The 45,695-nt window shown below is 41.8% G+C and carries 37 protein-coding genes and 6 pseudogenes; 18 read left to right on the top strand and 25 right to left on the bottom strand.

Annotated elements, in window-relative coordinates; genetic code table 11:
* Window positions 1-199 precede the first annotated feature (199 nt).
* Both ACYRY3_RS05325 and ACYRY3_RS05320 read right to left on the bottom strand, forming a co-directional pair.
* Window positions 200-853: a DUF938 domain-containing protein gene (locus tag ACYRY3_RS05325; protein WP_460200673.1), complete on the bottom strand. Its 654-nt coding sequence runs from the start codon at window positions 851-853 to the stop codon at window positions 200-202.
* A 29-nt stretch (window positions 854-882) separates the two neighbouring features.
* A complete protein-coding gene (locus ACYRY3_RS05320; RefSeq protein WP_460200672.1) occupies window positions 883-1,203 on the bottom strand; it encodes a YdhR family protein in 321 nt (106 codons plus the stop codon).
* A 588-nt stretch (window positions 1,204-1,791) separates the two neighbouring features.
* Between ACYRY3_RS05320 and ACYRY3_RS05315 the strand changes: the two genes are divergently transcribed.
* Window positions 1,792-4,668: a PAS domain S-box protein gene (locus ACYRY3_RS05315; RefSeq protein ID WP_460200671.1), complete on the top strand. Its 2,877-nt coding sequence runs from the start codon at window positions 1,792-1,794 to the stop codon at window positions 4,666-4,668.
* Here ACYRY3_RS05315 and ACYRY3_RS05310 read toward each other — a convergent pair.
* Window positions 4,609-6,033, bottom strand: a pseudogene (locus ACYRY3_RS05310) (amylo-alpha-1,6-glucosidase); the annotation flags it as partial. The gene ACYRY3_RS05315 and the pseudogene ACYRY3_RS05310 sit on opposite strands and share 60 nt — an antisense overlap.
* A 465-nt stretch (window positions 6,034-6,498) precedes the next feature.
* Window positions 6,499-7,524, bottom strand: a complete 1,026-nt coding sequence (locus ACYRY3_RS05305) for a glycosyltransferase family 4 protein (protein WP_460200670.1) — start codon at window positions 7,522-7,524, stop codon at window positions 6,499-6,501.
* 1,151 nt (window positions 7,525-8,675) lie between these two features.
* On the opposite strand from ACYRY3_RS05305, the pseudogene ACYRY3_RS05300 reads away from it, so the two are divergent.
* From ACYRY3_RS05300 to atpA, 8 genes and pseudogenes are all read left to right on the top strand, one after another.
* A pseudogene (locus ACYRY3_RS05300) lies at window positions 8,676-9,212 on the top strand (DICT sensory domain-containing protein); the annotation flags it as partial.
* Between the two features lie 65 nt (window positions 9,213-9,277).
* Window positions 9,278-9,739, top strand: coding sequence for an ATP synthase subunit I (locus tag ACYRY3_RS05295; RefSeq protein WP_460200668.1), 462 nt, complete (start codon window positions 9,278-9,280; stop codon window positions 9,737-9,739).
* 136 nt (window positions 9,740-9,875) lie between these two features.
* Window positions 9,876-10,631 carry a F0F1 ATP synthase subunit A gene (gene atpB / locus ACYRY3_RS05290; RefSeq protein WP_460200667.1) on the top strand — a complete coding sequence of 252 codons (756 nt, stop codon included), beginning with the start codon at window positions 9,876-9,878 and terminating at the stop codon, window positions 10,629-10,631.
* 134 nt (window positions 10,632-10,765) lie between these two features.
* Window positions 10,766-11,011: an ATP synthase F0 subunit C gene (gene atpE, locus ACYRY3_RS05285; RefSeq protein ID WP_006278178.1), complete on the top strand. Its 246-nt coding sequence runs from the start codon at window positions 10,766-10,768 to the stop codon at window positions 11,009-11,011.
* A gap of 118 nt (window positions 11,012-11,129) precedes the next feature.
* Window positions 11,130-11,624 (top strand): F0F1 ATP synthase subunit B', encoded by a 495-nt coding sequence (locus tag ACYRY3_RS05280; RefSeq protein ID WP_460200675.1) that lies wholly within the window; start codon window positions 11,130-11,132, stop codon window positions 11,622-11,624.
* Window positions 11,625-11,735: 111 nt separating this feature from the next.
* Complete coding sequence (locus ACYRY3_RS05275) at window positions 11,736-12,296, top strand: F0F1 ATP synthase subunit B (RefSeq protein WP_460200666.1); 561 nt, start codon at window positions 11,736-11,738, stop codon at window positions 12,294-12,296.
* Window positions 12,296-12,850, top strand: coding sequence for an ATP synthase F1 subunit delta (gene atpH, locus ACYRY3_RS05270; RefSeq protein ID WP_460200665.1), 555 nt, complete (start codon window positions 12,296-12,298; stop codon window positions 12,848-12,850). Before ACYRY3_RS05275 ends, atpH begins: the two co-directional genes overlap by 1 nt.
* 88 nt (window positions 12,851-12,938) lie before the next feature.
* Window positions 12,939-13,817, top strand: a pseudogene (gene atpA / locus ACYRY3_RS05265) (F0F1 ATP synthase subunit alpha); the annotation flags it as partial.
* Window positions 13,818-14,440: 623 nt separating this feature from the next.
* Here the strand turns inward: atpA and ACYRY3_RS05260 are convergent.
* A complete protein-coding gene (locus ACYRY3_RS05260; RefSeq protein WP_460200664.1) occupies window positions 14,441-15,496 on the bottom strand; it encodes a threonine aldolase family protein in 1,056 nt (351 codons plus the stop codon).
* 272 nt (window positions 15,497-15,768) lie between these two features.
* Between ACYRY3_RS05260 and ACYRY3_RS05255 the strand changes: the two genes are divergently transcribed.
* From ACYRY3_RS05255 to ACYRY3_RS05245, 3 genes are all read left to right on the top strand, one after another.
* Entirely contained in the window at window positions 15,769-16,314 is a 546-nt protein-coding gene (locus ACYRY3_RS05255) for a GIY-YIG nuclease family protein (RefSeq protein ID WP_460200663.1), read from the top strand.
* A gap of 578 nt (window positions 16,315-16,892) precedes the next feature.
* Window positions 16,893-17,117 carry a hypothetical protein gene (locus ACYRY3_RS05250; RefSeq protein ID WP_460200662.1) on the top strand — a complete coding sequence of 75 codons (225 nt, stop codon included), beginning with the start codon at window positions 16,893-16,895 and terminating at the stop codon, window positions 17,115-17,117.
* An 812-nt stretch (window positions 17,118-17,929) separates the two neighbouring features.
* Window positions 17,930-18,124, top strand: coding sequence for a hypothetical protein (locus tag ACYRY3_RS05245; RefSeq protein WP_460200661.1), 195 nt, complete (start codon window positions 17,930-17,932; stop codon window positions 18,122-18,124).
* A 380-nt stretch (window positions 18,125-18,504) separates the two neighbouring features.
* On the opposite strand, the gene ACYRY3_RS05240 is transcribed toward ACYRY3_RS05245, so the two are convergent.
* Complete coding sequence (locus ACYRY3_RS05240) at window positions 18,505-19,104, bottom strand: Maf family protein (RefSeq protein WP_460200660.1); 600 nt, start codon at window positions 19,102-19,104, stop codon at window positions 18,505-18,507.
* A gap of 101 nt (window positions 19,105-19,205) precedes the next feature.
* Window positions 19,206-19,751 (bottom strand): photosystem II reaction center PsbP, encoded by a 546-nt coding sequence (gene psbP / locus ACYRY3_RS05235; protein WP_460200659.1) that lies wholly within the window; start codon window positions 19,749-19,751, stop codon window positions 19,206-19,208.
* A gap of 262 nt (window positions 19,752-20,013) precedes the next feature.
* On the opposite strand from psbP, the gene ACYRY3_RS05230 reads away from it, so the two are divergent.
* The gene (locus tag ACYRY3_RS05230) at window positions 20,014-20,832 is read left to right on the top strand and encodes an SDR family NAD(P)-dependent oxidoreductase (RefSeq protein ID WP_460200658.1); all 819 of its coding nucleotides are present in this window, start codon (window positions 20,014-20,016) and stop codon (window positions 20,830-20,832) included.
* 144 nt (window positions 20,833-20,976) lie between these two features.
* Here ACYRY3_RS05230 and ACYRY3_RS05225 read toward each other — a convergent pair whose 3' ends face one another.
* From ACYRY3_RS05225 to ACYRY3_RS05200, 6 genes are all read right to left on the bottom strand, one after another.
* Window positions 20,977-21,732, bottom strand: a complete 756-nt coding sequence (locus ACYRY3_RS05225) for a hypothetical protein (RefSeq protein ID WP_460200657.1) — start codon at window positions 21,730-21,732, stop codon at window positions 20,977-20,979.
* A gap of 298 nt (window positions 21,733-22,030) precedes the next feature.
* Window positions 22,031-22,480: an SRPBCC family protein gene (locus ACYRY3_RS05220; RefSeq protein WP_460200656.1), complete on the bottom strand. Its 450-nt coding sequence runs from the start codon at window positions 22,478-22,480 to the stop codon at window positions 22,031-22,033.
* Between the two features lie 185 nt (window positions 22,481-22,665).
* The gene (locus tag ACYRY3_RS05215) at window positions 22,666-22,854 is read right to left on the bottom strand and encodes a CPXCG motif-containing cysteine-rich protein (protein ID WP_460200655.1); all 189 of its coding nucleotides are present in this window, start codon (window positions 22,852-22,854) and stop codon (window positions 22,666-22,668) included.
* Entirely contained in the window at window positions 22,854-22,991 is a 138-nt protein-coding gene (locus tag ACYRY3_RS05210; RefSeq protein ID WP_460200676.1) for a hypothetical protein, read from the bottom strand. Before ACYRY3_RS05210 ends, ACYRY3_RS05215 begins: the two co-directional genes overlap by 1 nt.
* Before the next feature lie 206 nt (window positions 22,992-23,197).
* Complete coding sequence (locus ACYRY3_RS05205; protein ID WP_460200654.1) at window positions 23,198-23,605, bottom strand: PIN domain-containing protein; 408 nt, start codon at window positions 23,603-23,605, stop codon at window positions 23,198-23,200.
* The gene (locus tag ACYRY3_RS05200; protein ID WP_460200653.1) at window positions 23,589-23,852 is read right to left on the bottom strand and encodes a hypothetical protein; all 264 of its coding nucleotides are present in this window, start codon (window positions 23,850-23,852) and stop codon (window positions 23,589-23,591) included. The genes ACYRY3_RS05205 and ACYRY3_RS05200 overlap by 17 nt, the downstream gene beginning before the upstream one ends.
* Before the next feature lie 752 nt (window positions 23,853-24,604).
* Between ACYRY3_RS05200 and ACYRY3_RS05195 the strand changes: the two genes are divergently transcribed.
* Together ACYRY3_RS05195 and ACYRY3_RS05190 are read left to right on the top strand one after the other, a co-directional pair.
* Window positions 24,605-24,859: a peptidoglycan-binding domain-containing protein gene (locus ACYRY3_RS05195; protein ID WP_460200652.1), complete on the top strand. Its 255-nt coding sequence runs from the start codon at window positions 24,605-24,607 to the stop codon at window positions 24,857-24,859.
* A 415-nt stretch (window positions 24,860-25,274) separates the two neighbouring features.
* Window positions 25,275-25,904, top strand: coding sequence for a hypothetical protein (locus ACYRY3_RS05190; RefSeq protein ID WP_460200651.1), 630 nt, complete (start codon window positions 25,275-25,277; stop codon window positions 25,902-25,904).
* A 386-nt stretch (window positions 25,905-26,290) separates the two neighbouring features.
* Here ACYRY3_RS05190 and ACYRY3_RS05185 read toward each other — a convergent pair whose 3' ends face one another.
* From ACYRY3_RS05185 to ACYRY3_RS05170, 4 genes and pseudogenes are all read right to left on the bottom strand, one after another.
* Window positions 26,291-27,343, bottom strand: coding sequence for a YheT family hydrolase (locus ACYRY3_RS05185; RefSeq protein WP_460200650.1), 1,053 nt, complete (start codon window positions 27,341-27,343; stop codon window positions 26,291-26,293).
* A gap of 156 nt (window positions 27,344-27,499) precedes the next feature.
* Window positions 27,500-29,434 (bottom strand): annotated as a pseudogene (locus ACYRY3_RS05180) (PhoX family protein); the annotation flags it as partial.
* A gap of 845 nt (window positions 29,435-30,279) precedes the next feature.
* Window positions 30,280-31,662, bottom strand: a complete 1,383-nt coding sequence (locus ACYRY3_RS05175; protein WP_460200649.1) for an FAD-binding oxidoreductase — start codon at window positions 31,660-31,662, stop codon at window positions 30,280-30,282.
* A 235-nt stretch (window positions 31,663-31,897) separates the two neighbouring features.
* Entirely contained in the window at window positions 31,898-32,428 is a 531-nt protein-coding gene (locus ACYRY3_RS05170) for a nucleotidyltransferase family protein (RefSeq protein WP_460200648.1), read from the bottom strand.
* Between the two features lie 596 nt (window positions 32,429-33,024).
* On the opposite strand from ACYRY3_RS05170, the gene ACYRY3_RS05165 reads away from it, so the two are divergent.
* Window positions 33,025-33,213, top strand: a complete 189-nt coding sequence (locus ACYRY3_RS05165) for a hypothetical protein (RefSeq protein WP_460200647.1) — start codon at window positions 33,025-33,027, stop codon at window positions 33,211-33,213.
* Between the two features lie 16 nt (window positions 33,214-33,229).
* Window positions 33,230-34,009: a cobalt-precorrin-6A reductase gene (locus tag ACYRY3_RS05160; RefSeq protein ID WP_460200646.1), complete on the top strand. Its 780-nt coding sequence runs from the start codon at window positions 33,230-33,232 to the stop codon at window positions 34,007-34,009.
* An 81-nt stretch (window positions 34,010-34,090) separates the two neighbouring features.
* Here ACYRY3_RS05160 and ACYRY3_RS05155 read toward each other — a convergent pair whose 3' ends face one another.
* The 8 genes and pseudogenes from ACYRY3_RS05155 to ACYRY3_RS05120 form a co-directional block, all read right to left on the bottom strand.
* Window positions 34,091-34,495, bottom strand: coding sequence for a hypothetical protein (locus ACYRY3_RS05155; protein WP_460200645.1), 405 nt, complete (start codon window positions 34,493-34,495; stop codon window positions 34,091-34,093).
* A 543-nt stretch (window positions 34,496-35,038) separates the two neighbouring features.
* Window positions 35,039-36,130 carry an RNA-guided endonuclease InsQ/TnpB family protein gene (locus ACYRY3_RS05150; protein ID WP_460200644.1) on the bottom strand — a complete coding sequence of 364 codons (1,092 nt, stop codon included), beginning with the start codon at window positions 36,128-36,130 and terminating at the stop codon, window positions 35,039-35,041.
* Window positions 36,103-36,258 carry a hypothetical protein gene (locus ACYRY3_RS05145; RefSeq protein WP_460200643.1) on the bottom strand — a complete coding sequence of 52 codons (156 nt, stop codon included), beginning with the start codon at window positions 36,256-36,258 and terminating at the stop codon, window positions 36,103-36,105. Before ACYRY3_RS05145 ends, ACYRY3_RS05150 begins: the two co-directional genes overlap by 28 nt.
* A 121-nt stretch (window positions 36,259-36,379) precedes the next feature.
* Window positions 36,380-36,526, bottom strand: coding sequence for a hypothetical protein (locus ACYRY3_RS05140; RefSeq protein WP_460200642.1), 147 nt, complete (start codon window positions 36,524-36,526; stop codon window positions 36,380-36,382).
* Window positions 36,508-36,618, bottom strand: a pseudogene (locus ACYRY3_RS05135) (YciI family protein); the annotation flags it as partial. The pseudogene ACYRY3_RS05135 and the gene ACYRY3_RS05140, both read right to left, overlap by 19 nt.
* A 118-nt stretch (window positions 36,619-36,736) precedes the next feature.
* A complete protein-coding gene (locus ACYRY3_RS05130) occupies window positions 36,737-38,059 on the bottom strand; it encodes a CO2 hydration protein (protein WP_460200641.1) in 1,323 nt (440 codons plus the stop codon).
* Between the two features lie 98 nt (window positions 38,060-38,157).
* Complete coding sequence (locus ACYRY3_RS05125; protein ID WP_460200640.1) at window positions 38,158-39,657, bottom strand: NADH-quinone oxidoreductase subunit M; 1,500 nt, start codon at window positions 39,655-39,657, stop codon at window positions 38,158-38,160.
* A gap of 190 nt (window positions 39,658-39,847) precedes the next feature.
* Window positions 39,848-41,158 (bottom strand): annotated as a pseudogene (locus ACYRY3_RS05120) (proton-conducting transporter transmembrane domain-containing protein); the annotation flags it as partial.
* A gap of 56 nt (window positions 41,159-41,214) precedes the next feature.
* Between ACYRY3_RS05120 and ACYRY3_RS05115 the strand changes: the two are divergent.
* On the top strand, window positions 41,215-45,695 hold a 4,481-nt coding region (locus ACYRY3_RS05115), incomplete at its 3' end, for a putative Ig domain-containing protein (RefSeq protein WP_460200674.1).

The raw sequence follows: 45,695 nt of genomic DNA, 5'->3' as shown, positions 1-45,695 counted from the left end.
GAAAACCCTCTCCCCATCTCCCCCTCTCCCCATCTCCCCATCTGCCTTAATGATAAGTCTTTACCCGGACATGATATCATGTGGAGCTCCTAGCAAGAACCTATATTCTTAATTATAGAGATAAAATATTTACACAAATTTCTTAACAAATAAACCATGTCTTTAGGAGCACAGGATTGCTGCGCTCCTTGACAATTCATCAACCCAAACTATAAACGAGAGTAAAATTATTGGCTGGCATATCAATAATTTCCTTTAGCTTTAGCCCATATTTTTGAGCAGTATTTGTGATATCTGCTACATCTTTTAAACCCCATTCTGGGACTTTATAAGATAGAAGAGTTCTATCAAATTCTTCGTTTGAAGGTGTTGTATACTTGCCATCCATTTTAAATGGACCATAGATGAATAACGAGCCGTGAGCACTGAGATAGTTGACTGTACAATTCATCATGCCATCCGCAACAGAGATTGGTGCAACTTGAAAAATATTAATACAGAAAATGGCATCAAACTTTTTTCCAGCTAAAACTGACCAAGTTTGTGGTTGAATTAAGTTCAATTTGATTGGTGGTTGGACGTTTTGGGCTTGAGTCTGTTGAGTTAATTGCCTAATATTTTCAAACACTTCTTCATTCATGTCTGAGGGTTGAAAACTTAGATGCTGGAAATGGGAAGCGAAGTAGTTGATGTGCATACCACTACCAGAGGCAAACTCAAGAATTTGACCTTCGCTGTTGGGTAGCCTTTGTTTGAATACTTCTAGAATAGCATCACGGTTGCGATTGCCTGCCCAAGCAACATAAGGACTAAGTGGATGTGGGTCCAGTGTAGGTTTTTCTATTGGTGACATTTATTGCTTCTGTATTTTGTTGAGTTGCACTATTTAGAGCCTATCGAATAAAAGGGAGAATTCATACCAATGCTGGCTTCTTTCGCGATCTCACCATCAAAAAGTTTCACAGTCAAATTTCCATTAATCTGTTTTGCAAATGGAATTAACAAGCTATCAATATATTTTTGTGCGTTTTCTAGCGAATCAAATTCATAAAAACCACCTACAGTATTGGTGTTGATACCACTTAACCAGGTTTTAGATTGCAGTCCTGAGAATTTTTTCATTTCTACATTGATGGAAACCCAATCAATTTGAGTGAAAGGTATAGATACTTGATACTCGGCGTAGAGAAATAGTTTACTCATGGGTATTTGTGACTTGATGCTGAGTTCTACTTCTATTATTTTCTTCTATAAAATCAAAATTAGCTCAATTAAACTCTGGGGATATAGAACGTGCGTCCGGTCTTTTTTTGTAACTTTAGCTACATTTTTTGACAGCGGTATGCTAAAGTTGAATCTGGGTAGTATAGAAAGTTAAAGTAAACTGTGAGTGCTGCCATGCCAGTACTAGTGACTTAAATTAAAATACAGCTTTGCGAATTCGACATTATTGTGGGCTGAAATGCCTTCTTAACGCTTCACCCTGTTATTTTTGTAAGTGGTAGATAAAGATAAATTGTTTGAATTTTGCCTTTGTAGACTTGTAGGAAGGAAACACATAATTTATGTAGCTTTTTAGCTGTTATTTATATTTCTTTACAACCAGTAGCATTCCACTTCGATGTGCAGGTTGTACTGGGGATCGCACATCTATGCTTTATCAGGATTCCCTGTTCCCTTGTTGTTGAGATTTATGGAAAAGCATGGGGAAAAATAAAAGTGAATTTCGCACATGAGAGCGGAGTTTGTAATTTTTATTGTCGTTTAGTTGTATTACACTAAGGATCTGCCATGCAACCGCCAGATACCTCGCAGCTTTTCCTTTCAAGTGACTGTATTGAGCGCCGTTTCATTACAGTGGCTCCGGATGCTTCTTTACTTGAGACAGTAACGCTGATGGGTCAAGTGGGTCATATTAGCTCTTTCATAGAGTCAGAAACGAAACCAGAAAATCCCATTCGAGCCAGTTGTGTTTTGGTAGTAGAACAGCAACAATTAGTTGGTTTATTAACAGAGCGAGATTTGGTCAGGATAGCCGCAGAAAGGCGCAGTCTCAAGGAAACGAAGGTTTCTGAAGTGATGGCACGGGAACTGATTACGTGTCAAGAATGGGAAGCAACAGAGACAGTGAAAGTTATCCAACGACTGCAGCAACATCGCATTCGTCATTTACCCGTTTTAAACGAGCAGAATCAACCTGTGGGGCTTTTGATTGCTCATCACTGTAGTGATACTCGCCAATGGCAACCAGAAGAAGTAGAGTTTTTAGAAAACTTAACAGTACAGGTGGCGAACGCTATTCAACAAGCCATGTTGCTCGAACAAGCCCAAAGAGCCAATGTAGAACTGGAAGCAAGGGTTGCCGAGCGAACAGCACAATTGCAAGATGCTAATAAAAGTTTACAAGAAGAACTCGTTCACACCCAGCAAGCTGAAGCCGCACTGAGGGAAAAGGAGGCGATACTACGTAGCTTCTATGACTCAGCACCACTGATGATGGGTGTGGTAGAAGTACTTGATGATGACATTTTACATTTATCTAATAACGCTGCTACCGCTCAATTTTTTGGCACAACTTCAGAAGCAATGCAAAATCAACTAGCCAGTCAAATGGGCGCATCTCTAGAATATATACGCACGTGGATAAGTCATTATCGGGAGAGCCAACTTACGGGTCAACCAGTGCGTTTTGAGTATCAGCACAACCAAGAGGGAACGATTAAATGGTTGTCTGCTACGGTTTGCTATATTGGTGGAACAGATAGAGAAAGTCCCCGTTTTTCCTATGTAGTTGAGGATATTAGCGATCGCAAGCAAACAGAAATTGCCCTGAGACAGAGCGAAAAACGGTATCGGCAAATTGTTGAAACCACCGCAGAAGGCATATGGATGCTGGATGCTGATAACAAAACCAGCTTTGCCAACACGAGGATGGCTCAAATGCTGGGCTACACCGTAGAGGAAATGCAGGGAATGCCTTTGTTCGCCTTTATGAAAGTAGAAGAGCAGAAGCTTGCTCAATTTTACATAGAACGACGGAACCAAGGGATTCAGGAAAATCACGATTTCAAGTTCTGCTGCAAAGATGGTTCCGATTTATGGGCAATGCTATGTACTGCACCGCTTTTTGATGAAGCAGGGAAATATACAGGTGCTTTAGCAATGGTGACAGATATTACCGCACGTAAGGTGTTGGAAGAAGAGTTGACCCAAAAGCAACAGATGCTTGATGCTTTTATTACCAGTGCTCCTGTAGGTATGACAGTTCTGGATAGTCAGCTACGCTTTACTTTCATTAATGAAGGGCTAGCGGAAATTAATGGTGTGTCTGTGGCAGAGCATATTGGTAAAACACCTTGGGAGATTGTACCCGATTTAGCGCCGAAACAAGAGCAAATTTTTCAACAAGTCTTCAGTACAGGTGAGCCTATCCTTTACGTTGAGATTACTGGAGAAACACAGAAGTTACCTGGCGTGACTCGGACATGGCTGGTTTCTTATTTCCCCATCCGCTCAATCACAAATCAGCCAATTGGGATTGGGATTGTTGTTGCTGAAATCACAGAACGCAAACGAGCAGAAGCAGCGCTGCGTGAGAGTGAAGAAAAGTTTCGCCAGTTAGCAGAAAATATCCATCAGGTCTTTTTCATGATTGCTCAAACTGGTCAAATACTTTACATTTCTCCAGCCTATGAACGAATTTGGGGTAAGAGCCTTGCCAGCTTGTATCGAAATCCCCATTCCTGGTTGAACTTGGTGCATCCAGATGATTTAGCCCGAATTCGTGCTGCTTTTAATGCTCAAATTCAGAAGGGAGAAGAATTTAATGAAACTTACCGGATTATTCGACCAGATGACAACATTCGCTGGATTGTTGCTCGGTTTTTTCCCATTTCTGACAGCAACGGGCAGTTTTACCGCTTTGCAGGTATTGCAGAGGATATCACCAAGCGCAAACAGGCTGAAGATGCTTTGCAACAACAATTGCATAAAATGGTGCTGCTGAAGCAAATTACAGATGAAATTCGCCAAAATCTTAAGACACAACATATTTTTGAAACCGCTGCTATTCAAATTGGACAAGCGTTTGGTGTAAATCGCTGTCTCATTCACGCTTATATTGCAGAACCAGAACCTCAATTACCTTTAGTCGCAGAATATTTAAGCGGAAACTACAAATCAATTAATGAAATCAAAATCCCCGTTGCAGGGAATCATCATGCTGAAGCGGTGTTACGTCAAGATAAAGCAATTACCACACCAGATGTGAATACTGAAACGTTGTTTCAGCCCGTGCTTCACCTGTGTCATCAACTTCAAATCAAGTCAATGGTGTCTATTCGTACTTCTTACCAAGGGGAAACGAATGGTTTGATGGGATTACATCAGTGCGATCGCATCCGCAAGTGGACACCGGATGAGATTGAGTTGCTAGAATCGGTAGCCGCTCAGGTGGGTATTGCACTGGCTCAAGCGGCTCTTTTGGAAGAACAAACCCGTAGAAGCGAAGAACTCACCCACAAAAACTTTGCCTTAGAGCAAGCCAAGCGAGAAGCCGAAACTGCAAACCGCGCTAAGAGCGAATTTCTTGCTAATATGAGTCATGACACCAGAATCTTTCCAGCCTTGATTGGCAAGCCCCTGCTTGGATTTCCGGTAGTAGCTTAGGTAACCCGTGTCTTTCATATTGCGGTCAATCCATTCCATTGCCGCAAGTGCATTAGACCAAAGTTGTTCTAGAGTTTCTCCATCGTGAGTCCATGCATAGTACTCGGCATATAGCATCAGCCATAAGGGAGTAGCATCCACCGTACCGTAGTAAGGTGTATGGGGAATTTCCTGACAGCGTGCCAATTCTCCAAAGCGCAACTCGTGCAACATCTTACCCGGTTCTTCTTCGCGCCATTCGTCATCTTTTTTACCTTGGTAATTCGCCAATATAAACAAAGTTTCTTTGGCAATCTGAGGGTTTAACAATAAAGTTTGGGAAGCTGTGATGATCGAATCGCGACCAAATAGTGCGGAGAACCAAGGGACACCAGCCGAAACAGTTTTATACTTACCAAAAGATTGGCGCAACAGGTACATATCCTGCTCGGCTCGCTCAATAATACGATTGAAATAACTTTTGTCTGAGCGAATTTGTGTAATTTGGTGTGCCCAGTTTTGTTCCTCCATCAACTCAGAAGCTTTTGCCTGTCCCAAGGTGATAGCCGCGCTGACGGTAGAACTAGACTGGTTGTTAGTCAGCACATTCACCCGATAGCCCAATTTTTGGGTTTCATGGCTAGCCAATTCCAATTGCCAAACAGCAGTATATCCTTTGAAATAGTCTGGTTGGCGATACTGAAATTGGATGCGAGATTCCATGACCAAGCCATCAACTCCTTGGTAGGCGAGAGAAAGAGTTTGTTCTTTGTGAGTCGGGGTTTGAGCTTGTGGGGGAAGGTTTTCATTGAGCGTTCCTTCCTCGTGTGCTGGTTCTATCAGGCGCAAAAGCTTACCTCTTTGTTTCCTGCTATAGCCACGGACTTCAAATAAATCAGCAAAATCTGCATCAAAGCTAATGCTTAGCTCAAAACGGACGGAAGTTGTGCTATAATTGGAAACTTCTAACTCTTCAAATAGTGCTCCATTCAGCACGATTTCCCGACGAATACCCAATGTATCAGGTCTTAGACGTTCGTCTATTCTAGGGTTTGTACACAAAACCGAAAGAGAAAAACCTTTGTCAGCTGTACTGCTTAAGAGTACGGGAGAATGCCCTTCAATTTGCAACTCTAAACGACTGAGAAAACGCGTATCACTACAGAACAGCCCCATGCTGGGATTGCCATCACCCAGCCCACAGCCAGAGATATTTCCCAAAGTGTCTGTTATGAAAAATAAATCGTCATCTTTAACCGTTAGCGTCGGCTGCGGTTTTTCACTTATTACACAGGGCCACTCTGGGATAGGTACTTGGTCAGCAGGAACAAACGTTTTTCCGTCCAGAACAACTTTCTCCGGTGTCATTAGGGTATCCGGTGTCATCAGCCAATATTCCGTGTATACAGGTCTACTAATTTTTCTTCGTAAATCGCGTCAGCGTCAACAGGAAAAAAAGACGCTGATGCAGATTGATTTGAGCCACTGAGCAAAAATAATAATCACATACCACAAGTAACAGGGCATGAATAAAACTCACAACATCAAATCTTTATAAAGAGCTATTTTTTGTAAAATTTATAAAAAGGTATAGTGGCTACATTGTGAGGAAATTTTTCCATTCCATCTCCACCTAGCTTACAATAAGCAGACGTATAACAAACAACTCAAAGAGAACATTTCTAATTTACTACCTACAATTTTGTAAAAACTTCTGAAAAACAATACACATATTATTTTTAGAAATAATTTAACTGAGTTAACTACATATTATCTTATCTAAGACGTAGGTTGGGTTGAGCAACAAAACCCAACACAACCAGATTTGGAATTGGCAGCTCCCTTCCCTGCTCAACCTATTACCATGTTGTAAGCCCTTTCATACTCGTTAGTCATAGACTCAACGCTGAAACGACTGAGAACGTATTCCCGACAAGTCTTGCGATCTAACTTCATAGCGTCTGGAATGACTTCAATCATTTTTTCCACCGAATGGCAAACAAAACCTGTTTTTCCATGAGCTATCACCTCTGGGACTGAACCCAATCTCATACCAATCACAGGCGTACCCGTTACCATCGACTCAATCATCACTAGACCAAAAGGTTCGCGCCAAGCGATAGGGAATAAAGTTACAGCTGCTTCACCGAGAAGCTTAACTTTTTCCTCGTGGGACACCTCCCCAAGGTACTGAATCTGTTCGCCATCAATGAGCGGTTCCACTTGTTCGCGATAATATTCTCGATCGACAACATCAATTTTCCCAGCCATCTTTAGTGGTAAGCCAGTAGCACGGGCAATTTTAATCGCTTCCACCGGACCTTTTTCGGGAGAAAACCGCCCCACAAATGCTAGATATCTCGGTTCTATGGGTTCGGGGTGGAATGAATATGCAGTTGTATCAATACCGTTGTAGACAGTGTGGATGTAATTTAAACCCAAACGTGGTTCTCGCTGTGCCTCACTAATACTGATGAAAGGTTGCCATGAAAAACGCCGATACATTTTTTCGTTATCCGCTGTAAAGATACCATGCATTGTATGTACGGTAGGCGTTTTGACAAAACTGCAGTAGGGTAGGGCAGGGCAACCAACGTGAGAGTGAATGATATCGAAATGATGTGCGTTGTGATAAACCTCAGCCAGCAACATTTGTTCGTAAACGGCTGGTTCTTTGATTTTGGGGTCAAGCCGTAGCGCTTTCTCGTGAACTGAACAGAGATTTGCTTTCGTTATCGAGTCACCTGACGCAAACAAGGTAACATTATGACCGCGCCTGACTAATTCATCTGTAACCAACTGAACAATGAGTTCAGTACCACCGTATCGAAAGGGAGGTACACGCTCCCATAAAGGAGAAATTTGGGCTATTTTCATGTTTCACCTGAGCAGAAAGGACGGCATATTCACCCAAAATATTTGATGATAGAAACTGGTTAGTTTCAGCCAATTTGGGCAAATATGCAATGCCTTATGTTTACTTTTGTTGCAAGCCATGATGGTGTAACTGTCGTAAACTTTATCCATTCTGGATCGAGGTATTCGGGAACGATTTTCTCTGTTTTTCTGTCAAAAAATTTATTTAGATAAGCTCATTCCCTCCATCAAGGCTTTTGTTGTCTATAAGCGATCGCCTAACTCAGCTGCTTTCAGCTCATAGCATAGTTGAAGTTTTTTAAAATTTCATAACAATTTCATCTTACATGACATAGGTACATTTAGCAACTCTTAAGCAGTTCACGCAATGTTTTCAAGGTTTTTCACCAACTCAAAAATCGGAAAAAATATTGTAAAGAGTTATACAATTATCAAGCTATTAATTGGTGAAAAAGTACTTTTTTTGGATGGAATTTACATAAATATATTTAGGCTGATATGGCACAAAAATTACCTGTTCTTTCTCATTGAAATAGCTTAGTAATTGGCAAAATTAATAATAATTATTATTAATAAAAATTTTATAAAGAAAAATTGTTTGGGCAGAAAGTCAACCCTGGCAATAATTTGTTTCCTTCATACAACTTATAAATTCAGAATTTTCTCAATTTGGCTTACAAGTAGACAATGTGTGAAATAAATCAAGCTTTTTTAATATATTGGCATAAATAAACGGATTGAGTGCGATCGCGCAAAGATTGGATAGTGGATTTTGTTAGTAGTTAGTACCCACCATCCATTAACTACTAACAATCCTCACGTCAAATACATATTGCTCCCTATGGTAATAGCACTTTCTAAATTAGATCTCGGTGAACTATATTAGATTAGGCAAGTCAGCTATTATCTATAACTTCCTAACGTCAGGCAATGAATAACGAAAACGTAAGATGGCTGGGGCAGGTGTTCTGCCTCTGTATGAAAGACCCATGCCCCAAACCCTTTTCCTGAAATCCTCAAGACGAGGATAAGGAAAGTTTTACGATTCTTTACATATTGCAACCATCTCATTAACTTAAGAGTCCGTTGTAATTTGTACAATGCAGCTGTGATGTGGATCGAACAGTGATTGTGGCTTCTGTAAGACATTGATGAGCATTTCGACTTCCGTGCTGAGTGAATTGCTACAGGCTCTACCCTACCTGCGGCCCCAGATATATTTCAAAGCTTCGCTAACGGCGCTCTCCCACGCGATGGAAGATCAGGTTTTGGCTGCGACTTTGGAGCAGCCTTTAGTGATTGCCAGCTTTCAACGAGAGAGATTTTACCGCCAAGAAGCTCATCGGTATCAGAGGCTAGCTCAGCGAAGCAATCAGATATACGTACTATCAGCACCAGAAACGGATTTTACCAATAGCTCGGAATACTATGAAAAAATTGCCTTTGAAGCAGAAGATGCTTTAAGTCAAGAGTGGCACTTGGTGGTAATTGCCCAAAACTACGCGACTTGTTTGGTTTGTCGGGAGAGTGTTGGTTCCATAACCAAAAACAGGAAAATGCGCGAGGTAAGCCCCAACTTAGATATGGATACGGCGCGAAGGTTTGAAGGCATTTGGACAGCAGAACGAGGAGTGAGTCTCAAAGCAGCTCAATTGCTACTGAACCGAATTTTGGTATACAGACCGGAACGTGATATGATTCAGCTGGCTGAATAAACAGTCAAGATAAATTAACCGTACTGGTTCCAAGTCCCGTGAGCTTGTCAGACGAGTCAATTGAGTCCACACCGACAACACAACAAGATGCAAGCCCTGGTTTTGAAGACCCAGAACCAGTAAACTCTTCAATGCAAGAGTTTTATCAACTCTACCAGGAGTTGCTGCTCATCACTCTGGTCTTAACAGGGGTTATTTTTATCTCTGTTTGGGTTTTCTGCTCCTTAAACATTGCCCTAAATTATTTGCTTGGGGCATGCACAGGTGTGGTTTACTTGAGAATGTTGGCAAAAGATGTTGAGCGTTTGGGGACAGAGAAAAAGCAGCTGAGCAAAACTCGGTTAGCGTTATTAGTGGGGTTGATTTTACTAGCATCGCGGTGGAATCAATTACAAATATTGCCCATATTGTTGGGATTTCTCACCTATAAAGCAACGCTCATCATTTACGTAGTTAGGGTGGCATTTGTCTCTGACTTACCAAAGCTCCGGCAACAATAAAAAGTTCACGCGCACTTTGCGTGAGGACGAAAGCTATCCGGAAAATCCACGCCGGAAAGTTTCTCGACAATCCACAGCGCAAAGAAAGCTCCTCTTCTCCAGTTAAGATTGGAGAGATGATAGATAGGTCAAGAAAATGCTGAATTTTCTGAACATCTTCAATTCTGTTCCCCTTGCAGAATTGGAAGTGGGAAAACATCTGTACTGGCAAATAGGCAATTTAAAACTGCACGGGCAGGTATTTCTCACCTCCTGGTTGGTGATGGGTATACTAGTAATAGCCTCAGTTGCTGCTAGCAGTAACATCAAGCGAATTCCGAGCGGGCTACAGAACTTCATGGAGTATGCCCTAGAATTTATTCGGGATTTGGCAAAAAACCAGATTGGCGAGAAAGAATATCGCCCCTGGGTGCCATTTGTTGGCACTTTGTTTTTGTTCATTTTCGTGTCAAATTGGGCAGGGGCACTTGTTCCTTTAAGGCTGATTCATCTGCCAGAAGGTGAACTAGCAGCGCCTACCAGTGACATCAACACAACTGTTGCCTTAGCGTTGTTGACATCGCTAGCGTATTTTTACGCTGGTTTCAGTAAGAAGGGCTTAGGGTATTTTGGCAACTATGTCCAGCCAGTGGCATTTATGTTGCCTTTCAAAATTATTGAAGATTTTACCAAGCCTCTTTCCCTGAGCTTCCGTTTATTCGGTAACATTTTGGCTGATGAACTGGTTGTAGGGGTACTCGTACTGCTGGTACCTTTGTTTGTGCCTCTGCCAGTAATGGCTCTGGGACTGTTTACCAGTGCTATCCAGGCACTAATTTTTGCTACTTTGGCGGCTGCTTATATCGGTGAAGCGATAGAAGACCATCATGGTGGTGAAGAGCACGGTCATTAGTAGTTAGTAGTGAGTAGTTAGTAGTTAGTAGGACTGAGAACAACTAACAACTAACCACTAGAGACTAACCGCTAACAACCGCAAAATCAAAACCTAAAACCCAATATCCATTCAGTAAAGAAGGAAAGAAGATCATGGACCCATTAATTTCTGCTGCTTCCGTTTTAGCTGCTGCTTTAGCTGTTGGTTTGGCTGCTATTGGACCTGGTATTGGTCAAGGTAATGCAGCAGGTCAGGCTGTAGAAGGTATTGCCCGTCAGCCAGAAGCAGAAGGTAAAATTCGCGGTACATTGCTGTTAAGTTTGGCATTCATGGAAGCGTTAACCATCTACGGTCTGGTGGTTGCTCTAGTACTGCTGTTTGCTAACCCCTTCGCATAATTAAGGGGTCAAGGGTCAGGGGTCAGGGGTCAGGAGTTAGCGAATATTTTCCATGTCTTCTGACCCCTAGCTCCTAACCCCTACCCCCTAAATATTTAAAGAGGAGTAAGCAATCATGATGCAGTGGATAACTCTATTTGCTGTAGAAGCTGCACAAGAAGCTACTAAGGAAGGGGGGCTATTTGATTTAGATGCCACTCTACCTTTTATGGCGCTTCAGTTTCTACTTTTAGCGGTCGTATTAAACGCGATTTTCTACAAGCCCTTGGGTAAGGCAATTGATGAGCGGAATGATTACGTCCGCAATAATCAATTGGAAGCTCAAGAACGCTTAACGAAAGCAGAGAAATTGGCTTCTCAGTACGAGCAGGAATTAGCTGGAGCAAGACGGCAATCACAAGCAATGATTGCTGAAGCTCAAGCACAAGCACAGAAAACGGCTGCAGAAAAGATAGCAGACGCGCAAAGAGAAGCTCAAGCACAACGAGAACAGGCAGCGCGTGAAATTGAGCAGCAAAAACAGCAGGCTCTTGCATCCTTAGAGCAAGAGGTGGACGCCCTCAGTCGCCAATTACTAGAAAAGCTCTTAGGAGCAGATTTAGTAAGTCGGTAAATGTGGTTAGTGGTTAGTAGTTAGTAGTTAGTGGTGAGCAACCAATAGCTAATGACTCATGACCAATGACAAAAAATTCAGCTTTGGCAGCGCAGTAGTGGATGAGAGAAGATGGGGACTTTTTTACTGTTGATGGCGGAAGCTACCGCCGTCGGAGGAGAGTTAGCAGAAACCGCAAGTGAAGGTGGTATTGGTATAAATACCAATATATTAGAAACCAACCTGATTAACCTTGCGATTATTATTACTGTACTGTTTGTCTTTGGGCGGAAAGTTTTAGGCAGTACGCTCCAACAACGCCGCGAACGTATTGAAACTGCAATTAAAACAGCAGAGAAACGCGCCAAAGATGCAGCAGAAGCGCTTGCAGAACAGCAACAAAAGCTGGCTCAAGCTCAAGCAGAAGCAGAAAAAATCAGACAAGCAGCGGAAGGGAACGCTCAAAAAGCAAGAGAAGCAATCCTGGCTCAAGCCGCTACTGATGTTGAGCGGATGCGGGAAACGGCAGTAGCGGATTTAAATACAGAAAGAGAGAAAGCTATTGCTGAACTGCGGCAACGGGTAGTTGCTATGGCATTGCAGAGAGTAGAGTCGCAGCTGCAGGCTGGAATTGCCGATGATGCTCAGCATACACTAATCGATCGCAGCATAGCGCTCTTAGGAGGAAGCTAATGAAAAATAATGTAGCAACAGCCGAAATAGTGCAGCCCTATGCAGCCGCATTGATGTCAGTAGCACAATCAAGAGATTTGACAGACCGGATTGGCGAAGATGTGCGTTCTTTACTGAGTTTGCTTTCACAAAGCGAGCAATTGCAGAACTTTCTTGCCAACCCGTTCGTTGCAGCAGAAGACAAAAAGTCGGTGATTAACCGAATCCTAGGTGATAACGCTGATGCTTACCTCCGCAATTTTTTGTTGCTGCTGGTAGATAGACGGCGCATTTTGTTGCTGAGAGAAATTTGTCAGCAATATTTGGCGCTGTTGCGGCAACTCAAACAAACTGTTCTGGCGGAAGTCATTTCTGCTATTCCTCTTTCTGATGCACAGCAGCAAGCAATTAGAGAAAAGGTGATAGCAATGACTGGTGCTCGCGAGGTGGAATTAGATACAAAAATTGACCGCGAGCTCATTGGAGGTGTCATCATAAGAGTAGGATCTCAAGTCATTGACGCCAGTATCCGGGGTCAGCTGCGCCGCCTGTCCTTGCGCTTAACTAGCGCCTAAAAAAATTATGAATGATGGATTATGAAAGTAATTCTCAGCATTCATAATTACACACTCCCTTCCGTCTCGAAAGAAAGAAGATAGACAAATGGCAATTAGCATTAGACCAGACGAAATCAGCAGCATTATTCAGCAACAAATAGAACAATACGACCAACAAGTCAAGGTGCAGAATGTTGGTACCGTTTTACAAGTAGGTGACGGTATCGCTCGCATCTATGGTCTGGATAAGGTCATGGCTGGCGAACTCCTTGAGTTTGAAGATGGTACCGTTGGCATCGCCCAAAACTTAGAAGAAGATAACGTGGGCGCAGTGTTGATGGGTGAAGGTCGTACTATTCAAGAAGGTAGCTCCGTAACTGCTACTGGCAAAATTGCTCAGGTGCCAGTGGGAGAAGCCTTGGTTGGACGAGTTGTAGATGCTTTAGGTCGTCCAATTGATGGTAAGGGAGACCTCAAGGCAACAGAAAACCGTTTGATTGAATCTCCTGCACCCGGTATCGTAGCTCGTAAATCCGTGTGCGAACCGATGCAAACCGGGATTACAGCTATCGACGCAATGATTCCCGTCGGTCGCGGTCAGCGGGAGCTGATCATTGGTGACCGTCAAACCGGAAAAACTGCGATCGCTATTGACACAATCCTCAACCAAAAGGAAGAGGACGTTATTTGCGTCTACGTTGCTGTTGGTCAAAAGGCATCCACTGTAGCTAACGTGGTTCAAACATTGCAGGATAGAGGCGCACTGGACTACACAGTGGTTGTCGCCGCTAACGCATCAGACCCCGCCACCCTACAGTTCTTGGCTCCTTACACCGGTGCTTCCATTGCTGAGTACTTCATGTACAAAGGCAAAGCAACTCTGGTAATCTACGATGACCTCTCCAAGCAAGCAGCAGCTTATCGTCAAATGTCCCTGTTGCTGCGTCGTCCACCCGGACGGGAAGCTTATCCTGGAGACGTATTCGACTATCTAAATATGTACACACACTACTAGACTTACTAATATAGCATCCCTATTGCCAATATTAAGACTTTACTGAAAAAATTTTGGAAAATTTTTCAGCGGGAGGCGAAATTTAGTAAGTCATGAATATTATGGCAAACTCAGTGGGGCTTAAGCAAAATACTTCTTGCTAATCCCTAAGAAATCACTGCTAACTTTTTACATCTATATAATAGTATAACAGCAACTAGTGTTGATGTACTAATCATCCTAACAAATTCGGGGGCAACACGTATTATATAGATGTACTGCTATTTTGCTTTATTAGTACTGCAGTACTAATATTTTGATTTGGGAACAGCCAACCTATTTAGCCCAATAGTTAAAGGTAGAGCGCATTCAGACTGAAGTGTTCAAGCTGTTTTTTGTTTTTTGCCAAGCTAGCTTGATGAAGCTAGCTTCTTAGACTTTTTCAGTTAGCGGTGTGCAGCTTTCTGGTTAAGGAGGGGAACATATATAAATTCTCGCAAAAGGTTATAATAATGGCAATCATGAAAGTAACAAAGCAATATAGTGTAAAAATATACGCAAAACCCTGAATCAGTATCAATTTAACTTTGAGAATTTTGCGGTAACGTCTGCACCTAGTAGGTCAATGGCAAATGCTCAAAACAGCGTGCCTGAGCAGCATTAAAAAACGCTGCGATCGCTTCTTCCGTGGTATTAAAAGCAGTGACCAAGCGTACTATTGTAGAATCTTCCCCATCCCATCGATAGAACTTAAAGCCTTCATTCAAAAGACCTACAATGATTTGCTCCGGCATTTGAACAAATATCTCGTTTGCTTCTACGGGATGGCACAGGGTAATTCCGGGTAGCGTTGTTAACTTTTGAGCTAAATTTCTTGCCATTTGATTGGCATGAGCAGCGTTCTTCAACCACAAATCATTTTTAACGTAAGCTTCTAACTGTACAGACAAAAACTGCATTTTAGAAAATAAATGTCCGCTGCGCTTGAGACGATAGCGGAATGTATGGGCTAGATCGTGATTAAAAAATACAACCGCTTCTGCTGCCATTGCCCCATTCTTAGTAGCACCAAAAGATAACACGTCTACTCCAGCACGCCAAGTTATGTCAGCCGGACTACATCCCAAGTTGACGACAGCATTAGCAAACCGCGCACCATCCATGTGCAGTGTTAGCCCATGAGAGCGAGCAACCTCCGCGATTTGAGAAACTTCATCAATGCTGTATACTGTGCCAGCTTCAGTTGCTTGTGACAAACTGACAGCAGCAGGTTGGACGTGATGCACAACACCAACACCAGCACGAGCAAGTACGATGGCTAAATCAATTGCCTTTATCTTGCCATGCTCTCCTGGTAGTGTTACCAGTTTTGCTCCGCCCGTAAAAAATTCAGGAGCCCCACATTCATCACAGTTGATATGGGATTGGTAGTGACAGTAAATTGCTCCGTAGTTTGGTGTCATCATTGACAGAGCAAGTGCATTGGCAGCAGTACCAGTAGCTACAGGAAATACTAACACCTCTGTCTCAAACAATTCGGACAACAGAACATTCAAGTGCTGGCTGCAATCATCGTTACCGTAAGGCATAGCCATACCATGATTGCTTGCCATTAGCGCTGCCATAATTTCTGGGGATACCCCGACAACATTATCGCTACAAAAGTTCATGAGCTACTTTACAGAAAATAACAGTATATATGCTCGATCTATGTTTGCAAACATATACTTCACATGGTAGCGAAATTGCCATGAAACGACACACCCCCTGTGTTCCCCGGTCTCACCGCCCTTCCGTATTGCGGGAAACTCAGCACTTCTGCTTGAGCCGTAGTACCTACTAGGTTTGCCAGTTAATAAATCAGCCTTAAGAGGTTGGCGGGGTATCAGATAATAGCGTTAGCAATCAATGCTATTATCTTTTCATTTTTTGCAATTGGCTTATGACAGATGAAACTAATATTCCTTCTCTAAAGAACTTGGAATATCTTCCCTACATTGACGCTCGCGGTCAATTACCTGAAGACTTGCAAGGAAAAATTGGAGTTTATGCAATTTATGACCGAGAAAAAGTACTGCAATTTGTTGGATACTCCCGCGATGTGTATCTCAGCTTAAGACAGCATTTAGTACGTCAGCCAGATAAGTGCCATTGGGTGAAAGTACAAACAATTGAACGTCCAAGCCGGACAATCCTGGAAAATATTGAGAAAGCTTGGATTTCTGAAAATGGCAGTATCCCCTCAGGAAATACAGATAGTAAAGAAAAATGGACGCAGCCAATAGACGTGAAAGCAGTCATGACACCTGAAGAAAAAATCAATTATGAAAATCCAATGAAGGATGAGTTGGAGAAAACCAAAATCATCAAAAACGTGGCACGGCGAGTAGAGGCTGAAATTTCAGCCCTTCTAGAGGCACGTGGGTTGCAAACACAAATTCGTTTTAATCCTAAATTAAAGGAAAATGGTTTGCTCGATTTGAAATAAGCGGGTTTTAAATATGAGAGTGTGGGGTTTATCCCCCCATACCTATCTAAAACTCTTGCCTTTTTTTATTATTAATTAAGTCAGTTTTAAATATGAGAGTGTGGGGTTTATCCCCTCATACCCTATCTAAAACTCTTGCTTCTATCTCTTAATTTATAAGCCTTTTGCTGAATGCAGGGGTGTGGGGTATCTCCCCTTTTTCTATCTAAAACTCTTAATTTTTTTCTTTGATTCTGTAAGTTTTAATTTGGCATTTTGGCAACCAGTCAAATTTTTCGAGGGGTATTGTGAGTGTTAATACGTTCTTGCACCAACAAACACATAACACAAGGCTAAAACTCCTCTTTTCGGTTTGTGACCGGGTTTAATACTGCTCCAGTGCCAACCGTCATGCCTTTGTGTTGTTCGTGCCCCAGGTGATGAACCTGGGGTATTTCTTTCCCTACGTGTAACTTGGTGGGAATTAACTAGCAACAATGACAACTTTTTGTTACAAATGTTCCTTTTTTCCTGTTCTCGTTTCTAACGAATGTAAATGTAAGTGAGAAATTTAGATCATTGGGTAGCATCGTATGAATATGAGTGATGAACGCGGCAGTGGCCGTCTCTACTGCAAAATGCTGGAATCAGCAAAAAAACACTCCAGTACTAAAATCCAGACAGTAATATCTGCATGGGAGATTGTGACACGGGCTTTTACAGCCAGATATACTCAATCTCTATATATTTTGGGTTCTTTGGCGTCATCTGTAGATATTTTGCAAATGTGGGTTGAGACCCCTCTGGCTGTCGCACAAATATAGGTCTACAATGATATTGTCAACTTAACTGGAGCGATTATGTTTGCACCTTTCTGTACCTAATTCATGTTTGCATCTTACCAACTTTTACTTAGCTTTTTGGTTGTGTAACCTTCCCTCAAATTAGTAGTGACTCATCACTACCTTTAGACAATGTCAAAATTCAAGATGACCGATTTAGATACAAATTTTTGCATTTTGGATTTTGAATTTGAACAAGAGTCACGGACTTTATAAGGCTATCTGAAGACTTGGAGGCAATATTTAACATAACTCTTATTGAGCCAATGTATGCTTTGACTTCAAAATTTTTCAGGGTAGTTCTAATATTTGGTTCAATCTCATTTTATTAACACTTTAGCAATTCCACTATAGTGTTTCAAACAGGGCTTAACAACTGACACTGATAGTGTGAGTAAAACAATCAAAGGTAGTCCTGTAGTCAATATCTGCTTTTTAGTCAGTTTTTATTCACTGAATTGCATCTCACCGAGAACTAAAGTTCTGCAACTCAAGCGGTCATTTCAATCATAATAAGCCAGAATCTCTGCACAGTTAGCTTATCGCTTTCATAAGGATGTAGAGACGCGAAGTGCAAAGCAAGAGCGTTAGCGTAGTGTACTTGATAGATGCGTTAACACTTCTTGTGTGCCTGTGGTGCATGCAAGCTCCTTAGGTTAATGCATGGAAAGTATTTTCGCGTTTCTATGCACCCAAGAAATTGATTGGCTAACAACACTGACAGGCTTAGTAAGATTTTGTTGAGTAGTATCAATTACTGTCTTAATGAACACAATCAAAGGGAGTTAACATAAGTGAACCGACAAACTAAAGCTTATCGCACAGCACTTGCACCTTGGGTCGTTATTCGTTTGCTGTCACCTACACAGCAAACAATTGTAGGTCGGTTCCGCAGCCGCAGTGATGCAGATGGTCATTTGGCAGTCTTACGTCGGCTGATGCCAGATGCTGAATTACGAGTGATTTTTGACATGGATCGAGACTCATAAGTAGGCAAGCAGAACTATGTTGAGAGTCCTGCATCTTCAGTCCTGAGATCAAAACAAGTGACAAAGGACGAATATGACTTCAACATCTAGAACGTGGATTGGTGCCATACTTGCGTACAAAAACATCTGAAATTCCTGAAACACAAGTGCTATCTTGTCTGACAATCAGAAATGCAAATATCTAATATTAAGTCCGGTTAATTAGTTATTATTAAACAATAATCGCAAAAACCGGAAAACCCTCTCCCCATCTCCCCCTCTCCCCGAAAAAGAAATTGCTTTTTATTACAGTAAGTAAACAGTTAGTAGTTATTGGTTATTAGTCAGTGGTTATTGGTTGTTCTACTAACTACTAACTACTAACCACTATCTACTAACTACTAACCATTTTTCCAAAAATCTGTAACCTTATATCCCAGTTCCTCTATCATGTGCCGTAGCAGGGGTAAACTCAGTCCGATCACGTTGCTGTGACAACCTTCGATTTTTTCCACAAATAAGCCTCCACGACCTTCGAGTGCAAAAGCACCAGCACACTTAAGAGGTTCGCCCGTTGCAACATAGGCATCAATGGTGCTGGGTTCTAGTGCAGCAAAGTAGACGCGTGTGACTTGACACCTGACCAAAGTACGCTTTTGAGAAAGATCGATTAAAGCGTGACCGGTGTAAAGGTCGCCAAAACTGCCTTGCATCTTTTGCCAACGTTGCCGTGCTTCTTCTGCATCTGCAGGTTTGCCATGAATTTCGCCTCCCACAGATAGAACTGAATCACAACCCATTATCAAAGCAGATTCAAATTGAGGAACCACAGTTTCTGCCTTGCTTTGGGCTAAAGTTTGCACGAGTTGTGCGGGGTCACTCAATTGAACTTGAGACTCATCAAAATCACTGGGGCAAACTACGGGTTCAATGCCAACAGTCTGTAAAAGACGGCGTCGCGCAGGAGAAGCAGAGGCTAATACAAAAGATGGGGTGCCCATAGATGAAAGGAATAGATAGTAGATATTTGTTAGTAGTTAGTAGTTAGTAGCTAATAGTTAATAGTTATTTTTACCAATAACCATTAACTACTAACCAATAACTAATACACTAAGAAAGAATTCACAGAATCTATTATTAATCGTTTGACTTTACGCCAACGTCTTTCAGGAACCGAAGCATTGAAAGTCAAAAGTTTGCCACGGCTAACAGCAACACTAGCAAGATTGTGCCGTTGTTGATTATTAGGGAGTTCGATCAGATACTCCAACATATAGTAAGTTTTTCCGTCATATTCCCGTTCTTGAGCGTTGACCAGTTCGGCTTGGCGACCCGATCCTTCAGGAGCAAGGGCATTTTTTCCTAGCTTGTATCCTACTTCTCCTGGTGTTCCTAATTCCTTTAAAGTTTTACCGTCTGGAACTGGGCTGACAACCACAGAGACGTTCTCTGTTGGTTCAATGATGTCATGGAATACGACATCGGGACCATTGGCAACTTTAACTTGCACCCAGCCATTAGGATATGAGAACTGATATCCGTCAGTAGTGTCTACGTAGCTTTTTAATCCGGCAGCTGCAGCTACACCAGAATGGCTTAGACTGAAGCTAAACACCAATAGCAAAATGAATGCAATTCGTTTCCACATTTCCACTATTCCTTTGGGCTGGAAGCCAAAATAGGCAAGTATAATTTCTCGTACCCATTGTCTCATCTTGAGGGACTGTCGGGGAAATAGGGAGAGAAGAAGATAAGAGGAGGATAGTTCTATCCGGGATTTCCCCGTTAAAAAGTGTCTGCAGACGAGGGGAAGAGGAGAAAAGCGGGTAAAATCTAACGGAAGTCGGAAGGTTTCTTAAATTTTGTTGCTCAAACTAATAGACAGTAAATAACGTTTATTAGCAGACAATATGGCTCCTACAGTAATCATTACAGGTGCTTCCCGAGGTATAGGAAAAGCAACAGCACTTTTATTTGCTCGCAAAGGATATGACCTTGCCCTGACTGCGCGTCATATTGAAGGTTTGGAAAGCGTAGCGCAGGAAATCCAAAGCCTTGGTCGTTCCGCACCACTGATAGTTCCTTGTGATGTTACAGACCCGTCCCAAGTCAACAGTCTGGTAGAAAAAGCGTTGGAGCATTATGGTTATATTGATGTATTGATAAACGATGCAGGTAGGTTCGCAGAAGGTCCGGTGGAAGATTTTTCGCTAAGTGATTGGCACGAAATCATAGATCTTAATTTATGGGGATACATCCACACAATCAATGCAATTTTGCCTCATTTTCTTCAAAGAAGAAAAGGGACTATTGTAAATTTAAGTTCCATCGGTGGTAAAGTACCGACCCCATATTTAGTACCATACTCTACTAGTAAATTTGCTGTGACAGGCTTGACGGAAGCATTACACGCAGAATTAAAACCCAAAGGCATTCACGTTTGCGGCATTTATCCAAATTTAATTAAAAGTAGCTTCATGGAACTTGCTGTTTTTCGTGGGAAGGATGAGCAGGATGCTCAAGGTCGCCGAGAACAACTTGAGAATATTCTGAAATATCCTGGGGTAGAGAAACCCGAAGATGTGGCAAATACCATCTGGGATGCTGTTAAAAATCAGAAGTCTGAGGTATTGGTTGGTTCGGCAAATTTATCCCAAGGATTCAATCGATTGTTCCCTGGTTTGGTGCAATGGGCTTCACGTCAAGCTTTGAAAAATAAGGATAACTAGTAGACAAAGGATGAAGTATTAAGGCTAAAGGATGAAAGCCTTATTTCTGCCGATTTGTACTACTTAGGTTTCGTTCCTCAACCCAACCAAGGGTGGTTAAATGTTGCGATGGGTGAAATGTTGGGTTTCGTTCCTCAACCCAACCTACGAATTCCAACCAACGACTTTTTCTTTGACAATAGTTCTACCATCGTGAATCACTCTTAATACGTTACGTGTGAGGATGTAACGGACATTTCCGTTAACAGCAAGGAATTGGCTGTCTTTTGTTTCAGATTGAGGCTTGTAGCTTAAGAGTGGAAGAGTTACTGCGTCATTGCCATTTTTAGCAACGCTGACATAACTCCGAGGTACTTCTTGACCACAGATGTAGATAATGAAACCTTTTGTTTCTGCTTCCACGAGAGTATTTTCATCCTTGGGACAACTTATGGTTAAAAGTTGACCATCGCCTTTTACCGCACTTTTGACTCTTTCTTTGAGGATGATACGACCTTGTTTGCTCACCAAAAGTTCATAAGGTGTGACAACGTGTGCTAACTCTTCTTTGACAGCAATATAGGTTTCACCAATTGTTTGACTGACAGGTAAGGTCGTGCGACCACCATCATTTTTGGAAATACGAACGTAGTAGCCAAGAGAACCTGTTTTCTCTCCTCTACAGATGTAGACAGAGTATTTGGCTGTCTCAAATTGGCGTCTTGGTCGTAATTTAGGAGATGGACAAACTTGTCCTTGGGCAAGTGATGAGCTATTGATTGGGAGATTTTTTGGTTCTGCTTGCCCTGTCATCTTCTCTTGTGCCTTGGCATCAAGTGTCAGTAATAGTGACGAAGTAATACCAATCAAAGCTAGCTTAAATGTAAGTAAGTATTTCAATTTACTTTCCAGCAACTTCATATTTCTCAGGATTTAAACAGTAAAGCCCGCAACAAGTTTGTGAAGATGGTGATTGACCTAAGTGTTTTAACGTCTGAATGACTTCAATTATTATTCAATGAAAAAAGCCCAGAACACCAAAATGCCCTGAGCTTTCATATTTTCTTTACGAAAAGTTATTTAAACATGATTTTCTTGTTAAGAAAATTTACTTAGCACACATCGGCAGAATTAAGGCTACCATTGTAAATCTTTATAAAGCTTCCAGTAAAAGCCTGTTACTTTCATCCAAATGCCTTCATACTTTATCCTTTGTGTACTAGCTTGACTCGCACTCTCGTTTAATAACGTGATGGCGGTAACGAAACATTGCATCAAGCTGTGCTTGTATAAGCCAACCACTCAAAAGTTCGACGGGTTGTCCACCAGGCATGGAGAAAGAAATTTCATCTGTCAGTCGAGTTTTGCCATTTTCTGGTTCAAAGATATGTTGGTGAACCCAAGAATCAAAAAGCCCAGAAATTTGTGTATCGGTAAATCGGCGATATTCTTCGTATTCTGTGTGTTGCGCTAACCAACGTAAGGGTAATGGTCCCAGGGAAAGGCGAAATTCAGTAATAGCACCCCTGCCAAGCCCCCCTTCACGACGCAGGACTTGAACTGGTTGCCAAGGTGGGGTAAGCAATTGTAGAACATCCGGTCTTTGGTGAAATTTCCAAACGACTTCTACTGGTGCATTAATTACTGAAGAATATTTAAAGTGCAGCATTTCAACAGTCTTGGTTGTCGGTAGTTATTAGTTAGTAGTTAGTGGAGGGTTGATAGTGTGAGTCAAGCTTTTAAATTTTTATTAGGTCAGCTAATGGTTGGAGAGTTAGTTATTAGTTGTTTTAACTTTTATAAAACTAATTTTTCCTACTAACTGCTATCTACTAACCACTAACAACTAACAAACTACTCTTCGTAGTCGGTATCTATCTCTACATCAAGCGTATCTTCATCAATTCGTATGTAAAGAATATTGGGATGACAGCATACTTGACAATCTTCGACATAAGATTGCTGCCCACCAACACTTAAGTCTACAAAAGTTGTGTTGGGTTCCCCGCAATAGGCGCAATAGTACTCAGCTGTTGTTTGCATTAACTTAGTGGCTGTAGTTCTTTATGAGGTGTGTTGAAATGAGTGGTAGCTTCATTCAGATGCTTAAGTAGTGTAGACTGAGGTAAAGGTCCTTGCACCCGTTCACAGCTTTGCTGTGCTTTATATTCAGAAATCATATCATCATTACTAAGAGACACTGCGAGAAGAATCTGTGTAAAATGTAATATTAACTTCTTGCATACTCCTGACTAGAAAACCAGTTGTACGAGACGGGCGGGGACGCCTAGGGCAAACGCATTAAAATTTATAAAACACTGAAAGACAAACTACTAGGTTAAGGGAACTTAAACTGATTCCTGTGTCACAGCTAGAGAGTGACTGATTATCCGTACTCCTCCCAATCCTCTATCTGTAACCCCTCTACACGGCTAAACTCATTTACATTATGAGTCACTAAAATGAGATTATTTGCCAGAGCAATAGCCGCAATTTGTAAATCGTAACCACCGATGGGAGTCCCTAAGACAGCTAGTTGAGTGCGAATACGACCACAGATTTCTGTTGCAACACCATCGAAAGGTAAGCTAACAAATTGACTAAAAAATTCTCGCAGTACCTGTAAATTTGTCTCTCGGCGTGAACTGCGATAAGCACCGTAATAAAGTTCAAACTTTACCACATCGCACAGAGCTATGTCCTCTGTTGCCAATGCACTTAAGCGACGAAATATTGGTAAACTACGACGGTTAATGTATCCAATACAAGTGTTAGTATCAAGCAAATAAATCATCCCAGTTCCTTTCTTGCGGTTCTCCTTGGGGTTCTCGAACCAATGGTTCTCCCTCCCAAGCACCAAATGTGTTCTCAAAGAAACCAGGTGCCCACCCTAATTCTTGAGGTGTTTTGGTTTTACTTTCCGTCTCCAAAGGCTGATAGATTACCATGATTTCTACATCCCGATCGGTTAGACCTAACGGAATATTAAGATGTAACATTCCGTCTGCACCCACATGAGAACGTATCTTGATGCTTCGCATACCCTAACCTCCTGCCATTTAATTAAAAATAGCAAATAAGTGAGACTGTATGGTTAGAGTTGCCGTTAATTAAAGTCTATGCAAAGCTGGGTATATGTAGATATTCTACGTTTACTTGGCTTTGCTCTAGATCTAGACACGGCAACGGATACCGTATCATTTCCCGGTAGAATCTCACCAACCTCGAAAAGCTCCAGTTGTACTGGATTGCTGGCCAGTCGAGGCTCACTAGCAGAGCAAGTAAGTTGACAAAAGAGCGTAACATGAGTGCGTCCTGTTAGGACGGGCAGTAAAATATTGGTGTCTCGGAGTGCCTTTGACACAACGGGATATTTTACTCCAATGCGACCAAACGTGCTTCACCTTAGTATCCTTGGCGTAGGCGAACTTGCAAGGAAGTAAATGATGTTTATTTGGTAATCTTTCAGAGAATCTTCGACCACGACGCGCTATGACAAACGCCGCCGCAGATGATGAATTCATCCCATAAACGGACATGAATTTCACCTGACATCTTGCAGGTTCTCAATCAGGCAACGGTGGGCAGTGCCCACCCTACGAAAAAATCAGCTTTTTAGCCTATGATTTTTGATTGGGAGAGCGTGGTGCAAGATATGAGCCAACCTATTTTTCATCCTTCACCCTTCATCCTTCATCCTTAAATATTACCCTTGTGGGTACCATGCAAAAACCGTAATGACGGCGGATGAAGATGATGAATAGAGTAGTAAATCATTAAAAGGAAAACTACTATGCAACCTGAAGTTCAAGCATCTGCTGTTAGAGAATTGCCAACTGTAAGACGCGGCGATACTGGTTCAGCGGTACGACTGCTACAGAATATCCTGATTTCTCTAGGCTACCTTGCCAGAGACCTCAATACCGGAAACTTCTTGGAGCAAACAGATTTAGCGGTAAGAAATTTCCAATCAGATAATGGCTTGCGTGTAGATGGTGTAGTTGGTCCTAAAACTTGGGATCTATTGGGTGCTCGTCTTTGGGATTAGGAATTTACAGCATATTTCAGGTAAATGAAGTACATCGGTAGGGGCGAACAGCCGTATGCCTACGAGCGTCGGCACGTTCCGCGTTGGCGCAGCCTGTCCGCAGGACATACGCCCTTACAACAATCTGTACCTCATTTAGGTGCAATCTGCTGTATAACTAAACAGCTATTCCCGAAATATCAGTGATATTACATGAGGTGTAGGTGGGTGTATGCCATACGTTTCATATTGTGTGGCACAGCCCTACTTACAAACTTCGTTCAAAATTCTAATCTTTTAAACAGTTGTTAAGCGTACCCGGAGTTTATTCTGAGCTTGAGGAGGAACTAGCACGGGCGCAAGAGCTAGGACTGCTATATAATTAGGGAAATTTTGCTTTTTTCCTTTTACAGGACATTTTTATTGGAATAAAAGTATGAGTATCGTCAAAGAGCCTCGGGTTCTTAAAATTGAAGAGAGTTATACTTTTAGTAAGTACTTTGAACTTCCTTTTAGAACTAAAGATATTCTAGCTGATTTTGGTTTTTTATTTGAAAAAACAAGTTTAATATTACCCAATTACGATAAAGATTTAGAAGCCGTTAATTTTTTAAAAAATTACATACAAAGAAATCTGAAAATAGTGAATTCCGTTACTGAAACCGCTAAGAGAGAAATAATAATATCCCCAATTTTAGTAGAAGCTTGTGCAGAAGCTAAAGCTTATTCTGATATTGAGTATCCAATTTACATCGATTCCTATCTAAAAGGTACTTTAGATTACTATATAACTGGGAATAATGCTTTTCTAGTTGTAGAAGCCAAACAATCAGATTTAGATAGAGGTTTTACTCAACTAGCTGTAGAATTAGTAGCTCTTAAAAAGTGGATAAAGTCTGAAGTTTCTATTATATATGGAGCGGTAACGACAGGTGAGGATTGGAGATTTGGTTTTCTATCTGCTAAAGAAAATAAAATTGTGGCAGATACTAAACTGTATAGAATTCCTGAAGAAATAGACAGTTTATTAAGAATTATTATAGGAATTTTAACTCTACCTTCTTAGCTCGTTTGGCTATTTGTGAATAATCTAAAAGTAATATCATGTTCAACTGATTCCTCATAATACACAAACTCTACCCCACCCGCCTAACGGCACCCTCTCCTTAGCAAGGGGAGGGTTAGGTAGGGGTATTTTTATTACAATTATTTAACCGAAGATGATATAATACCATTCCTTTATAAGGTTGCGCCAAATTTCTTCAGTCCATTCTTTGTGTCCTTTGCGTCCTTCGCGGTTTGTTATATAATTTTGCTTATTTTGATACAGAATAGACATCTCCAACAAAGAATGTGGAGATTAGCCATGGCACGTCTCTACAACAATGGTTTTAGATGATGAATTTGGTCGATCGCTGAAGCGCAGAGTTTTGATAAGAGTGGGGTCATTTCTTATCGCTCCTTTTCCAGCCATTCTAAAACCCGGTTCCATGCCCACCAAGGATCTGGATCTTGTGCTTGGCGCTGGCACTTTTTACTACTGATGTAACCGACATGACCGCCATGACGGGTCAGCAACAAGTCGAGTTTTGGGTTCTTCTGGCAAATCTCTTGCAATTCTCGTATTATTGCTGGTTCAAAGAACGGATCGTCTTGAGCGTAAATAATTAGTGTGGGTTTGGTAAGATGTGGTAGTATAGGTAAAGCGCTGCTGGCATCATAATAAGCTTCGACTGTAGGAAAACCAAGCCGCCCAATCACTAGCTCCTCGTCAAAGCCCCATATGCTGTTAGCCCGTTTAATCGCTTCAGGATCGAGAGTTCCAGGATGAGCATCATGAATTTTCCATGCCAGTTTATTCAGCTGCCGTGCGATCGCCTGCTCAAGATATCTCCCCAGAGTACTCTTGACTAAAAAAGCCAGCGATCGCCGAGAGTCCAAACTCGGACAGATGACTGCCGCGCCACCGATATCGCTCTCATCTAGCCCCAAATCTGGATTGTCCCTAGAGAGTTCCACCGCAGCTTTCAGACCCCAAATTGCCAACTGCCCCCCTAGAGAGTAACCTGTAAACCAAAATTTTCCGGGACAGCCCATCTCTTTGGCAGTAGCGCTAATGCGAGTAAAATCTTCCCCCTCGTACAATCCGTCACTTGTTAGCGTTGGCGACAGCTCGGCTGTTTTGCCGTGAGCACGCCAATCAAATAACACCACAGCATAGCCTTGGGCGTAAGCTTTGCGCCCCAAAATTCTCAGAAACCATTGATTGTCCAAATCTCCTGTAATGCCATAAGTACCAACAATCGTACCGCGAGCATTTTCAGGAATGGCAACCAAACCAAAAATTGGTACTCCCCGTGCGCCTGTAAAAACAGTTTCTTTGTAAAACGGCTCTAAATCTTTGACCGTATCTTCCCAATTACGACTGCTCCACAAAGCAGTGTAAACTGTCATGATTACACCGTTTTGCAAAAACCATGATGGACTGTAAGAGGAGTAACACATAGAGTGCAATTTTTAGTATAGTCTAATCTTTCTTTTACAATCCTTTAATTTTAATCTTTATGTTAGATTTAAATTATTTTTTATAATCAGGAAAGCAATCTTTGTATCTACCAAAGGTTCTTATTTATCCTTAATAAGTAGTAATAATTTTTTAATAATGCCGAGGATATTACCTTGGCTATCAAATGCCAAGTTATCTACGTTAGCAAAGCCGTCTCCGGGTTCTGCTGCTGCTTCTCCACCTTTGGCAAATCGTTCCCAACGGAAGGTTATACCCGTGCTATCAGAGCTATCTTCAATAATTTTAAAAAGTTCTCCTGAAGGCTGTGCGGCAGTGATGTCAGCACTATATTTGGAAACGACGAAGATTCGAGAATCGGGGTATCCATCTCCCGATGCAGCACCATCTGTGTAAGCGATAAAGACTTCTCTAGGATTTCTAGGATTGACTTCAAGATCTTCGGGACGAGCAGTAGGAGTTCCTCCGATTAAGTTAGCAGCTAAAAAAGCATCAACTAAAACTGCGCCCTGACTGGTATAGAAATCTGATAGCTTCTTACCTTGGTAGGCAGGCAGAGCTTCAGTTTCACCGTAAGAGGTAATCGCTCCAGTTGTTTGATTTGTAACCTGCGTTATTGTGACAGCGATTGACCCACCTTCTGAAGTTTGTCCCAAAATACCTCTGCGTCTTGGTAAACGTGTATTGCCGCCATTAGAAGCCCTACCCAATGCTGCAACTTCTACCGAGGCAAGAGTTGATGGTGGAATTGGATTGGTGGAGGTGTTTAATTCCAGAGGAATCCATTCACCCGTACCATCAGGATTGTAACGAGCAACGTACAAAGTTCCGTTTTCAAACAAGCGGCTGTTGTTTTTATCAGTGGGAGAAGTGACTGTACCAGAACTGACAAATTTCCAGGTGTGACCCCCGCGCCGATCGTCACCTAAATAACCTACCAATGGTCTTCCTGCTTCCACCCGCAAAGCAATATTTTCATGGCGGTAGCGACCTAAAGCAGTGTGTTTGCGTGGGCGGAAATTTGGGTCAGCCGGATCGATTTCTACCATCCAGCCGTATTTTTCACCAACCAAGCCAAATGCAGCCCCAGTGGTGCCTTCGATATAGCCTGTTTGTGTCCCATTGGGGTTGACATTTTCCTGAACTCCAATAAAGGAACTGGTACTGGCTTGGAAATTTTCCTCAGCAGTTAAGACAGTTCCCCAAGGGCTTGTACCGCCAGAACAGTTGAATCCAGTACCGATAATTTTGTTACCCAGTCCATCGGAACTGAGATTGAAGACTTGGGTAGCAGCAGGTCCAGTGCCAATAAGATAATTTTCGTCTCCTTTTTGGTAGCTTCTGGAACCCCAAGAAGTCACGTCTTTGTATATGTCAGTTCGTTGGCTATTAATTCCCAAACCGGAAAGCCCGTGGATGCGTCTGTTTCTGGGGTCACGGACAACACCAAATCGCCCGTTGCGGTTTTCGCGGGAAATCCGCACGATAGAACCGCCTATGTTGTACATAAACTCACCCAAGACTTCGAGATTTGTCCTGTCTTCAGGTAAATCGCGTCCAATAATTAAGGGGTACGTTATGGGGAATCCGTCTAACTCACCTGAGAAACCGGGTACAGTCGTCGTGAATGGGTAAGATATGTACTCGTGATTGTTCCAAAGGTAGCCATCGTTGGGGTTTCTACCATCAATGGGAATAAAGCTTGTGTAATCGCTATTGTAACCAAAATAGTCTTCTTGATTTGGGAAAACGCGATCGCCCCACGCTACAATCACATACCGTTCATATTCTGGTGGTACCACAACGTCATCAAGAACGGTGTAGCTACTTAAAGCTGCATTAGCAGAAGGTTCTAATACGTTTCCCTGCTCAATTCCTGTTGGTAAGTAGCTCTGTTGCTGCGTGTAAATCGGTAAAGGATGGGGTAAACGCAGTGGGGTAAATTTTAAGGGTACAGCCGCGATGCTAGGGCTGCCACCAAAAAGTTTGTCTCCCAATACAGGAGCCAGTACAGTTGCACCAGCACTTACTCCAAAAAAAGCAAGTAGCTGCCGGCGTGAAAACTTAGACATTGAATTGCCTCTTAATAAAAACAACAGGAATTATCATTAGCTTAAAATCCTTTTCTGCTATCTATTACGTACAAATTTTTAACTAGAAATTTTATATTTTTCTAGAGAATTATTGCAAGAGAATTGCAACAACTATGTCTTTAAAAGTACGGATGAATTAGCAGCATAAAGGATAGCTCATCTTCCATAAGTATTGATTTTTATTGCCTCGATTCTAAATATGTAGTTATAGCTTTTTTCCACACATCATCCAATAGAAGTATTTTATTTAATATTCAAAAACTTAATTGAATAACTTTACTAATTCTTATTGATTTATTAATATTACGTTAACCTTGGTGTTATTCAATTTAAGATATATAAAAACTAAAAATATTTTTCACAAGACTTAAATTAATTAGGTCAAAATAAAAAATGTAAGATGTAGAAAATCGGTTTCTTTGATAAACCGATATGATAACAAACATTTTACATTTAGTCTGATTGCTCTATTTAAATTAGTAAATAGACGTAGTATGGTGGGCACTGCCTACTAAAAGTGAACGGCGATCGCTGCCTACCATACTACGTCTTTTAGCAAGAGAAAAGTAATTTTATTGCTCTATCTAGATTAAAAAATTGTAGCTTTTAAAGTATAAGTTAAGGAAAAAAAATGAAAAAGATTCTTTCTACGATTACTGTCTTTACCAATAAAAATGCACAAAATGGACATTTCCAGAAATTAACTATGCGTTGTTTCAACCCCTTGTAGAGACGCTTCAAACAGCACGTCTCTACATTCTTTGTTGGAGATGTCTAATGGACTGAACGGGCTGCTACTATACCCATATCTACAATATTCTTCTTTAACTGTGAACTTTAAATTCCAGCACTTTACTCTTACCAGGGTTCATTAATCCATAGGGGTCAACCATTTCCTTAAATTTTAGTTGCTCTGGGTCAATCGCTTTTCTTCCACCATCTTCAATAATATATGTGTGGGGATTAGCAATAAATATTCCTTGCTCTTCGTGATAGCGGATAATCTCGTTAAGGCGTTCCTCTGTTGTAAAGCGTACAAGTTGCAAAGCAGCAGGAACCGCTTTACCTTGAAACCGAATAAATTCTAAATGCATCATTACCTCATCACCGAAATGATGATACAAATGCTCGACTAGTTCTAGAGATGTGCCCTGACCCGTCTTTCCATAAGCAGGAAATATACTTTGCAAATAGGTGATGGAAGTATCTACAGTCCGGGCGTGTAAGGTGGTGTGATTCCACGTAAATTCCCCTAAATTTATCCCTTTTCCTGCTTCTTGTGCTGGCTTTTGATATGTAATATTGCCACCATATTGTTGCACCAATCCGGGCAGGAATTCCAAACTGGGTTCAGCAATTATCAATAAAGCAGCATGAGTGCGATCGGGAATATATTGTCTGAGGGCAGTGAAGTATTGTGGAATTGGGGATGCAAAGATGCTAATCTCTTTCTTAATCATCCCATCGGCATCGGCTAAGTCTTGACCAAACTTTGCGGCTGCCATAAAATCATCGAAAGTCGCGATCGCTTCTGTCCAAGGATAGGCTGGTCCCAAGGGAATTTCTACTTCGGTAATAATGCCATTAATCCCCCAAGCATGGTTAACTTTCTGTACGTCATCACCCCGCAGTTTAATGATACGAGGTTCATCTTCCAAGGTAATCACCTTTAATGCTTGAAGATTGCCTCTATCTCCCAACAAACCGTACTGTATTGACCCGATTCCCCCACTACCACCAGCAATAAATCCGCCAATTGTTGCGGTACGATATGTAGAAGGTGCCATCCGCATTTCCCAGCCAATTTCTCGTGCTTGTTTATCCAAGGCAGCTAATTTTACCCCAGCTTGAACTCGCGCTACTCCTGGTTTTACCCAAAGTATCTCCTGCATCCGTGTCATATCGACAATCGCACCACCATACATGGGCACGCATTGCCCGTAATTCCCCGTCCCTGCACCCCTTATTGTTACGGGGACTTTGTATTTGACGCAAGCTGCTGCAACTTTTAATACCTCTTGTTGGTTAACAGGACGTACAACGATATCCCCCACTTTGCCTTCTAGTTTGGGTACAAGTACTGGGCTAAAGGTGTGGTAATCTTGAGATAATTTTGCTACTTGGGTTGAATCAGTAATAATTTCAATGCCTTCTAAGGAAGCGGTTAAGGCATTTATGTCAAACGGTCTTACAGGTGTTGTTGTCATAATTATAACTTTGTATTAATTTGGAACCGCCAAGGTCGTCAAGAATTAGGATACAGTAGGCTGGCTTCAATCAAGCTACCAGTAAATACAACGTATCTGTTAAGTAAGTCAGTGAGAAAAAACCAAACTATGTAACGAAAATGGAACCTTATTTGGAAGGAGATTGCTTGGTTCTGGATTTGTATGTAGCGATCGCATCCTGGTTGTGATGAACAATGGAGTTGAGACAGGGCATTTAGGTGTAAGTAAAAGAGTCAGTTCCAACAAATGTCGTATTGGGGGTGTAAGTAATTGTATCGTCTGGGTTAACTAAAATTGTACCGTTGGTTGGGTTGGTCTTGATAGCAAGGGTGGTTGGGTCGATGGCGGAGTCGGTATCGCTGTCGTTGCCGAGGATATTGATATGAAATTCAATTGCTGCTGTTAAGTCAAAATCTGTTATGCTATCACCACTAATTACTAAAAACGTGTCATCTAACAATTCGGCAATGTTTTTTACACAGCCTGCGGTACCTAAAGGCTGGTCTTCTTCTACGGCATAGGTCATTTGCACGCCAAAATCGCTGCCATCTTGGAAGTAGTCTCGCAAGACGTCAGGTAAATAATGGAGTGTGGCGATGACTTCTGTGATTTGATGCCGTTTTAAAAGATTGATAATGTGTTCGGCAATTGGTCGATTGAGTATGGGAACCATCGGTTTGGGTAGGTCACAAGTGAGCGGACGAAGCCGCGTTCCAGATCCCCCTGCCATCAATACTGCTCGCATAAATCCTCCTTAGCTGTTTGCACCACTTGCTACTTCAATACCCATAAGATACGTTTTGTGCTTACTTCTTTAGTCTCTTATGGATCTTTTAGTTTAGGTAACTTTCGCAAGATGCATCCGATCCGGAATAGGAATAACTACTCGTCACACTATCCTGTTTATCAGTGGAAAATCAAGAAGGGTGTGAAAAATCTTCCATTCAAAGTCTAATGTAGTTTTTGATTTTTCGGTGCTTATACCAAGTTGCGTTCATACATCTTAGTCTCTCCGCTATCTTTCTTATCTTGTGCCATAAATAAGTGGTATCTTTAAATGCTACTCCGTAGTAGTAGCTACCTGTTAGAAAGTAAGTACGATGGATTACCCTCAGCTATACTGGAGGGCGCGGGTGGAATTTGTTAAACTTGAACGAAAGACTGTATAAATTAAGTTTGATTCCAAAAACGAAGGTCTTAGTTACTGTCTTCTAATATTGATATAGGATGACAGTATAAGATTCTAAATTGTATAATAGATGACACGAATTCAGTTGTGAATTTGTTAAACCTGAACTGCATTAGCTTGATATTTAATTAAATTAAGTGGAGTTGTGCTCAATGGGATTAGTCGGTTTTGTATTAATATTGGCTTACGGGTTTGGTGTTTGGAAGTTCTGGGGTGGTTTTAGGAAAACTAACTTTCAGCAATCTTTACCCAACCGTCTCGGATTCTCCCTGTTGTGGCCTGTTTTGTTAATCTCAAGTAAATCCTATCGTCAGAACTTTAGAAAAGCACTGAAAGGTTAGGAAAACTCATAGCTTTGTGGCACGTATCTGGTTGATTGGCGGAACTCAGGAAAGTGCTTCATTGGCAGTTCTTCTTGCTAATGCTCAGATTCCCTGTACTGTTTCTGTAACATCAGAGTCAGCGCGATCGCTCTACCCTTGTTGCCCAACGTTACAGGTTTGGGTAGGGCGATTACCTGTAGAACAACTCGATGAATTTTTGTGTTTACAGCAAATTGTCGCTGTTGTCGATGCATCACACCCATTTGCTGTGGAAATTTCTCGTGGTGCGATCGCAGCTTGTCAACAATTGCAAATTCCCTATTTGCGTTATGAACGCCCTATTTTAGAGGAGACAGGGGAACAAGGGGACAAGGGGACAAGGGAAATCTATATAAACAGCTTTGATACACTAGTCAATGGAAATTACTTATACAATCAGCGCGTGTTGCTCGCTGTAGGGTACAGGCTGCTGCATCTGTTTCTGCCGTGGCAGCAACAGGCAACTTTATTTGCTCGGTTACTTCCTTCTGTTACAGCATTAGAAGCTGCTTTTCAAGCTGGTTTTACACCAGATCGAGTGATTTGTTTGCGCCCTCCCATCACCATAGATTTGGAAATGGCATTATGGCGTCAATGGAGTATTTCTTTAGTTGTCACCAAAGCTTCAGGTACTGCTGGGGGAGAGGATGTTAAGCGAATAGTTGCTGCAGAATTGGGCATCCCCTTAATCGTGATTTCTAGACCAAAGATGAGTTATCCGCAGCAAACAAGCGATTTGTTGGTGGCTTTGGAATTTTGCCGTCAGTATATATAAAAAATCCCTAGATCTACTAGGGATAGTTCTGCTAACTGCAATAACCCATTCTTTTATCAATTGCTAGTTAAGAACTATGAATTACTTGTTTCTTCTATTGTTATAGATGTTGATAACTGCACCTGCTGCTGCACCATCTATTGCATCACCAAGGGTATCTTTACCAGGACGAAGAATTGCACCAGTCGCTGTACCTGCTGCTGCACCAACTCCAATATCTTGACCCAAGTTACGATTTTTTGAATTTCTTCTCAAACCGTTAGCACCGTTAACAGCAGCACCAGCAGCGCCTCCCTTGATAGCATTGTTGATGACGGAACCACGACCTCTAATAGCACCAGAGACAACGCCAACACCAGCACCAATAGCAGCATCGCGTGCTACGTTTTTGTCAGCTAATGCAGGTTGAGACGGAACTAAGCTAACGCCAACTAGACTTGCAGCCATAAGGTTGGGTAGTAGTGTGCGCTTCAAAATGCGATTCATTGACTTTCCTCCTGAATAATAAACGTGAGATGTGTTTATTTCAGTTTCATTGCTTCTTTTTTTAGTTTAAACAGTAATCAAAGCTTGCTGCATGAAAATACTTTCATAATTACCGTAATTCCGTGGTGAAAAGTCGGAACCTACTCTTTGGTATATTTTCTATATTGATATGCCAATTTACTAACTGTCACATATTGTGTTTAATTAATGAGCAGTCGCTAGAAGCAGAATTTTTTGTAATTACAATAAAGATTTATTCCAAGAGAAACTGAAAATTTGGTTATGGAGAAGCTGTTCTTGTAAAAATTAAAGGTTTTGCATTGTGTCCAAATTGGATACTTTTGAGAATGATTATTTATAGTAAAATTAGCGTTAATCAGCCTGCGGTGACGGTATAAAGCATCCAACCTAGATGAACTTACCACTTCCGTTATATAAAACTTACCCAAAGCTAGCCAAAGATATACATCCTTGGACTTTGGTGTTTAATTCCTGTTTCATTCTGGTGATGTCGGCATCAACCAGTCCACAGGCTCTCACCGACTAACTGCCGGATACGTACAAACTAAGATTGATTGCGGCATTCAAGTCTCTGTCCAAGGTAAAACCGCAATGGTTACATTGAAACACTCGATCATCCAAAGTGAGTGCTTCTTTTTTGGTTCCACAGTTTGAGCAGGTCTTGCTAGACGGGAACCATCGCTCAACCACAACTAGCTTAGACCCATACAATTCACACTTGTAAGTCAATTGCCTACGAAATTCATAAAATCCCATATCAGCAATTACCTTAGCCAATTTATGATTAGCTAACATTCCAGACACATTTAAATCTTCAATCACTACTGTTCCGTGGTTCTTGGCTAGTAATGTTGTCAATTTATGTAATGTATCTTTACGGATATTAGCTATCTTTCTATACAGTCTAGCTATTTTTAATTGCGCTTTCTTCCAATTAGCTGAACCTATAACCTTCCGACGGTTCAACCATTGCATTCTGGACAACTTTGCTTGATGTCTTTTGTAGGATTTTGATAGAGCAATTCCCTCACCAGTTGAAAGAGTTGCTAAGTTTTTGACACCAAGGTCAACGCCTACAATGCTCGCATTGCTTGAGTTTTGATGCTCGACATCAAATCGGAAACTTATAAACCATCTGTCAGCTTGGCGAGATATTGTACAAGACTTTATCAGTACTTGTGGAAGTCGTTCGTAAGTCTTGAGAACACCAATTACAGGTACTTGAATCTTGTTGTTTCCAAGAATTTTGACTGTACCTTCTAATGTGAAAGAGTCCCGCTTACCTTTTTTCTTGAACTTTGGAACACCAGCAGTCAAGTTAAAGCATCTTTTCCAAGATTCTCCTAGAGCCATTAATGCTTGCTGTGGTGTGGATTTGGAGCATTCGTAGTACCAAGAATTTTCACTCTTTACCAGTGCCACCAACCACTTGTGTAAGTCAATAGCACTAGGAAACTTCATTTTGGAATCTGGGTTAGCTTTGTTGTGGTCAAGTATCTGTTTAGTTAAAGCGAGCCCCCAATTCCAAGCATGACGCGCTACGCCACAATGTTTTAGTAGTTGCGTGCGTTGTTGGTTATTTAGCTTTAATTCTGTTTTGAATCCGAGTAACAAGGTAGCTCCTTAATCCATTCTCTAAAAGCTTGAGACATATTCCAACCTTGATGTTCAGCATAAGCCTGTAGCTTATCTAACTCTTGTTGGGTGAGCAAAACCTTAAACCATCTATTGCGTTGTGGCATAAACTTTCTTCAATCCATGGTCTAAATATAACCCAGACAAGACTATACAAGCAATAATGAAAACCGAACATCTTTTTCAACCTACCCATTTTGGGGATTTATGGGTAATTGTGTCTAGAAATTAAGTTACAGTTACTTGCCCCTCAGTATTCAGTGTCCGTACTGCTCTCATCAACCCAAACAAGCGCTCGCCTCTTGTGGGATGGGCAAGGATACCCATCCCTGTAACCGCAACTTCAGTCGTTTCGGCTAAAAAGCTTGAATCCACTCTTTAAGAGTGTATTCAGTCCAAATACCGTTTTGCCAATACGGATCGGCTTCTACTAATTGGCGTACAGTGGCTTCGTCTTCGGCGGATAAAGGATTAAAAATGAGTTTATAGATGGATATAAGTCCCTCAATTTATTATTTGTGATTATTTGTGGGCTTCACGACCTACTATTTAACACTTTATACTTCATACTTCATCCTTAGCTTATTACCTGTAATCCTGCCTTTGAATATCTCGCAGACGAGCGGCATTCCGAATGCCATATTCGGAACGGGTAAAGCGATTGAGTTGCATCTCAAAGAAATCGCGATTTGCTTGTAAATGTTTGGGGTTTGGATCGTCTAAAGGATATAAAAGTGCGGCTCGTAGTGCCTGAATGACGGCAGATGTAACACAGTACATTGACCGTTGAAAAGTCACTCCCAACTGAATCAACACATCCTCATCTCCCCGGCAGTACTGCTTATAATAATCTACAAGATACTGAGGTAAAAAATGTAACATATCTTGCATGAGAAGTGTTGGTGGAATACCTGCAGTTCCTACCGGAAAGACATCAGCATAGAGAATTCCATAGTGAAAGTCTTTTTGATCGTCAGGTACTTGCCTTGCTTGTGCATTATAAGATTTAGTCCCTCTAAAAGGAGCAGTGCGATAAAAAACAGCTTCCACGTAGGGTAATGCAGCTTCGTAAAGCCATGTAAAACCCTTGGATTTTGGGATAATTTCGTAGCACTCACCGCGAACGTAAACGTGGTGGTAAATGGGACGACCTGCGATCGCAAAAATTCCATTCACCAAAAAATTCATTGCCTCTGGGACAGTGGTAATTTTCCCTTCGTCATACAAATCTGACATCTCAAAGAAAACAGGAGCCATAACTTCCCAGAACAACCCGAGATTAGAGTAGTAAGACATCTGTCGGCACTGTTCTAAGAACATATCTGGAAATAGCTTGTACATGGACAACATCAATGGGTTGCCCTGGAAGTAAGCTCGAATAGCCCTGTCAGCGTTGGCTTTGTACTCTTCCGTGTCGAGGTAAGAGTCAAATTGGTTAACTGGTGCGTACATATGGCGATGCCATAGCATTGCCCGCATACAAGCTTCGGCAAACTCCATGTTGATGCGGTCGTGGAACAAGTGGTGCAACAACTTAGGCATTTTCAAGGTTTCACCCTTGTCCATAAATGCCAACAGTTCTGGATGAGCCGTTGCTTCACCGCGCCAAATTCTTAAATCCGCATCATCACCAGCATAATGATTGTGCCGATCTAAATATTCTTGAGGTAGAAAGTATTTGAAAAAGGGAAACGGATTTAAAAATACACGTTCAGCAATGTAGAGGAGATCGCGCCAGTAAAAATCCATTGGAACTGCATAAGCTTTATAAATCCCAATGATCTGCATTAAATTTTCTGGTGTATCCGGTAACATTGCGCCACCTGCTTCTAACCGATGAATAACCTCAGCAAATTCATGGGTAGAAGGAGGTAATTTAGTGATAGGTTTCTCTGGAGTTTGTACCATTTTTACTTCCTCTTCAATTTCTTCCGCTTGGCTGCTGTTAGTAGTTAGTGGTTACTTTTAACGTGGTTTTATTAACTACTAACTACTAACTAATTTCTTCATTGATTGAGAGCAACTTGAGGGCTTACAGCTTTTTCTATAGCCGGAATTGTAGCAACCATTGCTGTTGATGTTGGTTCGCTCCACCGTACCAACCAATGAGGTTTTATTCCCAAGAAAAGGATGAGAACTGCTAGAATCAGCGCTGGCATTTTTTCAGACCACAAGACTTTGGGATAATAAGCTAAGTTGTCGAGTTTACCAAAACAGGTGCGGTTGAGAAGAATGACAAAGTAGACAGCAGTTAAACCAGTAGCGACAACACACAACAGTGTTGGTATGGGAAAGACCGAAAAGCTACCTTGAAACACGATAAATTCAGCAATAAACCCTGTCATACCGGGGATACCAGCACTCGCCATACCTCCTAAAACCAGTAGAGCGCTGATGATAGGTAAACCACGTATGGGATTCATTAAGCCATTGAGCTTATCCAATTCACGGGTTCCTACCTTAGCTTCCACAATTCCAACTAAATGGAAGAGAATAGCGAGAATAATTCCGTGGCTGACCATTTGAGCGATCGCACCCACAAGTGCCAGGGCGGTGCTAGCCGCAGCTGCAAGCAATACGTAGCCCATATGACCGATGGAACTGTAAGCTACCATGCGCTTAATATCTTTTTGAGCAATAGCAGTTACCGCCCCATACATAGCACTGACTGCTCCCCACATAGCCAAACTAGGTGCAAGGATACTCCAAGCTTCGGGAAACAAACCCATGCCAAAACGCAAAACACCATAAGTTCCTAACTTTGCCAGGACTCCACCAAGGAGAATAGCAATGGGCGCTGAAGCTTCAACATAGGCATCAGGTAACCAAGTGTGGAAAGGAACCAAAGGAATCTTAATACCAAAGCCTAGCAAAATTCCTAAAAGTAGGATAATTTGTAGTGCTGTTGAAAGAGTTTGGGTGGCAAGACTATCAACATTAAAGTTGGTTGACCCAGTGAGCCAGACAGTCCCCAAAAATGTTGCTAGAATCAGCGCTCCTGAAACAGCAGTATAAATCAGGAACTTCATGCCAGCATAAGCTCGCTTTTCACCGCCCCATATAGCAATGAGCAGATAGAAGGGTATTAATTCTATTTCATAAAACAGAAAGAAAAGCAACAAATTTTGTGATGCAAAGGCACCTGCAACGCCACCACTTGCTAATAAGATGAGGGAGTAGAAAAGCCGGGGACGTTCTGTCTGTTGGCTGCTGCTGTAAATTGCAATCCAGGTCAGCAGACTATTTAAAATCAACATGAGTATGGAAAGCCCATCAGCCCCTAACTGATAGCTTAAGCCCAGGGTGTCATTCCAAGGTAAATATTCCTGTAACTGAATCCCCGGATCGGAAATATTAAATTTTAACAGAATAAAAATATTCCAAAGCAGAACTAAACCAGAGACTGTCAGGGATACCAAACGAGCACTAGCCGCTGGTATGGCACGAGGAAAGAAACTTAGAACAGCGGCACCTAAAATAGGTAGCCAGATTAAGGTACTCAGCATATAGTGATTGTGTTAATGGCTAATGGCTTTATCCAATTAGAGACACTTGACCGTTTTCTAAATCGTAATCTGTCTTCCCTTCACAATTAAAAGTTTGATAATAGTTAGTGGTGCGTGGTTAATAGTAGTTACTTAATCCACTAACTACTAACTACTTACCACTAACTAATCACTAATAACTATGAACTTGTCAAAATACCAAATCTAAAAACTGAACTCCCCAATATTGCCAACTCACCACCATTCCTATGACACCTACTCCCAACAACACAGTGAAGGCATAAAACTGGGTTTGCCCGGAGGTGCTGTACTTAAGACTTTCACCACTACCAATGGACATTAAACCAACCATATTGACAATACCATCGACGATAAAGCGGTCAATCATGTCAGCAAATTTTGAAATGAGGTCAACCCCAAAAACGATAGTCATCCTATACAATTTAGGCGTATAGAAATCGTAAGCAAGTAAGTTTTGTAAAGGTTTTACGGGGAAATAAATTGGTTTGGGAATACCATTGGTCAGATAAATAACACCACTGATGGTGCAACCAAAAATACTTGACCAAACGAGTAGGAGTGCAACATCTTTATTGAGAGTTTCCCAGCTTGGTAATAGAGATAAGCTTTGCAACACTAAGGGTAGATGCAGGGTAAAACCTAAGAGAACAATCATGGGTAGCGCCATTTGCCAGCTGACTTCAGGAGATCGTTCGCTCATTTGCTGGGTTTTACCACCAAAAATGAGACAAAATTCCCTGGTTAAGCTGAAAGCGGTCAAAGCATTGACTGCAATTACAATTCCCACTAACCAAGGTTTTGTCACCCAAAGCCCTGAAGCTAATTCCAGCAGTGCCCAAAAACTCCCTAACGGTGGAAAACCTATTAATCCGAGAGTTCCTACCACATAAGCTATCCCTGAAACCGGTCGGCGCGACCACAAGCCACCTAGTTTAGTAATATCTTGAGTTATGCTGTTCCAAACAATGGCACCAGTGCTCATAACCAAAAGTGCTGATGCCAAAGCGTGGGTGAGAACTAACAACAGCGCTGCTTCATCTTGCTGTGTCCCTACGGCAATAAACACCAAACCCATGTAAACGCTTACTGAATAAGATAAGCATCGTTTGATGTCGATTTGTGCGATCGCAATCAAAGAACCACCCACAGCAGTCACAGCACCAATAGACACCATTGCTAGAGAAACTATGGGGGAAAGGCTGAAAACAGGTTGCAGCTTAATCAGCACCCAAGCACCACTAGCGACGACAACAGAATTCCGCAAAATTGTGCTTGGTATAGGTCCTTCCATTGCTTCGTCCAACCACAGGTGTAAGGGAAACTGAGCGCACTTACCCATTGGACCTGCAATTAACGCCAGAGCGACCAATGCCATTAAAGTAGGGTTAACACGAGCTGTAGCTGCCCACTCTGCTAATTCCGTATAATTCCAAGTTCCTGCTAGGGGGAATATTGCCAGTACCCCCATTAACAGAAATAGGACAAATCCTAGCACCAGGTTATGTCATAGACTTACCCAATGCAGGGTTTACAGGAATGAACTTCAACGTTCAAACCTACCCAGGATTGCAACAACTGTTACAAGAAAATCCTGACTTGTTAGAAACTGTAAGTGACGAAGATATTGCGTTTAAGTTTAATATCGTCGCAACTGCAACAGCAATGACTCGTGGGGAGTTCGTTGCAGAACAATCACGAGAAGCATTAAAACTACGGCAGGCGATACTTCAGGATAAAACCGCAACACCAGCCTTAATTAACCTTGCTGCTAACCCTGATACTTGGACAAATGCATTCCTTGCAGCATTAGAACAAACAGGATTATTGCGAGAAGAATCTGGTATTCCACCAATTCGAGAAAGCCAGCAAATCATTAGTTTAATAGCAACGCTTTCCACTGGTTTATTAGTTGGTCCGGCTGGTAAAGAAATTAAATCAACTGGTAACCTCGTCAACTTCTTTGAGAATGTTCGCAAGTGGTACGGACACGACGCCAGCAAAATTGGTAGTCCAGATATTCCCAATCTCACACAATTTGATAAAGGGCTTTCGCGTCAAACTCACTCCCAAGCATTTAGTATTTACGTCCCATTTGGAGAAGCAAGAGTAGAGTTACCCCAAGGTGTACCAGTACCTTCCCCCAACTTTGGCAGTGCATTTATCACACCAAGCACCACAAGTAACCTTGTCTCATTAACAGGTCCCATTGGTTACGGTAACGATAATATTATTCCAGTCGGCACCACCTTACCCTACACCATCAGGTTTGAAAACGCTGCAACAGCACCAACTGCTGTGAGTTCTGTTCAACTCGTAACCAAACTCGACGATGATTTAGATGAGCGTAGTTTCCAACTTGGTGGTATTAAATTGGGAGATATCCAAGTCAATATCCCTGGTGGAAGAAGTTCGTTCCAAGGTGACTTTGACTTTATAGCAACGAAAGGATTTATTTTAAGAGTCAGCGCAGGAATTGATTTACCAACAAAAACCGCTTCTTGGTTACTCGAAGCAATTGACCCAGAAACTGGAAATGTAATCAAAAATCCCAACGTTGGTATTTTACTGCCGAATGATGCTAATGCTCGTGGTGCGGGATTTGCTAGTTACACGATTGCACCTTTAAATAATGGGGCTACAGGGACGGAAATAACCAGCACTGCCAAAGTTATCTTCAACACTTCTGCACCAATCGATACAAATCTGACTGTCAGTAAAATTGATGGTGCAGCACCAACGGCGACAATTACCGCAACACCACTTGGTAGTAATAATAGTGCGACAAATAATCTTCCACTGGTAGCAGTTAGTGGTAGCACTGATTATCGGGTGAAATGGAATGCAACCGATGACAGTAATGGTTCAGGGGTTAAGCATGTCACCGTATATGTTGCAGAGAATGGTGGAGATTTTATTGTATGGAAGTCGCAAACTATAGATACGGAAGCAATATTTAATGGTAAAGCAACTTCAAAATACGAATTCCTTGTTCTTGCAACGGATAACGCAGGTAATAAGCAAACACCACCATTAGGAATTACTGCACCATCCGATGGATTTAGCGTCAACTTGGGTACTATTCCAACCGTTGGGCAAACCACACAGCAAATCCTACCACCACAGCCACCGACACAACAAATCTCTACAAATCAATTATTTATTCAAGCTCTAGCTGAAAATAATACTCCTGCAACACTACCAACAACAAACAAACCTGAATTTGAAAGTGTACTGCGTCCATTCACTGCAAGTGCGTTTGCTACCAATATTCCTATCAGCCATGCAAATATCGGTGCAATGGCGATCGCTGTCCTACCAGATGGTACAGTACTAGCAAGCGGTGGAGCTAACCGTGGTTCTCTTTATCGCTTCCCCTCACTCACCCCCTCACTCCCTCCCTCAGACACTCCCATAGCAACCCTACCCCAACCCATCTTTGACATGGCAGTTGACCGGAATGGTGTATTATGGGCAACTACAGGTGGTGGTCCTTTACTACAACTCAATTCACAAACTGGTAATATTGTCAAGTCCTACGGAGAAAGCATCACTCAAGCGCTGGCAATTCATCCAACAACAGGATCGATCTATGTTTCTTCAGGTAATGGAATTGAGATATTTAATCCTGTTACGGAGACATTTACTCATTACAGCGATTTGCGAGTGGATAGTTTAGCATTCGCCCCTGATGGAAGTTTGTGGGGTACATCTTGGCCCGACCGTGGACTTGTTGTCAAGTTTAATAATAACGGCAGCGCACAACGAATGCTATCTCTATCCGAACCAGTAGATTCCTTGGCATTTGGCGTGACTGGTAGTCAATTAGAAGGATTAGCATTTGTTTCCACAAATAAGGGTGATGTGTTGATGGTGGATTTAGCTACCATGCAACACGTTAAAGTGGCAACTGGGAAAAATGGCGTTACTTGGGGTGAAAATATAGAAACGACTCGTGATGGTCGAGTATTAATTAGCCATTCGAGTCAAATAGATGTTCTCAATCCAATTGTTGCACCCAAAGTTGCTGCAACCAATCCTGTTAAAGATGCAATAGTCGCTTTACCGCTAAACACTATCAACGTTACTTTTGATTCGGATATGTTTACAGGTGCAAATAATGACCTTGCATCGGTACTCAATCCAAATAATTACCAGTTAATTGGTGCTCTTAGTAATATCATTAATCCTGTATCTGTACAATACGATGCAGCGAGAAAGTCAGCATTACTTGGATTTAATAATTTTGATGCTGGTAACTACGAATTTAAGGTACTGCGAAATATTAAGAGTACCGCAGGTGCTGAGTTAGAAACTGAATACAAAGAGAGATTTACAACGGTTTCTAACTTTAGCAACTTAGTTAACTTTAACTTTAGTAATGCCAGAAGTGAGCGTGCGACAAATACCATTTCATTCGATGTCACAATCACTTCCCTCGCTGACCAAGATTTATTATTGCCTGTAATGTTGCTACTCGATCCAAGTACAGCATTTACTGGTGTACCACAAGATGCAGTTGGAAGAACTTCTTCTGGTGCCTACTTGCTGGATTTGAAGGATAATTTAATTGATGGAAGATTAAAACCAGGACAATCAACAACAGTACGCACGATTACTGTTAATAATCCCGATGCATTGAGAGTAGAATTTACACCTAATATCTATGCAATGCCATATCCAAATATGGCACCTGTCATTACTTCTAATGCTGTATTAAATGCAACTGTAGGAATTGAGTACCAGTACCAAGTAGCAGCAAGCGATCCAGATGGTAGCGTACTTGGATACCTGTTGTATGATGCACCGGAAGGAATGACGGTTGACAATAACGGGTTGATTAGCTGGAATCCCGTTGCTGGTGGGGCAACTCAAGAGAATGTTGTACTTTACACCTACGACTTACGTGGTGGTTATACAACTCAGTCTTTTAGTATTAATGTTCTGGGAGCAAATCATAAACCTGTATTCTCATTACCATCTGTAAGTGGTGGAACAGTACAGCAAGGGGGGAATTCTTCTACTTCCCCCACTCTCCCTGTTCTGATTCGTGGTGCAGAGGGACGCACTCTACAAATTAAAGTTGCTGCCACCGATAGCGATAAAGATAAACTGACATATTGGGCAGATAATTTACCTGGTGGTTCTGTATTTGACCCAACCACGGGTATCCTGACGTGGACACCCAACTACGAGCAAGCCGGTACATATGAGAATGTTCAGTTTGTTGTTAGTGATGGTAAGGAAAGGGTAACGCAAACTGTCAATATTCTGGTTGCACCTACAAATCAGACGCCAACATTAGTACGTCCTGCTAATAAGATTGTTCGAGAAGGTGATTATGTACGCATTCAGCTAAAAGCTTCAGATGCTGATGGTACTGCACTTACCTACTTTAGTAATTTACTTCCTGGTGGTGCCACTCTTGACCCAGTAACAGGTGTATTTGAATGGACACCTGCATATTTCCAAGCAGGTGAGTTTGAAATTCCTTTCAGTGTGAGTGACGGTGAGTCTGTCACCAGCCAAACAACTAAGATAACTGTATTAAATGTTAATGCTGCACCCGTTTTTGAGGGATTAACTTCTTGGGTTGCACAAGAGGGAGAAACTATCAGGTTCCGTGCGTTTGCTTTTGACCCAGATAACCCTGGTTTTGTACCTACTGACCGTAATGCAAAAGGTGAGTTGACTCTCCTCGAAGGTAGCGACCCATCTGTTACTTATAGCGTGTCTGGTTTACCATCTCTTGCTGCTTTTGATGTTGACACTGCGATGTTTACCTGGACACCTGGTTATACAAGTGCGGGTACATATAATGTCACCTTTAGAGCAACTGATGATGGTAATGGTACGGGAGTTAATCAGACAACAAGTATCACTGTACCGATTACAATTCGTAATACCAACCGCGCACCGTTGTTTGATAGTGTTGCGATCGCTGCATCGGGTAGCAGCACAACCAAAACCATCACGACATTTAATCAAGATGGAACCAGAGTTATCGATACAACTGCGTT

It is taken from the genome of Scytonema sp. NUACC21 (genome assembly GCF_054684315.1).
This window is presented reverse-complemented; position numbering and strand designations above follow the sequence as displayed.

Excerpts from the sequence above, each read along its gene's own strand:
- ACYRY3_RS05325 (WP_460200673.1), bottom strand. The coding sequence starts at position 853 with ATGTCACCAATAGAAAAACCTACACTGGACCCACATCCACTTAGTCCT.
- ACYRY3_RS05320 (WP_460200672.1), bottom strand. The coding sequence starts at position 1,203 with ATGAGTAAACTATTTCTCTACGCCGAGTATCAAGTATCTATACCTTTC.
- ACYRY3_RS05315 (WP_460200671.1), top strand. The coding sequence starts at position 1,792 with ATGCAACCGCCAGATACCTCGCAGCTTTTCCTTTCAAGTGACTGTATT.
- ACYRY3_RS05305 (WP_460200670.1), bottom strand. The coding sequence starts at position 7,524 with ATGAAAATAGCCCAAATTTCTCCTTTATGGGAGCGTGTACCTCCCTTT.
- atpB (WP_460200667.1), top strand. The coding sequence starts at position 9,876 with ATGCTGAATTTTCTGAACATCTTCAATTCTGTTCCCCTTGCAGAATTG.
- atpE (WP_006278178.1), top strand. The coding sequence starts at position 10,766 with ATGGACCCATTAATTTCTGCTGCTTCCGTTTTAGCTGCTGCTTTAGCT.
- ACYRY3_RS05280 (WP_460200675.1), top strand. The coding sequence starts at position 11,130 with ATGCAGTGGATAACTCTATTTGCTGTAGAAGCTGCACAAGAAGCTACT.
- ACYRY3_RS05275 (WP_460200666.1), top strand. The coding sequence starts at position 11,736 with ATGGGGACTTTTTTACTGTTGATGGCGGAAGCTACCGCCGTCGGAGGA.
- atpH (WP_460200665.1), top strand. The coding sequence starts at position 12,296 with ATGAAAAATAATGTAGCAACAGCCGAAATAGTGCAGCCCTATGCAGCC.
- ACYRY3_RS05260 (WP_460200664.1), bottom strand. The coding sequence starts at position 15,496 with ATGAACTTTTGTAGCGATAATGTTGTCGGGGTATCCCCAGAAATTATG.
- ACYRY3_RS05255 (WP_460200663.1), top strand. The coding sequence starts at position 15,769 with ATGACAGATGAAACTAATATTCCTTCTCTAAAGAACTTGGAATATCTT.
- ACYRY3_RS05250 (WP_460200662.1), top strand. The coding sequence starts at position 16,893 with ATGAGTGATGAACGCGGCAGTGGCCGTCTCTACTGCAAAATGCTGGAA.
- ACYRY3_RS05240 (WP_460200660.1), bottom strand. The coding sequence starts at position 19,104 with ATGGGCACCCCATCTTTTGTATTAGCCTCTGCTTCTCCTGCGCGACGC.
- psbP (WP_460200659.1), bottom strand. The coding sequence starts at position 19,751 with ATGTGGAAACGAATTGCATTCATTTTGCTATTGGTGTTTAGCTTCAGT.
- ACYRY3_RS05230 (WP_460200658.1), top strand. The coding sequence starts at position 20,014 with ATGGCTCCTACAGTAATCATTACAGGTGCTTCCCGAGGTATAGGAAAA.
- ACYRY3_RS05225 (WP_460200657.1), bottom strand. The coding sequence starts at position 21,732 with ATGAAGTTGCTGGAAAGTAAATTGAAATACTTACTTACATTTAAGCTA.
- ACYRY3_RS05220 (WP_460200656.1), bottom strand. The coding sequence starts at position 22,480 with ATGCTGCACTTTAAATATTCTTCAGTAATTAATGCACCAGTAGAAGTC.
- ACYRY3_RS05215 (WP_460200655.1), bottom strand. The coding sequence starts at position 22,854 with ATGCAAACAACAGCTGAGTACTATTGCGCCTATTGCGGGGAACCCAAC.
- ACYRY3_RS05210 (WP_460200676.1), bottom strand. The coding sequence starts at position 22,991 with ATGATTTCTGAATATAAAGCACAGCAAAGCTGTGAACGGGTGCAAGGA.
- ACYRY3_RS05205 (WP_460200654.1), bottom strand. The coding sequence starts at position 23,605 with ATGATTTATTTGCTTGATACTAACACTTGTATTGGATACATTAACCGT.
- ACYRY3_RS05200 (WP_460200653.1), bottom strand. The coding sequence starts at position 23,852 with ATGCGAAGCATCAAGATACGTTCTCATGTGGGTGCAGACGGAATGTTA.
- ACYRY3_RS05195 (WP_460200652.1), top strand. The coding sequence starts at position 24,605 with ATGCAACCTGAAGTTCAAGCATCTGCTGTTAGAGAATTGCCAACTGTA.
- ACYRY3_RS05190 (WP_460200651.1), top strand. The coding sequence starts at position 25,275 with ATGAGTATCGTCAAAGAGCCTCGGGTTCTTAAAATTGAAGAGAGTTAT.
- ACYRY3_RS05185 (WP_460200650.1), bottom strand. The coding sequence starts at position 27,343 with ATGTGTTACTCCTCTTACAGTCCATCATGGTTTTTGCAAAACGGTGTA.
- ACYRY3_RS05175 (WP_460200649.1), bottom strand. The coding sequence starts at position 31,662 with ATGACAACAACACCTGTAAGACCGTTTGACATAAATGCCTTAACCGCT.
- ACYRY3_RS05170 (WP_460200648.1), bottom strand. The coding sequence starts at position 32,428 with ATGCGAGCAGTATTGATGGCAGGGGGATCTGGAACGCGGCTTCGTCCG.
- ACYRY3_RS05165 (WP_460200647.1), top strand. The coding sequence starts at position 33,025 with ATGGGATTAGTCGGTTTTGTATTAATATTGGCTTACGGGTTTGGTGTT.
- ACYRY3_RS05155 (WP_460200645.1), bottom strand. The coding sequence starts at position 34,495 with ATGAATCGCATTTTGAAGCGCACACTACTACCCAACCTTATGGCTGCA.
- ACYRY3_RS05145 (WP_460200643.1), bottom strand. The coding sequence starts at position 36,258 with ATGCCACAACGCAATAGATGGTTTAAGGTTTTGCTCACCCAACAAGAG.
- ACYRY3_RS05130 (WP_460200641.1), bottom strand. The coding sequence starts at position 38,059 with ATGGTACAAACTCCAGAGAAACCTATCACTAAATTACCTCCTTCTACC.
- ACYRY3_RS05125 (WP_460200640.1), bottom strand. The coding sequence starts at position 39,657 with ATGCTGAGTACCTTAATCTGGCTACCTATTTTAGGTGCCGCTGTTCTA.